The organism is Telluribacter roseus (assembly GCF_017355915.2).
Classification (GTDB): Bacteria; Bacteroidota; Bacteroidia; order Cytophagales; family Spirosomataceae; genus Telluribacter.
In genome coordinates this window covers 230686-288356 of record NZ_JAFEUV020000007.1, presented here as the reverse complement: position 1 = coordinate 288356, position 57671 = coordinate 230686, and the positions used below count along the sequence as shown (strand labels likewise).

Annotated in this window: 37 protein-coding genes (2 of these 37 only partly in view); 7 read left to right on the top strand and 30 right to left on the bottom strand. The window is 50.1% G+C overall.

All coding sequences use genetic code 11. The features are described 5' to 3' along the window. Positions 1–904, top strand: partial view of a RagB/SusD family nutrient uptake outer membrane protein gene (locus tag JTN23_RS15160; protein WP_247235700.1) — the 3' portion only. The gene continues 638 nt to the left of window position 1, outside the view; 904 of the gene's 1542 nt are visible here — the last part of the coding sequence; the start codon falls outside the window, past its left edge; the stop codon is at positions 902–904. Between the two features lie 168 nt (positions 905–1072). On the opposite strand, the gene JTN23_RS15155 is transcribed toward JTN23_RS15160, so the two are convergent. From JTN23_RS15155 to JTN23_RS15125, 7 genes are all read right to left on the bottom strand, one after another. Continuing rightward, complete coding sequence (locus JTN23_RS15155) at positions 1073–1888, bottom strand: endonuclease/exonuclease/phosphatase family protein (RefSeq protein WP_247235699.1); 816 nt, start codon at positions 1886–1888, stop codon at positions 1073–1075. A gap of 46 nt (positions 1889–1934) precedes the next feature. Then, positions 1935–3158: a purple acid phosphatase family protein gene (locus JTN23_RS15150; protein WP_247235698.1), complete on the bottom strand. Its 1224-nt coding sequence runs from the start codon at positions 3156–3158 to the stop codon at positions 1935–1937. Between the two features lie 94 nt (positions 3159–3252). Beyond that, positions 3253–4983, bottom strand: coding sequence for a RagB/SusD family nutrient uptake outer membrane protein (locus JTN23_RS15145; protein ID WP_247235697.1), 1731 nt, complete (start codon positions 4981–4983; stop codon positions 3253–3255). 23 nt (positions 4984–5006) lie between these two features. Continuing rightward, the gene (locus JTN23_RS15140) at positions 5007–8357 is read right to left on the bottom strand and encodes a SusC/RagA family TonB-linked outer membrane protein (RefSeq protein WP_247235696.1); all 3351 of its coding nucleotides are present in this window, start codon (positions 8355–8357) and stop codon (positions 5007–5009) included. Between the two features lie 409 nt (positions 8358–8766). Next, positions 8767–10674, bottom strand: coding sequence for a sensor histidine kinase, YfiR-like protein-associated (locus tag JTN23_RS15135; RefSeq protein ID WP_247235695.1), 1908 nt, complete (start codon positions 10672–10674; stop codon positions 8767–8769). Between the two features lie 10 nt (positions 10675–10684). Beyond that, positions 10685–11263, bottom strand: a complete 579-nt coding sequence (locus tag JTN23_RS15130) for a TOL_0243 family YfiR-like periplasmic protein (RefSeq protein WP_247235694.1) — start codon at positions 11261–11263, stop codon at positions 10685–10687. Beyond that, positions 11260–13200 carry a TOL_0244 family TonB-dependent receptor gene (locus tag JTN23_RS15125; protein WP_247235693.1) on the bottom strand — a complete coding sequence of 647 codons (1941 nt, stop codon included), beginning with the start codon at positions 13198–13200 and terminating at the stop codon, positions 11260–11262. Before JTN23_RS15125 ends, JTN23_RS15130 begins: the two co-directional genes overlap by 4 nt. Before the next feature lie 554 nt (positions 13201–13754). Between JTN23_RS15125 and JTN23_RS15120 the strand changes: the two genes are divergently transcribed. Continuing rightward, the gene (locus JTN23_RS15120; RefSeq protein ID WP_247235692.1) at positions 13755–14519 is read left to right on the top strand and encodes a GntR family transcriptional regulator; all 765 of its coding nucleotides are present in this window, start codon (positions 13755–13757) and stop codon (positions 14517–14519) included. Positions 14520–14526: 7 nt separating this feature from the next. On the opposite strand, the gene JTN23_RS15115 is transcribed toward JTN23_RS15120, so the two are convergent. From JTN23_RS15115 to JTN23_RS15065, 11 genes are all read right to left on the bottom strand, one after another. Continuing rightward, complete coding sequence (locus tag JTN23_RS15115; protein ID WP_247235691.1) at positions 14527–15249, bottom strand: SGNH/GDSL hydrolase family protein; 723 nt, start codon at positions 15247–15249, stop codon at positions 14527–14529. Then, positions 15246–18239 carry a glycosyl hydrolase gene (locus JTN23_RS15110; RefSeq protein WP_247235690.1) on the bottom strand — a complete coding sequence of 998 codons (2994 nt, stop codon included), beginning with the start codon at positions 18237–18239 and terminating at the stop codon, positions 15246–15248. The genes JTN23_RS15115 and JTN23_RS15110 overlap by 4 nt, the downstream gene beginning before the upstream one ends. Further along, the gene (locus JTN23_RS15105) at positions 18226–21099 is read right to left on the bottom strand and encodes a glycosyl hydrolase (protein ID WP_247235689.1); all 2874 of its coding nucleotides are present in this window, start codon (positions 21097–21099) and stop codon (positions 18226–18228) included. Before JTN23_RS15105 ends, JTN23_RS15110 begins: the two co-directional genes overlap by 14 nt. 136 nt (positions 21100–21235) lie before the next feature. Then, positions 21236–22636, bottom strand: coding sequence for a sulfatase family protein (locus JTN23_RS15100; protein ID WP_247235688.1), 1401 nt, complete (start codon positions 22634–22636; stop codon positions 21236–21238). A gap of 61 nt (positions 22637–22697) precedes the next feature. After that, complete coding sequence (locus JTN23_RS15095; RefSeq protein WP_247235687.1) at positions 22698–25235, bottom strand: hypothetical protein; 2538 nt, start codon at positions 25233–25235, stop codon at positions 22698–22700. Between the two features lie 32 nt (positions 25236–25267). After that, the gene (locus JTN23_RS15090; RefSeq protein WP_247235686.1) at positions 25268–26701 is read right to left on the bottom strand and encodes a RagB/SusD family nutrient uptake outer membrane protein; all 1434 of its coding nucleotides are present in this window, start codon (positions 26699–26701) and stop codon (positions 25268–25270) included. Between the two features lie 11 nt (positions 26702–26712). Then, positions 26713–29904 (bottom strand): SusC/RagA family TonB-linked outer membrane protein, encoded by a 3192-nt coding sequence (locus JTN23_RS15085; RefSeq protein ID WP_247235685.1) that lies wholly within the window; start codon positions 29902–29904, stop codon positions 26713–26715. Between the two features lie 57 nt (positions 29905–29961). Continuing rightward, on the bottom strand, positions 29962–31461 hold the full coding sequence (locus JTN23_RS15080) for an L-fucose/L-arabinose isomerase family protein (RefSeq protein ID WP_247235684.1): 1500 nt from the start codon (positions 31459–31461) through the stop codon (positions 29962–29964). A 78-nt stretch (positions 31462–31539) separates the two neighbouring features. Beyond that, the gene (locus tag JTN23_RS15075; RefSeq protein WP_247235683.1) at positions 31540–32799 is read right to left on the bottom strand and encodes an MFS transporter; all 1260 of its coding nucleotides are present in this window, start codon (positions 32797–32799) and stop codon (positions 31540–31542) included. Between the two features lie 296 nt (positions 32800–33095). Next, complete coding sequence (locus tag JTN23_RS15070; protein ID WP_247235682.1) at positions 33096–33404, bottom strand: hypothetical protein; 309 nt, start codon at positions 33402–33404, stop codon at positions 33096–33098. A 315-nt stretch (positions 33405–33719) separates the two neighbouring features. Further along, positions 33720–33953: a CBU_0592 family membrane protein gene (locus JTN23_RS15065; RefSeq protein ID WP_247235681.1), complete on the bottom strand. Its 234-nt coding sequence runs from the start codon at positions 33951–33953 to the stop codon at positions 33720–33722. 96 nt (positions 33954–34049) lie between these two features. On the opposite strand from JTN23_RS15065, the gene JTN23_RS15060 reads away from it, so the two are divergent. The 4 genes from JTN23_RS15060 to namA all read left to right on the top strand — a co-directional run bounded on the left by JTN23_RS15060 (position 34050) and on the right by namA (position 38744). Beyond that, entirely contained in the window at positions 34050–34958 is a 909-nt protein-coding gene (locus JTN23_RS15060) for a LysR family transcriptional regulator (RefSeq protein WP_247235680.1), read from the top strand. 65 nt (positions 34959–35023) lie between these two features. Further along, a complete protein-coding gene (locus tag JTN23_RS15055; RefSeq protein WP_247235679.1) occupies positions 35024–35959 on the top strand; it encodes a carbon-nitrogen hydrolase family protein in 936 nt (311 codons plus the stop codon). 459 nt (positions 35960–36418) lie between these two features. Continuing rightward, positions 36419–37501 (top strand): spore photoproduct lyase family protein, encoded by a 1083-nt coding sequence (locus tag JTN23_RS15050; RefSeq protein ID WP_247235678.1) that lies wholly within the window; start codon positions 36419–36421, stop codon positions 37499–37501. A gap of 172 nt (positions 37502–37673) precedes the next feature. Beyond that, a complete protein-coding gene (gene namA / locus JTN23_RS15045) occupies positions 37674–38744 on the top strand; it encodes an NADPH dehydrogenase NamA (protein WP_247235677.1) in 1071 nt (356 codons plus the stop codon). A gap of 405 nt (positions 38745–39149) precedes the next feature. Here the strand turns inward: namA and JTN23_RS15040 are convergent, their stop codons facing one another. Then, on the bottom strand, positions 39150–40652 hold the full coding sequence (locus JTN23_RS15040; protein ID WP_247235676.1) for a choice-of-anchor I family protein: 1503 nt from the start codon (positions 40650–40652) through the stop codon (positions 39150–39152). A gap of 211 nt (positions 40653–40863) precedes the next feature. Here JTN23_RS15040 and JTN23_RS15035 point away from each other — a divergent pair, with 211 nt between their 5' ends. Continuing rightward, positions 40864–42120, top strand: a complete 1257-nt coding sequence (locus tag JTN23_RS15035) for an alkaline phosphatase family protein (RefSeq protein WP_247235675.1) — start codon at positions 40864–40866, stop codon at positions 42118–42120. 88 nt (positions 42121–42208) lie between these two features. Here JTN23_RS15035 and JTN23_RS15030 read toward each other — a convergent pair whose 3' ends face one another. The 11 genes from JTN23_RS15030 to JTN23_RS14980 form a co-directional block, all read right to left on the bottom strand. Next, positions 42209–42655 carry a hypothetical protein gene (locus tag JTN23_RS15030; RefSeq protein WP_247235674.1) on the bottom strand — a complete coding sequence of 149 codons (447 nt, stop codon included), beginning with the start codon at positions 42653–42655 and terminating at the stop codon, positions 42209–42211. A 47-nt stretch (positions 42656–42702) separates the two neighbouring features. After that, positions 42703–43359 carry an SdpI family protein gene (locus JTN23_RS15025; protein WP_247235673.1) on the bottom strand — a complete coding sequence of 219 codons (657 nt, stop codon included), beginning with the start codon at positions 43357–43359 and terminating at the stop codon, positions 42703–42705. A 4-nt stretch (positions 43360–43363) separates the two neighbouring features. Next, a complete protein-coding gene (locus JTN23_RS15020) occupies positions 43364–43618 on the bottom strand; it encodes an autorepressor SdpR family transcription factor (protein WP_247235672.1) in 255 nt (84 codons plus the stop codon). Between the two features lie 154 nt (positions 43619–43772). Beyond that, positions 43773–44609, bottom strand: coding sequence for an SGNH/GDSL hydrolase family protein (locus tag JTN23_RS15015; RefSeq protein ID WP_409049452.1), 837 nt, complete (start codon positions 44607–44609; stop codon positions 43773–43775). Positions 44610–44864: 255 nt separating this feature from the next. Then, on the bottom strand, positions 44865–47288 hold the full coding sequence (locus tag JTN23_RS15010) for an outer membrane beta-barrel protein (protein ID WP_247235671.1): 2424 nt from the start codon (positions 47286–47288) through the stop codon (positions 44865–44867). A 225-nt stretch (positions 47289–47513) separates the two neighbouring features. Further along, positions 47514–47684, bottom strand: coding sequence for a hypothetical protein (locus JTN23_RS15005; protein WP_247235670.1), 171 nt, complete (start codon positions 47682–47684; stop codon positions 47514–47516). 59 nt (positions 47685–47743) lie between these two features. Next, positions 47744–48211 (bottom strand): nuclear transport factor 2 family protein, encoded by a 468-nt coding sequence (locus tag JTN23_RS15000; protein ID WP_247235669.1) that lies wholly within the window; start codon positions 48209–48211, stop codon positions 47744–47746. A 220-nt stretch (positions 48212–48431) separates the two neighbouring features. Next, a complete protein-coding gene (locus tag JTN23_RS14995) occupies positions 48432–52472 on the bottom strand; it encodes a hybrid sensor histidine kinase/response regulator transcription factor (RefSeq protein WP_247235668.1) in 4041 nt (1346 codons plus the stop codon). A 320-nt stretch (positions 52473–52792) separates the two neighbouring features. Continuing rightward, positions 52793–55489: a PAS domain-containing sensor histidine kinase gene (locus JTN23_RS14990; RefSeq protein WP_247235667.1), complete on the bottom strand. Its 2697-nt coding sequence runs from the start codon at positions 55487–55489 to the stop codon at positions 52793–52795. Positions 55490–55764: 275 nt separating this feature from the next. After that, entirely contained in the window at positions 55765–56115 is a 351-nt protein-coding gene (locus JTN23_RS14985; RefSeq protein ID WP_247235666.1) for a hypothetical protein, read from the bottom strand. 301 nt (positions 56116–56416) lie between these two features. After that, positions 56417–57671, bottom strand: the 3' portion of a protein-coding gene (locus JTN23_RS14980; RefSeq protein WP_247235665.1) for a PKD domain-containing protein. 107 nt of this gene lie beyond the right edge of the window; only the last 1255 of its 1362 coding nucleotides appear in the window; its start codon lies beyond the right edge, outside the window — the gene reads right to left on this strand; the stop codon is at positions 56417–56419.

Sequence of the window (57671 nt, the reverse complement as noted above, 5' to 3'; positions counted from 1 at the left end):
CAAGGGAAGGGTTTCCAAAGCCGCCGGTAATGCCTTGCTGGGTCAGGTGTACCTGACTATGGCTACTACCCTGGATGCCTCCAATCGCACCACCAACCTCAACGAAGCCAAAAACTATCTCACGGCTGCTTATAACATGCGTACGTTCGGGAATCTGAAAGAGATTCCTTACGCGGATGTATTTGATGTAAGCAAGAAGACGACCAATCCGGAGTCCATATTCCAGATCGTGAACAAGCAGGGAGATATCAACTACTCCTCATCCATTGCCCGTAACAACCAGGCGAAAGGTGAAACTATTAACTCCCTGTTCACATCAAATGGTGCAGGAGGAAACGTAAAGATGGATCTGGTGAAGGACTATGAGGAGGGAGACGCCAGAAAAGATTACTCCATCAAATATGCTAACGATCCTATTGTCAAGGACTACTTCATCACGAAGTTCCGTGACAACAGTGCCGCGGCAACCACCAACGGCTTTGGGGGTAATGACTGGATACTGATCCGCTACGCGGATGTCATCCTGATGCTGGCGGAGGTACATATGCACCTGGGCGATGATGCCACAGCCATTAGCTTCCTGAACCAGGTTCGGGAAAGAGCTGGATTACCTACCTACGAGGTGGCCAAAGCGGATCCGGCTTACGCGGCTAAGTACCCAACCCTAAAGTTGGCGATTCTGCACGAACGACGCGTGGAACTGGCTTTCGAAAACCACCGCTGGTACGACCTGCTCCGTTTCTTTAACACCCAGGAGCTGGTAGCCTACTTCAAATCAAAGCCCCAGGCAGACTACGGGATTGCGAAACTTTCCAACTTTGGAACGAAAGACCGCTACTACCCCATTCCGTTTGACGAACATAAGCTCAGTCCTGAGAAAATGTACCAGAATGCCGGGTACTAAACCTGGATCTTAGTAAAGTATACGCCCTTTCAGGTATATATCTTTCCATATTACATTAATAAGCCCAACGCCTCAGAGGATACTATCTTCTGAGGCGTTGGGCGTTTAGGGGCATTCTGTTAATTAGCAACCGGCAAAAGATACCGGTAGCAGGTCATGATGGAGCTACTACTTTACTTCCAGCTCCGCTACCACCGGCAGGTGATCCGACGCGTATTTCTCGCTAATAACCCGGGTTGACTGTGCCTTAAAACCACCAGCCGGATTGTACATGATGAAGTCAATCGTACGGTTGGGCTTATCCACGGGTATGGTAGGCTCGCAGTTCTGCTGGCAGGTACGGGTAAAGTACTGGTCGAAGTAGTTGATGGTAGCACTACCGGGCAGGGCATTGAAGTCACCAGCCAGTATCATGGGGAGTTTGGCATCTTTAAAGTGCTTGACAATTTGTTCCGACTCCGTGACCCGATTGCCTTCTTTCAGATCCAGGTGGGTACTGGCAAAGATCACCTTCTTTTTGTTGGGTAGCTGTACCGTTACGGCGGCTACGGCCCGGTCTTCGCCGCCCAGTTCCGGATTGCGGGGCAGCAGGTAACCCACCGAATCCACGATCGGCAGGCGGGATAGTACCGCCACCCCGTACTCGCCCCCCTGGTGGTCAAGGGCTTTCATAAAAAATGACTTCATGCCCGTGAGGCGAGCCAGTTCGCGGGCCTGGTTTAGCTCCTTGCCCGACCGCTCGGTATAATTATCCACTTCCTGTAGGGCTACCAGATCCGGCTTCTCCTGATTGATCACCCGGGCAATGGCCTCTACGTCAATCTTCACCTTCTCGGAGGGTGGATTGCAGTGGTGGATGTTGTAGGTCATTACCTTCAGGTTGGCTTTGGCAGCCACAGGATCTTTCTTTCCCTCTATTTGATTGGTAAAGCCAAGGGAGAATAAAGCGGAAAGGATACTTAGGGTAAAAACAGATCTTTTCATTAGAAAAATTAATAAGCTATTGGGGATAGGAATAGACAGCCGCAATTTAAACTACTTTCTTAGAAAGCGTGTACTTGCCCACCAGCTCTCCGTCATCCCGGATCATTTTCAGGTTAAGTTCTTTTCTGGTAGCGTGAAGTTTGATCAGCGTACGTTTTCCTTCCAAAGGTCCGCCACCGATCACAATGGGGAACGAATGGGTACTATCCGCATCGTGGGTCGCGTAACGGTGGGTATGTCCCGAGATCTGAAGGTCAATTTTAGCTTTGTTCAGGATAGGGCCAAATTGCTCCCGACAGTGCAGGGTCCCGTGCCAGTCGCCGGAGTGCCAGGGGGAAATATGGATCAATACTACACGGAATGCAGCCTTCTTAAAAGCTTCGGACATGACTTCTTTTTCAAGCCACCGTCTCTGTACGTCCCGGTAGCGATCAAAGGCCGATAGTCCGCCGTACTCCACACTGTCGTCGGTTTTGTCCTCACCCGAATCCAGAACGACAAAATGTACCGGACCGCGGGTAAAGGAGTAGTAGTATTTGTTTTCGGGGTAGGCGTAGTAGTGGGGTATGTGCCTGGCAAAACTACCCCGGCACTCATGATTACCCTGGGTAAGGATAAAAGGTACTTCCGTAGCAAAGACATCCACCGAGGGCTTGATCAGGTGATCCACCATCTGCTTTTCTTCGGTCACCCAGTCAAAACAATCCCCGTTAAAGACCACCATATCGTAATCACGGGTGTTGCCGGTATAGCCGTGGCGGTAGAGGAGTTGCGGGATAATCTGAGGGCGGTCATGGATATCATTCAGGACTACCAGCTTTACCTCTTCATCGGTAGGAGCAGGCGTTTTGAACGAGAACATGGGGCTCGTGATGGTTTCACCGAACTCTACCTTTGATCCTTTATACCCCAGTACCTCCGTGGACACAATTCTGTATTTATGGTCCGTACCGGGCTTGAGACCGGTCAGGGTTACCTTATTGATCCGGTTGTTGGCTTCGATCAACCCATTGGTATAGCCAAACTCCCGCTTGCTGGTATGGGTACCGGCTCCGTACTCCACCCAGCTGAAGCAGTTCTTGTGGGTGATCCACATTACGGTTACCTCATCAGTGCCTATATTCTGCAGGTAAGGTCCCACGACAAAATGGTTCTTTTCATCGGCTTGGGGCTGTGGTGCGCCATCAGCCAGGGCAGTGGCAGCGGGTAGCAGGCTTAATGTTCCCGCCGCTGCTATTTTTTCGAGAAAGGCTCTTCTATTGGAATGCATAAAGGTGAGATGGGTTGGTTTATACGTAAGAAGCAAGCAACTCACTAATCCTAGCGGGTTGCCTGCTTCTTTTTTACACGTTATTCAAAATCAATTACTTCCAGTTTGGATTTTGGGTCAGTTTTGGATTCAACAGGATTTCCTGGGTGGGCAGGGGGTAGAGGTAATCCCTTGATTCATTCCAAACCTTGTTGATATGCCCGTTGATCACGATGTTACCTCCCTTGTTCCCGTTTTCGAGTGAGATCTCACTGCCCAGTTTCAGGATCTGAGCGCCCGGTACGGTGGGTTTGGTACCCTCGTAGATCACCAGATCCACCTTGCCATCTTTGTCCAGATCAAAATTACCCGGGCCGGGGAAGTACATTCCTTTGAAGGGCCTGGTCAGGAGCTGACCTTCTTTCCAGCGGATGATATCGTCCCAGCGGAAGAAGTTCTCCATCACCAGCTCTACGCGTCGCTCTCGACGTATTTCCAGCAGAACACCCTGGTTAGCTCCTTTGAGCTGGGGGTACATGTCGGCCTGGTAAGGATCGGGTTTGGCATTAGCGTCTGCCATATTGATGTTGGGCATTCCTACCCGATCGCGGATCAGCTTGATCGAACGGTCCAGATCCGCCTGGGTCAGGGTACCCCGCTCGGCCTTTGCCTCGGCAAAGTTCAGCAAGACTTCGGCGTAGCGGAAGATGGGCATATCCGTGATGTCCTTGTTGAAGGTATCCCACTTGGGTTCCGATACAAATTTGATCAGCTGGTAGCCCGTAACCGTAGCTCCAAATTCCGGTACCAGCCGGGTCGTCTCCCCGATACGGGTATAGCCAGGTGTCCGGATGGTCTGGGAGAGACGTGGGTCGCGGTTCTGTACCTCATCGAAGAACTGCATCGTATCGTAACCCGGTATATCCGTGAAGCGCGAGCCATCGGCCATCAGGTAGCTATTGACCAGTTTCTTCTCCAGACCCGGACGTCCGTAGGAAGCAGTCATGGTGTAGTAGTTCAGGTTGTGATATACCTGTGCCTCATCGCTAAAGTCACGGGCCAATATTACTTCCTCAGCAATGGCGTTATCCGACGAGAACAACCGTTGGTAGGCGGTCTGGGGTGTCGCCTTGTAGATGGTGTAGCCACTGTTTTTCATCAGCTCATCCGAAGCCTCAATACATTCATCCAGAAATTGGCCGGCATTGGGCAGGTTGGCTTCTGGATGGTACTTGCGGAAGGTACCTTCGTACAGAGCTACCCTGGATTTCAGAGCCAGGGCCGTCCATTTGGTGACCGTATTGAGCTGACGCCCGGTACCCAGATTGGCAATGGCATAATCAAGGTCAGCCATGACGGAGTCCATCACCATGGCCCGCGGATCCCGCGCCTTGGTAAGCATTTCGGTGTCGTTGCTTTCCATGGGCTTTGAGTACCAGGGTACATCACCGAATCGCTTGACCATACCGAAGTAGAAGTAAGCGCGGAAAAATCGGGCGAGGCCATTGTATTTTGCGACGGCTTTGGGATCCGGGCATTTATTCGAATTAGCCAGGAAGTAGTTGATGTTACGGAGGGTTCCCCAGCTCCATCCTCCCCCACTGGTAGGTACCACCCGGGTTCCTCTCAGCTCGTCGCGGAGACTGGTTTTTACTACGTTATCTACATCTTCATTGTATACATCCTCCGCGCCGGGAAGGGCGTTGTAAAATGAATTGGTATAAAGCTGAAGATCATTTTCGGTTTTGAAAAAGGTCTCGGGTGCAATGGCATCCTGAGGCAGCAGGTCCAGATCACAGGATACCAGTCCCAATGCTATGGCTAGGCAACTAATAGTTCTTTTCATAGGTACTACGTAAGTAAGCCGGTTTAGAAATTAATGGTAAGACCAGCAGAGTAAGTTTTGGACATGGGATACGTTCTACCGTTGGTAGCATCGCCATCCAGTTGTTCCGGATCGATGTACCTGGAACGGAGCGGCGTGTAGGTAAGCAGGTTTTCACCACTTACATAGATACGGGCGCGTGGTACCCGGATCTTACGGGTGAGGCTTTCGGGGAAGGTATAGCCAAGTACTACGTTTTTCAGACGCAGGTACCCCACGTTCTGAATGTACCGGTCATTAGCAGCCGTGAGATCGCCCCCGTTGTTGAGCGCCGTATACCCACGCAGCAGCGGGAAGTAGGCATCGGGATTCTCCGGCGTCCAGACATCATCCGAAAAGTTCTCAGGAATAAAGGAGTAGTACGGACGTGAATAGGGCCCCCAGAACTTGTCGGCGTTGTTGCCCGGGTACCAGTGCTTACGCCAGATACCCTGGGCCAGTACCGATAGGTCTATGCCATTCCAGCTGGCACCGAGGTTCATCCCGTACCGGTAGCGGGCCCGGCTGTTCCCTATGATCTTCAGGTCACCGTGGTCTTCCAATGTATTGGCCCCCTGGTCGATCTTGCCGTTACCATCCAGGTCAATAAATTTGAGATCACCCGCCTGCAGCTTGCTCCATTCGCCGGGAGCATTGAGGCGCTGACGGTTCACGATGGTCTGGTCTACTTCGTAAGCCTGAGCCTCTTCGTTGGTTTGGAACATTCCGTCGATGGAATACCCCCAGATCTCACCAATGGTCTGTCCTACGTAGCGGTTCGATAAGATCTTGTTCGGGTTATCGTACTTAGTGATGGTAGACTTGGAATCGGAGAGAATGAAAGATGCATTGTACGAAAGCGGCTTACCGGCTACGTTCAGCTTATCTCTCCACGATATAGCCAGTTCAAAGCCTTTGGTCTGCAGGTCTCCGGCGTTCTCGGTGGGTACCGATGCTCCATATACGGCAGGAATTACTTTGCCTGGTATGAGCATATCCGTGGTATTCCGGATATAGGCATCAAACGTAAAGTTCAGACGGTTGTTCAGGACATCCGCATCCAGACCTATGTTGGAGGTAGTGGCTTTTTCCCAGGTCAGATTGGGTGAAATAGGATTGGGTGTATTCACCTGGAAAAGCTTTTGTCCGTTGTCCAGCCATCCTGACTGTGACGTGGGCATGATAGAAATATAAGGGTAGAAGCTGGCAGAGTTGGTATTGGAAGGCAGCTGATTACCCAGTGTACCGTAGGAGCCTCTCACCTTCAGGTTATTCACTACCCTACGAGCGGGCTCAAAGAACGACTCTTCGCTGATTCTCCATCCGGCTGATACCGAAGGGAAGAAGCCATAGCGACTGCCGGCGCCAAAACGGGATGTACCGTCGTAGCGACCATTGACTTCAAGGAGGTACTTACCACTGTAGTCGTAGTTCATACGGAAGAAGGCACCAAACAAGGCATACTGGTACGATCCGCCCCCAGAGAGCTGCTCACCGGTACCCAGGTTCATATCATTGAGGCTCTCGGAAAGCAGGTTTCTACGGGCACCGTACAGGCGATGGTGTTTTTTGGATTCGTAGTTCAGACCGGCCGTAGCTCCCACGAAATGTTTACCGAACGTCTGGTTGAAAGAGGTGAAAACGTTTGTCACGTTCATCGGATCAAACGTCATGGTTTTGCTGTACTGATCCGAATTGTAGTTAGGAACCGGAATCAGCACACCGGGTTGAATAGAGTACCTGGCCACCGCGGAACGGTACCAGTTATCAGCTATGTAGAACGAGTAGGAGTGATTGGCTACCAGGTTCCAGTTTTTTGTGAAGTCTATGGTAACCGAGTTGATAGTAGTTAATTCATGGACTTTATTTGCACCACCCGCTACCCCATTCAGCAGGTTGGCAAACAGACCGTCCCCTATGGAATAGTTGTTCTTCAGGGTGTTATAGGTAGCGGTACCATCGGGGTTACGGGGAGCATAGGCCGGCATGGCGTGTACCGTAATGGCTACGAAGTTGGCATTGGCACCACCCTCCCGACCCGGGTACGTATATTGGGAGTCAAAGTACTGGGTGTTGTTACTTACTTTGAGCCAGGGCGTCAGTTGTGCGTTGATCTTGCTACGAAGTGTATAGGAAGTAAACTTGTCCGTATTGAGGCGCATGATCCCGTCTTTCTGAAAGGCCAGGCCCGACAGGTAGTAGTTGATTTTGTCGGTACCTCCCGAAAGACTCAGGTTATGCTGACTCGTAGGCTGAGTCATGTTAAAGAGCGTATTCCACCAGTCGTAATTGCCGTAGTAGTTATAAATCTCCCGGCCATTCACGTTTTTGACTACCGTCCAGGGCCGGTCAGGATGCTCGGTCTTGTCATACCGGCGCGCTTCCAGCTCTTTATAATCTTCATCCGAATACCGGGTGTAGGTATTACCGGTGGCCCGTCTGAAGGCTTCATCGTTGAGCATCGTGTGCTCGTACCCGTTGGTCATGAACCGGGTACTTACCGTCGGAGTAGACCAGCCAAAATTGTTGCCGTAGGATATGCTGGTCTTGCCACTCTTAGCGGTTTTGGTAGTGACCAGGATTACCCCAAACGCTCCCCGTGCCCCGTAGATGGCCGAGGCTGCCGCATCCTTCAGGACCGATACCGACTCCACGTCATTGGGATTGATCCGGTTGATATCTCCGGGTACTCCATCGATCAGGACCAGTGGGCCTCCCCCGTTGATAGAGGTTTCCCCCCTTACGTTCAGGCTACCCCCCTGGCCGGGCTGTCCGGTGCTGAAGGTGATGTTCAGGTTGGGGACCATTCCCTGAAGGATCTGGGACAAGTTGTTGAGGGGCCGGTCCTGCAGGTCACGGGCCTGGATCTGGCTAACGGCTCCGGTGAGGTTTACCCGCTTCTGGGTACCGTATCCTACTACGACCAGCTCTTCCAGGACCTTGTTGTCAGCCGCCAGGGTTACATCCAGCACCCGGCGATTACCTACCGGTACTTCCTGCGGCGTGTAGCCCACGAAGCTAAACACCAGCACGGACTCTTCTCCCGGTACAGTGAGTTCGTAGTTGCCGCTTCCGTCGGTCGTGGTACCCTGCGAGGTACCTTTGACTACCACGCTTACTCCCGGCAGTGCTCCCTGTCCATCAGAGGCGACTACCGTACCTTTTACTCTGAACGCCTGCGGAGATACCTCTTTGAGGGTAGTTAAGCGTGCTAGCTTGTGACGCTCATCAATCACCTTTTGATTACCTGCGCGATCGGTAACCTGTTCGCCGGTGATACGTCTTTCTGCGGATACCGGCATCGTCAGGAACAAACTCAACGGCAGCGCAAGAGTACCCAGTAAACTTGTTTTCATACAATTGTGACAGTTAAATAAGAAGAAGGCTACAAAGACCTGTAATGTCCTGGTAGCTGCATCAGTAAAGGGAATAGGCCACAAAAGTAGTCGTGTAGTTACAAGTAGATGTTAAGCAGGAATTAAGGATTTATTACCTGTTTGGAGGAATGGTAATAAAATCTTTAAGAGTAAAATGACCCGATGAATTGCTGGAGAATGAAGCTTTGTGAGCTTTGAACGAATGGTATGATACGTATGATTGGATAAGGCTTTGAAAGTGAGGCAACTTCTGATAGTACTATTTGAAATTAGTACTGACAGCAAGATTAGTACCCTGGTTTATGGGCAAATGCCCCGGGTGATGGAGTTAAACCCATACTTCTTCCGTTTGCGACAGGGTCAATACCAGAGTTTAGTCAGGCCGCTGCTATATAGTAGCCTCGGTAGTGATGGCTTCGGAATGCACAGGCAGTAACACCGTAAAAGTAGCTCCTTGTCCGGGGGTACTTTGGGCCACAATGGTACCCTGATGATTTTCGACGATTTTCCGGCATATGGCTAATCCAATACCCGTGCCGGAGTATTTTTTCTGGTCATTGAGCCGCTGGAAGATGGTGAATATTTTCTGGCTGTATCGGGGATCAAATCCAATGCCGTTGTCCGAAACCTGTATGGCCCAGTAAGGGTGCTCTGCCGGTAGGGGGCCGTACTGGGTGTTTGATCCGGGAGGTAGCTGATTGGCCGTGATCCGGATCTCCGGGTTTTCCTGGCTGAACTTGATGGCATTACTGATCAGGTTGGAGAAGAGCTGACCCAACTGGTGCGGGATACCTTTCACCACCGGAAGATCTTTATAGATGATGGTAGCTGCTTTCTGCTGAATCAGCATTTCAAAATCTGATTTCACCGTTTCGATCGTCGCATTCAGATCCGTTTCCATAAAGCCTTCTTCAGAACGTGACAGTCGGGAGTAGCTCAGCAGATCCCGAATGAGGAATGTCATTCGCTCGGCTGCCGAATGTACCTTGTCCAGATACACCGCAGTCTGTTCCTCATCATGCCGCCTGCTCCGTATCAAATCCGTAAATACCTGGATTTTGCGCAGAGGCTCCTGCAGGTCATGGGATGCCACGTAGGCAAACTGCTCGAGATCAATGTTTGATTTTACCAGTTCTTCGTTGGCTACTTTCAGCTTCTCATTGGCTTCCATGATACTGGTAATATCATGACCGACCAGCAGGGCACCATACACTTCCTCCCCTTCTTTCAGGGGTACACAGTAGGTTTCGAAATACCCGGGTATTATGGCCGACTGCGTGACGGTGCTGTGTGATGTCTGGCCCTGCAACGCCAGCAAAACATCCCGGTGAATGGAAGAGCCGACCGTTTGCGGAAAAAGGTCGGTATAGCATTTCCCAAGTATATCTTCCCGGTTTACCTTATATATCTGCTCAAACTTCCGATTAATGGTCGTATATCGCAGATCCCGGTCCAGTACAGCTATGACATGCACCGACGAATCAATGATCGTCTCTACAAATTCGTTTTTCTTCTTCAGTTCCTGATTGGCCAGTTCCAGTTCAAGGGTTCGTTCGCGTACCTTCTGCTCGAGGCTATGGTTAAACTGTCTGATTTCATGGTTCTGTTCTTCAATCCGCGTCAGCATGTTATTGAAGGCATCCGTGAGCAGTCCCAGCTCATCGTTCCCTGATTTTTGGGCCCTTACGGAGTAGTCAAACTCCTGTGAAACGACCCGGGCTGTTTCGGCCAGCGAAAGGATGGGTCCCGAGATTACTTTCTGTAATGTACGGGATAAGCTATACGCGAGCAGGAATGAAATACCGACCATACCAAAGGCAATGAGGCCATAAAGCTGAAGCCGCTGGTACATGGCATCCATGGATAGTTTTACATATAACGTACCCAGGCGTTTGTTGCCCTGAATGACGGGCTCAAAGCCTTCCAGATGAGACGCAGTAAATACATACCCATTATCAGTAGGCGTATCTGGAAATGCAGGAGCCGCAAGAGTATCGGGGTACCTCGAAAAAAGGTGCCCCTCATCATCATACAGTCCGGCCACTACGATGTACCTCTCAGCCTGCAGGGCCTGCAGGATTTCAGTCCCCTCCCTGGGATCATCAAAAGCCAGGGCGGCGGTACTGTTGGTAGCTACTATCTTGGCGATCGTTGATAGCTGGGCCTGGGTAACCTGACGAAATGTAACAAGCTCATAGATAAAATAACAGGCATAGGTCAGAAGCAGAACGGCTCCGCTGGTCAGTAGCATGACCCGCATCAATTTCTCTTGTATGGGTATATTATTCAGTTTCATAGAAGAGAGATTATTGAACTAGTTCAGCCAGGCGCAGTAACTTGGAACTGATGGTAAGTCCGGCGGCCTTGGCCGTTTCCGGCTGGATCTGTAACCTGATCTTGCCGCTCAGTGTATAAAACCGGATTATACCCCCCTTCGTAATAAAATCAGGGGCATCACCAACCGTCAGTACGGCTCTTTTCTGCACCGCAGTCAGTACCTCCTGGAGTGGCTGTTCCTGTCCGGATGGTACATAAAGAATATGACATGGCTTGATATCCTTCACATCTTTATAGTACTGAACCGTAATCGGATGGTTTTCTTTTTTTTCACCCGACACCGTTTCTTTCAGGTAGGTACCAAAGGGATTTTCGCCCAGCACCCCAATTACAAAAGGAGCGTCATCCGTTGCGAAGGAGCTTTCGGGCCACATTACGAATTGAGTAAAGTTATATAAAAAAACGGCTTTTACCTTATACTCAAGGGAAGGAGTTGATTGTGCCGGCAGCCGGTTAGGTATGAATACGCCAAGAAAGATACCAAGTACCACCACCAACCCGTTACGGATAGATTGCCTTACAAGTGCAGGTAGATACGTTGTTTTCAAAACCGACCAACTAGTTTAACGTAAACACTTCGTGGGATAAGGAGCGGTCCAAATTCAGCATGTTGCTTCTTCCACAGATTTTGTCCAACTATAGATAGCTCCACGGGCCCCAGGGTATACGCCAGGCGAGCATCCATGGTGAAGTAAGCCGGTACCCGAATGGTGGCGAACGTCTGGGGCAACTGGTCCAGGTAGCGGCCCTTGACATCCAGCTGCCAGTTCCGGTAAAGATCCAGTATTGAATGCAAAAGTACCTGATGGCGCGCGTCATTACCCAGGTAGGACGGATCAAAGTTACGGCCTGGTTTGGCGCGCAGGTCTTTCATAAAGTAGGTATATCCCGAACGCAGCCGCCACTGGGGCAACACCTGGTAGTTTCCGGCAAACTCTACTCCCCATGATTCCCCTTCTGAGCCGTTCTGGATCTGGTAGGTAAGCGTGTTCGGCAGGGCCTCTACGCTGTACACATCACGGTAAACGTTATAGAAGCCAGCCAGTGAGAGCGACGAGTAAGGCGTAGGCTGCAGCCGGTACCCCAGCTCATAAGCTACCAGCTTTTCAGACACAAAGTCAGGACCGCCCGCTACACTGGGTTTGTCAGCCGGAACCGGATAGGCCGGAAGGAAATAATCTACATCCAGGCGAGTTGGGGTTCGGACGGCTCTTGAAACAGCACTCCATACCGTAGTACCTTCACGGGTCCAGGCCATACGTACACTGGGCTGAATCTCAAAACCCGAATATACATTGTGCAGAAACTTGGTACCGACGATTAGCCTGATGCGTTCGCCCACCTGTATTTCGTCCTGCAGAAAGGCGGTGTATAAAGGCAGCTTCCTGAAACGCGGTATGATACCTATGGCATCTGACTGGAAATGAGCGTCGTCACTGGATAACCGGTATCCGGCGCCCCACAGTACCTGATGGCGCTCTTTAACGGCAAACCTGTGCTGAAAGTCAACATCGTAGGTCTTCATTTCATCGGATCCGCCGGAAGGGACATCACTCCGGAAGTAGCGGTCATAGTACAGCTGCAGGCTCAGGTCTGATCGGTTCGAGAGGGTATGCTTCCAGCGCCCGAGTACATTTTCTCCGTTCAATCCTGAGTTACCACCCGCTGTCTTTCTGATTCCTCCGTACAAGTCGCCCTGGAAGGTAAGCACATCCGCAGCAGTGGGAGTCCAGTCGGCCCGGAAGCCCCCCTGCGTAATCCGCCAGGCATCCTGGCTGTCGCTGCCATCCGGCATGAGGGTTGGGTTGCGGTCCATGTGCTGTCCGTATACCCGGTAGGTTAGGTTCTTGCCTATACGGCCTCCGTAACGAGCCGCCAGCCTATCCCGCACAAAGGTACCTACCGAAGCGGCAGCGTAAGTTCTTTGGGTCTGGGCCGAAGATTTCGTCACTATATTGATTACTCCGTTGACCGCATTAGCTCCCCATAGCGTTCCTCCCGGGCCACTTACTACTTCAATGCGCTCGACATCTTCCAGCAGTACATTCTGAAGCTCCCAGAGTACCCCTCCGAAAAAAGGAGTATACACGGTGCGCCCATCGATCATGACCAGGAGCTTATTGGCAAATATAGTATTGAAGCCGCGCGAGCTGATGATCCAGGTATTGGCATTGTACTGAGCCACCTGCAGGTTGGTGACAAGCCGGAGCGCCTCGGGAATATTGGTAGCACCGGACCTCCGAATAGCTTCACCCGTGATGACCTGTACCGCGGAGGCTGCTTCTGAAAGTTTTTGAGGCGTTCTGGAAACCAGATTCACCTCAATATCCATAAGCTCTTCGATGGAGAGCCTTTTAAGATCTTCAGGCATTTCTGTGACCTCCTGCTGCGCGACCCCCATCCGGGGTAACAACAGGCTGGTTGTAAATAAGAAAATAAATAGTACTCCTATGAAACGATGACAGCCATAAGGAGGGAAATTCATTGTGTCCGGATTTTCTGTGTAGAAATAAGTGCGGGAAGAGAATATATAGGGTCAGGCTGAGCACTAACGAAAAGAATGGTTAGGTCTACCAATCCGATGACCAGGCCAGGGTTAACCTTGTCATCTACTTTATCATCAATCAGAAAACAGCGTAAAGAATGATTCATCCAGTTGTACTTATGATCTCATTTAACTTGAATTAGTTGATACTATATAACAACCAGTACAATCTGTTATATAGTAAGGTCTAATTTATGAATGGTTACTAATGTTATTATTCTGAGTTTTTATATAAGCAACAACTGCTAAACATATAACTTACTTTTTTGTTTAAAAGGATTTAAACATTGCTTTTATTAGCTGCTACCAAAGACCTGGCCAGGTAAAAGCCCAGCCCCTTGCCTGATACTAACTCCGCTTTATATTTACATCTAATTATCTATTTTTACGATATTGGTCTTGCCAGTTACGGTACCATATCTTACGATTTGTGAATCCGCAATTTATAGTCTGGCTCCTACCATTTTGCAGAATTCCCTGAACAGAAAAAGCCAATGAAGCCGAAGTTTATAGCAATAAGTGATACCATTATTGAAAAAATAAGATCTGGAGAATTACAGCCAGGGGATCAGATTCCGTCTGAGAATGAGTTGATCAAGAGCTATAACGTAAGCAATACAACGGCCCGCAAAAGCCTGCTGGATATTGAATCAAAAGGCTGGGCCAAGCGAATCAAAGGGAAAGGTACCTATGTACTCAACCGGACGCCGGATCATCACCTGGTACGTACGCTGGGATCTATTTACGCAACCCGCCGCGGCTTCCACGAGAGCCTGATCGCGGAGGGGTTTCAGCCCAGAAATCTGGTTCTTGAGAAAACGATCCTGCCCGATGGTATTTCGTCGGAGATTGGCGGTAAACATTTTATCATCGATGGGCCGGTGCTAAAGATACACCAGTTACGCTATGCCGATGAGGAGATTATCAAGGATGAAACCAAGTACATATCCCTGAAGCTGTGCCCGAACATCAACCGGATGCCCACCGAAATCTCCTACTTCAAAGTATACGAGAGTACCTACCACCTCAAGATTGAAGAAGTAAAGCAGACGCTGAGTACGGAAATTATTCAACCCGACTCGTCTGAAAATAATTTTGAGCTGAAAAAGGCCACGGCTATGTTCATACTGGACAGTGCCGTCGTAAGTACAAAAAATAAGGTAGTCGAGATCGAACGTTCCCTCTACCGCGGAGATAAATATAAATTTGCCATTATTGCGAGCCCTGACTACAAGGACAATGGCCAAAAGCCTGATTGATATCCGCTTATGGCTGCTCCACCAGCCACTCGGCAATGGTTTGGGCAATTAGTTCGTGTCCCGACTGGTTGGGGTGATTGACGTGAGACATGTACTCTTTTAACTTTCCACTGGCTGCTATTTTTTTGAATGCCACGTAAGGATCAGCCAGCCCTATTCCATACTTTATTGCCAGTTGTCTGATCTGTTCCGTGTGTTGTTCCAGTGGGTTATCAGCTGCCAGTATATCTACCCGCTGGTCGGGCGAGGGCGTGACCAGTATAACCTTGATGTTTTGAGCCAGGGCTTTCCGGATCATATCTTCCCAGGCTTCCTTTGATTTTTCCAAGCCTATAAACCGGTCATTGAGAGCATAGTCGATCAGCAGTACATCCGGGCGGTGTACCAGTACTTCTTTTTCCAGCCGGGCATTTCCTTTTTGTGAGTTCTCGCCACCAATGGCCGTTACGATCGTATTGATGACCGCGTAAGGGTACTTCTCCTTAAGCGCTTTCAGCACCAGATGGGGGTACGACTCCAGCGTATGTACTTCGTGGTCGTGCCAGAACCCCGCCGGAACCGAGTGCCCGTGGAAGACAATATTGACCGTGCGGTTCTTAGGCCATACTGCGTTGAGTTGCTTTTTTACATCCGCCAGGTACGCCTTTTTATCCGCCATCTGCGCCTGCTGTCCCCAGCCGGGTAACGAGAGCAGAAGCAGCGTGACTAGAGTCCAATGTAGGTACTTCATGGTTTTGTGGGTTTAACGGTCCAGAGGGTAACGGGGCCGAGTAGCCCCGATTTTTTAAGAGGTACTTCTCCCCAGGGGGTCAGGTTTTTGTTGGCTTTTACGATGTTGGTATTAGTAAATTTCTCTCCGGTCAGCGCGTCACCCGTCATGCGGTTGGACCAGGTATTGGCTACTTCTACTTTCAGCTGGTTCTCCCCTTCTCTGGCGGCTTCGGTAATATCATACCGGTGGGGCTTCGACCAGGTGATACCCATAGGCTTACCGTTCACCCATACTTCGGCGACTTTGGCTATATCTCCCAGATCCAGAAAAACACGTGTACCCTGAGCCATTTTACTGAGTTGAAAAGCCTTGTCATAGGCCGCTATGCCCGAAAAGTACCGGATGCCTTTTTCAGGTGCTTCCGTCCAGGAAATGAGTGTAGGAAAAGTGGACTTTTCGGGTGCTCCCCAGCCTTTGGGAAAGGTCAGGTTCCAGGAGCCTGTCAGGGTGGTAAGGGGCGACAGCGCTTCCACCCGCTGCATGGCGGTACCCTTTTTTACCTCTGTGGGCCTATTCGATAGGGTGTAAAAGCCATCTTTTGTGTAGTGGATCATCGGTATATCGGTACCGCTGCCAGCCACTGGTTGGAAGTGCGCTCGGGGCTTTTCGTTGGTGAATACGACAAAGTAGGTACCATGCGGAGGAAGAGTAAGAGGCAGGGCCGTTTGAGTACTGGTCTGCTCGTAAATAGATACGGGTGCTACCTCGCCTGTTACCGGATCCCAGAGCTGTGGGGCTTTACCCTTTTGACGGAAGAGGCAGCTTTTGGTTACCCACTGGTCGGTGGTGTTGCGGATCAGGTAGAAGTCATTGCCATTTTTGGCGTAATGGATGTAGTCCAGGGCACCCTCTTTCTGGCCGGAATAGCTGAAGTCAGGAGCCACCTGCAGGCTTTCCAGTACCAGCAGTGGACTGGTGCCCGCGTATATTTTTCCTTTTTCACGTGCCTTACCATTGAATGGCTTTGTCGTCCACAAGGGATCAGCAATAGCTGCCAGCCGGGTACTTGCCCCTGGCTGCTGGCTCAGGCCGGCCGTACCTGCTGGTTTTTGACCTACTATGATAGCTCCCTGCCGGACCAGTTCCCTGATTTTAGCCAGGGCTTCGGGGTTCATCTCGGATTCATTACCCAGCGTTAGTACCTTGTACCTACCCACACCCGGCAGCACCAGTTCTCCCCTGTCGACCGTCAGGTTTTTAATGAGTACTTCGGTATTTATAATTTCGTAGTCGTAGCCAGGGCCGACACTAAACCGCGTGTTCTTGGGTGGTACCAGGTTGGGTACCTTATCACCGTAGTAGTAGAGGACATCCGCCACAAAATCGGTTTGCTGAAGTATGTAGGAGATCCGGCTCAGGTACTCGTTAAACGGTTTGATCTTAGGCCACCAGGCGCGCCGGTCGTTGTAGTGGGTACCCGCAAAGTAGGCGATGCCCGGGTAGCCAAAGCCGGTCGGGTTGTGGGTGAAGCCGTGGATCACCAGGCGGTTCATTCCTTCGCAAAAGGCGCGATCAGCGATGGTCTTCAGGTCAGCGGGACCTTCCTGCCAGTCCCAGTAGCTGGTGAAGGCTTCCTCTTCCACCATACCCCGTTTGTAGATATGCGAAGCCGCCGCAATCTCCTTCACCAGCCAGATCAGATCCACGATACTGTCTTTGTCGAAAAACGTACGGTTGTACCAGAATTCGCCGCGGGGAATATCCAGTGACCCCAGCGCTTTAAGCGTTTCGACTGGTATGTGGTGCAGGTGTCCCGGCCCACCGGCTTCGGAAGTGATTTTTAGGCCGTACCGGTTGCAGATCTCATTCGACTTCCGGTAGTGGTTGTTGATCATCAACTCCGAAAATGTCTTCGTGAAGTCGAAGTGGAAGCCTTCGTAGGTTTTGGGAGCAAATACCTCCGGAGTGTACACGGCCGGCAGGAATTTATAAATGTCGTAGCCGTGCAGCTGGCGAAAGGTAGCGGGCAACGAGGAGGTCCAGGTAAATTCCTTGGCTTCGTAGCTGGCCAGGTACAGGTACTTCAGGGCACTTTTGCCAAGATCGCCCAGGCGGGGCTGCAGGCGGTTGATGAAGTACATAAGGTGCATCTCGGTGGCCGTCGAATCAAAGTGATCAATGATCGGTCCCTGCGAGTTAGGCGTAGGGCGGATCAGCTGCTCACCGGAGTTGGAACAGACGTAGCGGTACACGTCCCAGTTGCCGGCGGGTGCTTTCCAGGAGAGTGTTTCTGTTTTAGGATCAAAGTACCTGCTCACGTTGACTATGGCCGAGGTATCTGCCAGATGACGGGCACCGGCTGGTACTGCAATCACCGCTACCTCTTCCTTATATACGGGTCGTCCGGTTTCGTCGTACTCGATCTGGCGCGGGTTGCCGTTCCGGTCGGGTGTAATGGTCGGGAAGGGCAGCTTTAACGAAGCGGATTGATTTCCGGACAGAGGCGTTTTTGAGAAGTAAAGGGTTTTGGCCGCGTGTTTGGGCTGCACCCAACTCCCTCCGGCATTCCAGCTACTGGCCAGGTTCAGCCCTACTTCCAGGTCTAGTTTACCGGCCTCCTTTATGGCCATTTCGATTACATCCAGGGATTCATCCCCCATATAGGCCGGACCCGCCGGTATGATGCCATTGGGATCGCTGGCAGGTGGTAGCCCGATTTCGAAGATATCGACTCCACCCAGTCCGGCATTTTTGATAGCCAGTAGTTCTTCTTTCAGCCGCACCTTATCTACATAGCCATTGAGCCACCACCAGTATACCTTGGGGCGTGCCTGGATCGGGGGATTTTTAAAACCAGCTTGTATGACCTCCAGACTAACTACTGGTATACTGCTCTTACGGAACGAAAAGAACAGGGCAGCCACCGTGATAGTGAGGAGGCTGAGAATCTTCCACCGGTTTAGTCGTGTCTTCGAAGCGTAGGATAGATATTGGTTAAAGCTTACCATTAGCTGTTATTTTAACAGGTTGAACAGTATGGATAGTAACGGGACCCATAAGGCCTGACTCTACCAGTGGTGTTTCCGACCACAGCAACTCACGCGAGCCCCGCACTTTCAGGTTGGTCTGGGTATAGTTCTCCTTTTCGTTGATATCACCAATGATCCGGTTGGACCAGGTGTTGATCACCTCTACCCGCAGCGTATTCTCTCCCGGTTTGATGCTATCGGTCACATCGTATCGGTACGGGGCGGCCCAGGTAATTCCCAGAGGTTTTCCATTGAGCCATACGTCGGCTACCTTACCTACTTTACCCAGATCCAGATATACCCGTTCGGTCTGATGGGCGGGCCTGGTGTAGTTGAATGTCTTGGTGTACACACCGGACCCGGAGTAGTGCGCTATGCCTTTATCAGGTGATTGAGTCCAAGAGATAAGCTGCGGGAAAGTTGCTTTTTCGGGGGCGCCCCAGCCTTTGGTGAACTGGACATCCCACGCCCCTATGATGGGTTGAGCCTGTATGGTATTCTCTACTTTCAGGGGCTTTGAGCCTCCCGTCAATTCGTAGGTACCATTCTCCATAAACTCCAACCCCTGCGGCGTATACGTAAACAGGGGTGGATGCGATGTGGCTGAGGCTATCGCTTTATACCCTGGCCCCGCAGTACTCTTTCGGTTGAAAACTACAAAGTAAGAACCGTAGGGACCGAAGGTTAGGGGTACCTGTACCTGATCACCAGCCTGATTATAGATATTGATTGGAATAGTCTCTCCCGTTACTGGATTCCAGAGTTCTGGTGCCTTGCCCAGCTGTCGAAAGGAAATGTACCTGGAGATGGCTTTATCGCTGGTATTTCGGATAAAGTAAAAGTCCAGATCTCCTTTCCGGTGGTGAATATAGTCCAGTACCGGCTGGCTCTTTCCCATATAGTCCAGTCGATCAGAGCCTTTGTCGGGGTAGTCAAAATCGGGTTTGACGTTCAGTGCCTGCAGGATCTGTAGTGATGGAGTGGTAAAAACCTTGCCTTTTTTTAGAGCATCGGCTGAAAATTGACCCGATCCGCTCCACAGGCGGTCGGCTACTGCCTTGCTGGGTCCCCAAACCTTCGTCGGCTTGTTACCCGTTATGATGGCTCCGGCCTTAGCCAGTTCTTCCAGTTTGAGGAGTACCGCCGGGTCATTGCCTATAATCTCGTCCAGCGCCAGTACTTTGAACTGTACCCCGTACGGCAGGGTGAGTAGTCCATCCTTGACGGTAAGATCTTTTAGCAGTTTTTCGGTATTGATGATTTCATAGTCATATCCGGAGCCAACGGCAAAGCGGGTGTTTTTAGGCGTACCGAAGTTGGGTACCCGGTTGCCGTAGTAGTAGAGTACATCCGCGACAAAATCCGTTTCCTGCAGGAGGTACGATACCCGGGCCAGGTAGTCGTTAAAAGGTTTTACTTTGGGCCACCAGGTGGTCTTGACGTTGAAATGGGTACCGGCGGCATATACATTGCCTGGAAAACCCGCCCGGGTAGGGTTATGGGTAAACCCATGAATCACTGCCCGGCTCATGCCTTCGCAGAATGCCCGGTCGCCGATGGGACGCATATCACCGGGACCCTCCTGCCAGTTCTGGAAGCTGGTGAAAGCTTCCAGTTCGGTGATCTTACGCTGGTAGAGATGAGATGCAGCCGCAATCTCCTTGACCAGCATCAGCAGGTCAATGCTGTCTTTGGAATCATCAAACCGGGCGTGGTTGATCCAGAACTCCCCCCGGGGCACATCCAGCGAACCCAGCGCTTTGATGGCCTCAACGGGTACATTATGAAGTGGTGGACCGGGCCCCCCCGATTCGGAGATCAGATTCAGTCCGTAGCTGTTGGCAATTTCCCTTCCCTTCCGGTAATGATTATTGATCATCAGTTCGGAAATCGTCAGGTTCAGATCCTGCCGGAAGCGTTCGGTCGTTGCCTGATCAAAAGCCTGCTTGTTGAAGATATAGGGAAGAAACTTGTCCACCTCGTAGCCATTCAGCCGCTTGAACTCCCGGGCGAGCGAAGGTGTCCACAGCGCGTTCTTGGCTTCGAAGCTGGCCAGGTACAGGTTCTTTAAAGCGGTTTTCCTAAAATCACCCAGTACCGGCTTCAGACGGTTGATGAAGTACATGAAGTGCATGCGGGTGGCCGTGGAATCGAAATGGTCAATGATTGGGCCCTTCGAGTTAGGGCTGGGCACCAGCAGCGGGTCGCCGGAGTTGGAGCAGACGTAGCGGTGGATTTCCCAGGAACCCATAGGTACCTGCCAGTTCAGTGTTTCGGATTTGGGATCAAAGTAGCGGGAGACGTTGACGATGCGGGCGGTATCCAGGTAGTTGCCTGACTGAACCGGAATGGCCAGAACTGCCACTTCCAGACTGTACACGGGCTTCCCGTCCGGCCTGAACTGGATCAGCAGTTCGTTGCCCTTCGCGTCTTTGCGGGGAATGTCCGGGAAAGGTACCTTGATAGCCTGACGACCCGGTTTATCCACTGCTATTTTAGAAAAGTAAAGTGACTTGGCGGCATGCTCCGGCGTGACCCAGCTGCCACCGGCGTTCCAGCTGCTGGCCAGGTTCAGGCCTACTTCCAGGCCCAGCTTCATCGCTTCTCTGATAGCCATCGTAATGGTATTCAGCGATTCATCCCCCATAAAGGCTGGACCCGCCGGTACCAGCCCATCGTGTCTGAAGCCGATCTCAAAAATATCTACTCCACCGAGCCCGGCGTTCCTGATGCTCCGCAATTCTTCTTTTAACAGGGTGGTATCGGTATGGCCGTTGAGCCACCACCAGTACACTTTGGCGCGGGCGGTACCCTGGGGATCTTTAAAACTAGCCTGCATGGTTTTCAGGTCTTGACTCCAGCCAGAAAGGGATATAGAACCCAGTATCCAACAGCAGATGAGGAAAGAGAAAATCGGTGATGTAGGGTTAACTATTTTCATATCAGGTAAGGGTTAGGATGCATTGCTAATACTATCAGGGAATCGCGTGCGTGTCCCGGGTGGATGATTTCCACTGCGACAGGTTCTTTCTGAGCCGCTCCTTTACCGGTTGGTAGTTGGTTTCGTAGGCCAGGTTCCTGGTCTCACCGGGATCGTTCCACAGGTCGAACAGCTGCTCGTTGTTGGCTCCCTGGTTGTATACATTGTACTTATACCGCTGGTCCCTGATCATACGGGCGTGGCGCGATTGATTTTCTTTGTCATCTTCGAGTTGTACCACTACGTAGCTGCGCAGGGTAGCATCCGGATTTTCCAGTACTTTCCGTAGGCTGGTACCCGTGAAGGCCGGGTGATTGGTGATGCCGGCATAGTCGCACAAGGTAGGTGCCAGATCGATATTAGACACGAGTTGATTCCGATCAATACGTCCTGCGGGAATGTGGCCTTTCCAGCTAATGCCAAAAGGTACCGAAACAGCTTCTTCGTACAGACTCAGCTTGGCCGCCCATTTGTGGGCCGCCGATCCGTCACCGTGGTCGCTGGTGAACACGATAATGGTATTCTCATCCAGCTTCCGCTCGCGCAGAGCGCTCATGATCTTACCAATCTCCCCATCCACCTTCTCCGCAAAACGGTAGTAGTGGTAGAGGTAAGCCTGCCAGTCGGCTTCTGTATAGTGTTGGGTTCGGAGCAGTTCATCCCCGTAATGATCCATCTGCCGCTTCTCCTCCAGCCACTGGGGTTCCTTCAACGGAGGATTGAAATTAGCAGGTAATGGAGGTAGCGGGTCTTTGATCTGGGAGGCTTTGGCGTAGTTAGCCGGCTGCCGGGGGACGTGGCATATATCATGTGGGTTGTGGAGAGACACCGCCAGTATAAAAGGGCTGGTATCCTTGTATTCTTTCAGGTACTTTACGGCCGCGTCGGCAATGGGTTGATCCGTATCTTCGCCCAGTTCCCATGATTCCTTAGCCAGGTGGACGGGAAGCACCTTGAATCCATTTACAGAATCCTTACCGGATTTAGCCGGGTACGCCTCGGGCAGGTGCCACTTTCCGGCCCAGGCGGTATTGTAGCCTGCTTTGCTAAAAATAGTACCGATGGTAGGGGTGGAAGCAGATATATGGGTAGAGTTCCAGACCACACCCGTTTCGTGGGGCATCCGTCCGGTAAGCAGACTGCTCCGGGATGGTCCGCATACGGGTGAACTGCAATATGATTCGGTAAAGTAGACACCGCTTTTAGCCAGGGCATCCATGTTGGGGGTTTTAAGGTTTGGATTCCCCATCAGACTCAGACAGTCATTGGTTTGTTGATCTGTCATGATGATCAGGACGTTGGGGCGCTTGGGAGCTGGTTCACCAGGTGTCGCCATAAAACCGTACAGCAGCGCTGCTGCGCATAGTATAGTTGTTAGTAAGCCTGCCTTCTTCATGGTATTCTCTTTATGTTTTTTACTATACCTCTATTGAATCAGCGCCCCGTCTGTTTTCAACTTACCACGACACGACCAGATCTCCCGTTATATTTTCCACCACGTAATGCCTGCCCAGTTTCTGGTCCCCCTCCTTGAAAGAGATCCTTCCGGTCTTCCAGGGGTAGTCAGCATTGACATAAGCCCGGAACTGCTGATCTGTAACATGCGCTTCGGGATAGATACGTACCGTAGCATTTTTCAACCCCTCCACCCGGTACCGCTTGGTAACGTCCTTCTGACCGGAGTGAAGTTCCTTAAAAGATAGGATACCCTCATTCTGCTCTACGAATACCCGACACTCGCGATTCCAGGAGGTAGGCATGGTATAGGAAGAATGTCCCTTGTCCAGCCGGGTCTCCAGGCCCAGGAGCAGCGGCGCACCCTGCTGAAAGCGGAAGCGCTGCTTCACGGTACTATTGGGATTGTACCCTGAGAAGATAAACGCATTGTTGGAGCGAGATACGGTAAGTACCGGATTCTTGACGGTAGGATCCTGCTTCTCTACCAGATGGCTGATACCGAACTCCGGCAGGACGTAGCGCAGGTGGAGCGGGCCGATGAAGTATTGGTCCGGATCATCGGGTGTAAGCAGGCGGCCACCCGTAAAACTGCTGGAGTTGGTACCCCGCAGGTAGGCCACTTTTCCACCCTGCCAGTCCGGTTGGGTTCGTACCCACACGGCATCGCGACTTTTACCTCCCTGCTCTACCTGTACCAGCAGTTTGGTACCGGCGTCGTTCCGGTTTTTGAGCATGGAGCGAAAGCCTCCTCCACTGAACAGAGGCCGGTGGTTGATGACGTTGGGGGATACTTTTTCGACTAGGTCAGTCGAATAGTTGGTCTTGACCTTAAACTCACCATTGAGCGGAGCTTCGTTTTTCAGATTCAGAAAGTCCAGAAAAGCCGGGCTGGAATGGTCGGTAGGTCCGAAAATAATAAGCTTGCCTCCTTTCTGAACAAAGCTTATCAGCGCCTTTTCCAGCGATGAGCCCGCATCCGGCGCTATGGTCACCAAGGTAGATTCTTTGAAGTAGTCCGGCGTCTGGCTGATAACCGATTGGAATGAAGTGGTAGAAATAACCGTGTTCAGGGGCAGACCGTTGTTGATGGCCTGGCGGATATACCAGTCGCCGTAGTATACCTCCTGCAAACGCTCTTCGGACTGGTACGCCCATTTGTGGTACTCGTCAAACGGATACACCCATACGAGCGGCCCCGGAGCCGTCGGAGCATCGTAGCGGGCTTTCAGGATGTGCGGGGTAACCTCGTCGGGTACCTGTGTAGGCATCTCACCCAGTGAGTTGTCGATGGTCAGGAAGTTCAGGTGCGTCGGGATGCCGATCCTACCTTTGGCGTCAATCCGGCTGACTGACATAGGCAGGTAGATGTCATGAGGTTCGCGTCCGTAGCGGTCCAGCCAGGGGCTGTTGAGCCACCAGGGGTCGTGTGTATAGTAGCGGAACAGGAAGCGGTTGTCGGGCAGCTCAGCCATGCGGGACATATAGCCTACCATTTCCAGGCCGAAATCACCATCCAGCGCCGCCCAGGGAGAATTGGGCGGGGGCAGCATGTTATACTTGCCTTCGTAAATCTGTTTCAGGTTCACGGCATCACGGGCCAGGTCAGCCCCTACTGACAGGTTGGTACCGCGGGTCTGGATCTGGAAGTGGGGGCACTCCTTACGGAACAGCTTCCAGAACTCGTTGATTTTGGTAGTTAAACCAGCCAGTTTTTCCTGCTCAAACTCTTTACCGGTAAAAGTAGCCCCGGTGGCCGACCAGCCTTCGGCCCCAAAACCGAAGCCGTTGCTGAACCAGATGTAATCAAAGCCCAGATCATTGAGGAAGTGCTGGCTCTGGCGGCCAAAAAAGGTGCCGAAAGGTGTATTGGCAGGAATACCCTTGGGAAAGCCAGCGTAGGATTCTTTATCGGTATTCAGTACCGAGTAGCTGCTTACGAAGCTTTTGTGTCCCATGGCGTTGCCACCCAGTATTTCCGGATGCTTTTTGTATTTGAATTCTGACTTGGCAAATTCCGGACCGGGATCAAAGGTAGCCCCCACCAGAACAGGTTTCCCCGTTACCTGCTTACCTACTTCTTTGAGAGTCTGAATGATAAATTTAAGGTCACCGTAGGTGAAGGCGGGCGGATTTTCCATGTAGAGGTAAGCCCGCTCGTGGATCGAAAGCTCCTCGGGGCCAGATCCAACCTCATGCTTCGTGTTGGGATTGCCCAGGTACTTGGCCCATTCAAGTGGTTGGCTGAGCGTGCCCTTGTAGTCCAGGATCTCGGAGCCATCGCTGGTCCATAGCATCACCGAAACGGTATCGGTATGGCGTAGCAGCGAATGCCACTGGGTAAACATCTCCTTAGCTACTTCCCGGATATAGGTTTTATCATTCTTCTTGAAAGGTTTAAGAGAGGACTCCAGCGTAATATTGTTGAAGGACTTGCCTTTCAGCGGGGAATCCAGAAGCTGCGCCCGGGCTGGCTGTGAGTAAAACCCGCAGCCCATCACCAGGCAAAAGAGGAAGACAATGTGTCTGTTCAGTGGCATTCGCATAGCTTGTACTAGTAGGTGATAAGGATTTAGTACCCTGGATTTTGTCCCAGGTTTGGATTGATATCAATTTCGCGCAGGGGTATTGGCATGAGTACTTCGTGATTGGCAACCGTAAACTTCAGACCATTGTCCTGGAAGTACTTGTTCATCACCGTCTGGAGGCGTCCGGTACGGACCAGATCAAACCAGCGGTGTCCTTCGAGGAAGAACTCCACTTTTCTTTCCTGCTCCAGTGCCAGCCGTATTTCAGATTGGGGCAGGCCCGACAGGGGCTGAAGTCCGGCACGGTTCCTGACCATGTTCAGGTAGGTAAGGGCTTCGTCCGTACTACCGGTCTCATTAAGTGCTTCTGCGTACATCAGCAGTACATCGGCATAACGCAGAGCGGTAAAATTTACACCGCCATCCCCTCCGATCCCCGTCGTAAAATCTACAAACTTCAGCCCGTACAGCTCTTTTTCATACTTCCCGGTCATTAGCCGTACGGAGTCGCCAATGGAAGCCGTTCTTCTCAGGTCTCCTGATTCGTAAGCATTGGCCATCTGACGGGTAGGTAGTATACGTCCTGATCCCTGCATATTTCCGGGAAATATTGCCATATCAAAACGGGCAGGAGTGAAAATGCTTGAAAAAGAATTCCCCTCGGCTACATTACCAGCCAGGTACTTGATTTCAAAAATAGACTCCTGCAGTTCGTCGTTGCCGGTACTGAACAAGCTTTTGTAATTCGGGTTCAGTGAGTAGGTTTTCTGATCAATTACCTCCTTAAGCACGCTTTTCGCCTGATCATACTGCTTTGTGGTGAGGTAGACTTTGCCAAGCAGGGTTCTGGCCGCTCCGGCTGAGGCTTGTGATTTGCTGGCCAGTTGCATTCCATTCAGGAGACTAGCTGCTTCGGTCAGGTCTTTGACTATAAGAGCATATACTTCACTGGCCGGTTTACGGGTCATGTCAAAGTTCATGATTTCATTCGGACTTCTGAATGCCACCTCCACGATGGGCACATTGCCAAACAACCGAACCAGATAGAAGTAACTGTATGCTCTTAAAAATAGGGCTTCACCCCGAAATTGGTTTTTCTGCGCCTCAGTCAAAGCTACCGCGTCCAGACGAGACAGAATGTTATTACTGCGGGCAATGGTGGCGAAGCAGGTAGTCCATACGGTATTTAGAAAGCTATTGGCCGGAGTTGGATTCATTTCATCCAGTTCGGTCTCGGCCACCGTGGGGGAAGTCCACCTTATCTCTGCATTGTCAGTGGTCAGGTCCCCCAGATAAACGATAGAAGCGTCGTGTAGCCCTTGCAGACCGGCATAGGTTCCGGTCAGAGCTGTCTCGAAGTCCTTGGCATTCTTATAGAACGAGAGTTCGTTGATCTGGTACTCGGGTTGAAGGGTAAGGAAGTCCGAGCAGGATACTAACGAGGCACCCATGCATATATAGATGATATATTTCTTCATTGCAGTAGGGATTAGAAGGTTGTTTTGATACCCAACGTGTACGTACGGGGCAGCGGGTAGTTCAGGTAATCAATGCCTGCATTGACCACATTATCACCCGTAATGCTTGATTCGGGATCATACCCGGGATAATTGGTGAACGTATACAAATTGGCTACATTCACGTACACAGTCAGGTTATTGAGACTCAGTTTTGAGCTAAGTCCTTTTGGTAAGTTGTAGGACAACATGACATTCCGGATCCGGGTAAACGAATTCTCGAACAAGTAATGAGAAGAAGTACCAAAGCCCAGCGCGTGATTACTCCGGATAGACCGCGGCATAATGCCATCGCCCGGATCTGTCTCCGACCGCCATCTTCTATCCGTCAGAATCAGATTGTTCTGTACTCCGTTAGATCCCAATAGGGCCGCTCCTGCATCCAGGTAGGTATAGGCACCCTGAGAGCCAACAATGCTTACATTCAAGCTTAGATTGCCTAAGGTAAAGCCGTTATCGAAGCCCCAGGTGAAATCGGGCCAGGGGGAACCTACAATCTTCCGGTCGCTCTGGTTGATAACTCCATCTTTGTTGACATCTTCGAATTTTAGGTCACCGGCCTGGGTTCGTGGGTGCTGCAGAGCCGCACCGTCCAGTTCGGCACTATTCATAAATACCCCCAATTTGTTAATCAGGTAGAAGCTGGAAATAGGCGATCCTACTTCGGTGATCTGATAGGCAGAGTTAGCGATACGTCCTCCCTCGGTAGCCAGCTTAAGTACCTTATTCCGGTTATGACTGAACGTAAAGTTAGAATTCCAGGTAAAGCTTTTTGTCTGCACATTTAATGATTGGATGCCCAGTTCAAAGCCTTTGTTCTCAATATCGCCAATGTTTTGGGTGGAGCTGTTGAAACCGGAGGCCGCTGGTAGCTGTACCGCCAGCAACAGGTCGGTCTTCAGGTCGCGGTAGACATCGGCGGTCACGGAAATACGATCTTTAAACAGGCCCAGGTCAAGCCCTAAGTTCGTTTGTTTCGATTTTTCCCAGGTAAGGAAATCATTTGACAAGGTACTGGGTACCAATCCGGGATTAAGGGCGTTGTTTTTAATATAGCGCGTCGTGCTTAACAGACCGATGTGGGTGTAGTCACCAATTTGATTATTTCCCGAAATACCGTAGCTGGCCCTGAGCTTTAGGTTGCTTATGTACCGGGCATCCTTCATGAAATCTTCTTCGGCTATGTTATAACCTACCGAAAACGAAGGGAAAGTGCCCCACCGGTTATTGGAGCCAAATCGTGAGCTACCGTCCTGTCTTACAGTTGCAGTAAGCAGGTATTTTCCGCCGTAGGAGTAGTTGACGCGAGCCATGGTAGATAGGAGCGCCCACTCGTTTACGATCTGTGTTCCCGCATTTACAATACCGGCTGAAATGAAGGGTACGTATTCGGTAGGGAAGTCCGAGGCGCCCACTGATACCCGGTCAAAACGATTTTTCTGGGCCGTGAATCCAACCAAGCCATTTACAAAGTGCTTATTATCAAATACCTTATTGTAGCTGATGGTGTTTTCGTTTAGCCAGTTCAGCGTTTCGGCTTTGGAAGTACCTGCCGAGGCGGGAAAATTCAGGGTAGTAAAGTTAGGTACCGCAGAGGAGCGCCACAGCCGGGTGTTGTTGGAGCTGAAGTTTACCCCGATGGAACTGCGGAAAGTGAGGTCGTTGGTCAGGTTGATCTCTATAAAATTATTCGTCACCACATCCATGATATTACGGCGGTCCTCGGAGCCTTCACTCACGGCGAGAACGTTAGCCAGAAAACCTAAACCATCGGTCACGTCAGCCTGATTGAAATAGTAGCTTCCATCCGGGTTATAGACCGGAATGGTAGGTGAAGCCGCCAGGACGTTGCTCAGAAGTCCACCCTGACCGTAGTGTGACTCGGTATTGGCAAACCGTCCGAAGCCGTACGAGCCAAAGGTCGAAGTACCTATTTTGATCCGGTTTGTTACCTGGGCATCTACATTGACCCGCAGGTTAAACCGGTTATAATCGGAGTTGATAATGATACCTTCCTGTGAGAAGTACCCCCCGGAAATAAAGTACCTGAGTTTTTCCGTACCCCCCGTCGAGGATACCTGCAGGTTTCGTACAGGAGCCGTTCTGAACAGCACATCCTGCCAGTCGGTATCGGTCGTGAGGGACTCGGGATTCCTAAATTCGGGGCGTACCCGTGTAGCCGCCGATCTGACCTCGTTGGGATCCGTTAACTTTCCGCCGGCATACACCCAGGCATTGTCACGGCCATCGGCGACATACTCAGCGTACTGTCTGGCATTCAGCATTTTCAACTTATTGGCTACTTCCTGGAACCCGTAGGAGGCATCTACACTAATTTGCGATTTACCGTATGCGCCCCGTTTGGTCGTAATAATCACTACACCATTAGCCCCTCGTGAGCCATAAATGGCCGTGGCTGAAGCATCTTTCAGAATTTCTATGGACTCAATATCCGATGGATTGATAGAAGCCAGCGGATTGACCCGGTTTCCGGTATTGCTGGCCATACCAGCCGACGAGAAACTATTGGCCCCGTAACTCCGCATATCGGAACCTCCGCCCCCTGATCCCATGGCAAAGCCATCAATAACATAAAGCGGCTGGTTCCCTCCGGTAATGGAGCTCACGCCCCGGATCAGGATATTCACGTTTCCGCCGGGTGCTCCGGTGGTTTGCGTAATCTGTACGCCTGGAGCTTTGCCCTGAAGCATCTGGTCAAAGCTGGCGGCAGAAGGCTGGATCATCTGCTCACCGGAAATTTTGGCGATCGAGCCGGTCAGGTCTTTCCGGCGTTGCGTTCCGTACCCGACTACCACTACATCACTGAGCTGCTGCATATCTGCCTGCAGGGTTACATTGTAGGTACTACGGTTGTCTACAGGTACTTCGGCAAAGGTATAGCCAATAAAACTTACTACCAGCGTAGCTCCCGGCGAGGCGCTCAGCTGAAAGTTGCCTTCGGCATCCGTGGTAGTACCGCTGTTGGTTCCTTTCTCGGTAATGGTAGCTCCCACCAGCGGGGTACCATCTTCGGCGGCAGTAACTTTTCCCTGGATCAGTCGCTTGCCAGCGGTTTGGGCGCAGAGCTCATCAGGTGAGGCTGCCATGCTCAGGACAAAGCCTAAGAGCAATAGCACCAAACGATGTTTGAAAATGTGTATCATGGTCAAAAGGTTTGGATGTAGGAATAGACTGTGGTAGGAATGGGCCAGGACCAGGTACTATTGATCAATGATGACTGACTCAATGTTGAGGTAGTTGGCTATCTTCTGAATCGTCCGGGCGTGGTGGCCGGTACCCAGCGCAAAGTGGTGGGTGGGGCCTTCCATCATCCAGCGCTTCAGGAAAGTCCTCACGTCCGGCTTGAAGAAACCGCGGGTGTTGGTATTCCCGGTGGGAGGTATGGGTCCTTTGATGGATTCTCCTTCGGCAATCACAAACTTGAATTTGCCCTCGTAGGTGGAGCTGATGCTGAGCATGGTTATGGGCCCCTCTTTGATCTGGAATTCTACGCCTGCCCCGAAGCCGGGCTTGCCGTGGTACTTTTTCAGACTACGCAGCACCGGACGTCCTTCGGCAATGGCAATGTTGTGCGGACCATCATGTCCTACCAGGACGAAGTCTTCCCTGAAGTCAACAGGATGAAATTCCGCGAAGCTTCCGCCAATACCCAGGCGCTCCATGATAAGCATGGCAATGCAGGTCTTCAAGTCTGACTCCCCGCACATAGGAAAACCGGCACCGGTTAACAGTGAGTTGCCTACGATCAGATTGGACATGACCAGCCGGGTATCGCTGTTATCCTCCCCGTCGTAGTAGTAGGCCAGCGCGTCCAGTTTTTTTTCTTCTACAAATTTTTCAAGCGCTACCATTACCTGGGCGGCAACGTGCAGATCCGATTCTTTCAGTTTTTCGGATATCGGATCGGATACCGGGTCCGGAGTATCAAAGAAATCCAGGATTCGCTCCTTGACGGGTTCAATCTCCGCCTCGGTAGCGGCTCGGAACTTGGTAACTATCTCGTGGGCCTCGCACTGCACGATGTGCGGACTGAAATGGGCCGTGAGCATGGTAGAATCAGAATGCATATCCAGCATGGCCTCGATCGGGTGACCAATATGACCAATGCGGGCTGTTTTCAGATCGTGCAGTACAGCGGCAATCCGACAAAATTCCTGAATTTCCGCCTCAGCTGCGGCGTCGTCGTGTAGGGTACCGATGATCATTTCAGGCACTTTCTTGCCCATCCGGACGGCTACCCCGGCAAATTCAGGTAAGGAGCAGATGTCGTCGTTGTAGAGTTGTAAGTAGGTGGAAGCCTTTGCGTAGTCTAGTGCCTTATCCGGTTGCAGGGCTACCAGTACAATGGGTGTGTCAATGCTTTTGATGATAATTCCGAATGTACTGGAGGTGGCATAGGTAAGCATGTCACAGAAGATAAGGTCCAGATTGGCTCCCTTCAGCTTAGGTACCAGCTCGTATGCCTTGGTCGCATCATCTACCAGACCGAAGTCTACTACTTCCACATCACTACCTGCCCGTATTTTATCCAGAAAGACTTCCTGCTTCTGGAGGAGCTGATCCAGCAGACCATCAAATTGTGCCCAGTACTTAAAGTACCCTACCCCAAAAACCCCTATTCTGGCTTTGTTGCGCTGGCGGTGCTGGATTGTGATCTTATTCTCCTCAGGGAGTACCTGTGCTTCTGTATTGTTATTCATATTTCTTAAAGTTATGTGCGGTTAGTGCACTAAGTTATTTTGGACAAATTTTTTTAGGAAGAAGTGAAGCGCATGTACTTAGGCATTGACAGGCTCTGATGACCGGAATGCCTGTTCATACAGCGGTTTTATTTTGGGAATAAAGAGTATAAATACGATAAAGGCCAGTGGGTACATAAGGCCCGAGGCTATCCAAAGCGGACGGTACGAGTAGTTCTGAATAATAAGTCCCATGAGTGGATTAAGGATAAGCCCCGATACAGCTCCGGCGGTACCACTAAGACCCACCACCGTGGAGGTAGCGCCTTCTCCGAAGAGATCAGAAATAGAGGTGATGTAGTTGGTGATCCAAAACCCATGGGCAAACATGAATACTGACATTAGGGCTATGGCTACCTCTACAGAAGCGACCCATTCGATCATGGGAGCTACCAGCGTAAGGGCGGCGGCTAATCCCATAATGGTTTTACGGGCTTTGTTGATGGATACCCTCCTTTTGACAAGCTTATCCGAAAGCCAGCCTCCCAGTATATTGGCAACCCCCAATGCCATGAAGGGTATCCAGAATAGGCTGCCAATTCTTTCAAAAGATACGTTGCGGACTTCACTCAGGTACTTGGGGATCCAGAACATCAGGAAGTAAAACACCGGATCCAGCAGAAAGCGAATAATGATTAGGATCCATACCTCCCGGTTCTTGAATAGTTGCAGTAGAGGTGTGGCTGGTTTCTTTGCTTCTGCGGGTTCGGTAGCTGCTGACTTTACATTCCGGGCTACTTTTTTCCACGGAATAAGTAGCCATACTACCACCCAGATCAATCCGACCAAACCAGGTAGTATAAATCCACCCCGCCAGCCGTAAAAGTCGGCGATCCATATCGTCAGTGGCGGTGCGATCACCGCTCCTATGGCCGAGCCACCAATCGCAATGCCATTAGCCAGCGCCCGCTCTTTTTTGTCAAACCATTCGTATACGGTTTTAGCGGCTCCCGGAAAGCAGCCTCCTTCACCCATACCCAGCAAAAACCGAAAAGCCAGCAGTTGTGAAACGTTAGTCATAAATCCGTGGAGACAGTTGGCAATTGACCATACACCAACCGAAAGAGCTAATCCTGTTTTACCCCCAATCTTATCGATAAGCCTACCTCCCAACGTAAACATGAGTGCGTAGCTGATCAGGAAACTGGTATTGATCATTCCGTATTCGACATCTGAGATAGAGAACTCTTTCTGGATCTTTATGATCGCTATCGATAACACCTGCCGGTCCAGAAAACTCAGACCAGTAGCTACAAACAGGAGGGAAACTATGAACCAGCGGGTAGACGAAGTTTTCATATAGCTTAACGCACTAAGTAAGATGTAACAAAGCTATAAGTTAGTTCTATAAAAGTCAATAGAGTAGCATTAAATTTTCAAAAAGTTGAAATAAACTTATTTGGGAGCGTTAAAGAGTACTTTCATGTCCTCAGCGGGGAGACATGGAGAAGATGACCGGGAAGACAGGGTCCGGAAAAATGGGTAGAGGAAGCTGATCAACAGGTTTGCATCAACCTATACATGAAACAGGTCGGGAGCCTGTCGGATCTTAGATATGACAGGCTCCCTAATGCTTATAGTGAGGTAGTAGTCAACTAGCTTTCATTCCGTTGCTTATACTGTTCCCCCAGTTGTCTTTTAAGTTCTTCGTTTTCGAGAATGTACCGGTTGAGCTGACCTTTCAGGTAGGCATTTTCTGAAAGCAGGGCCGATATCATTTTATCAGTTTCGTCGTAGGGGATGGCTTCTTCCGAGTGTTTGGCCTGGTTGGCATACCCCCGGCAGGTGGATGAGCAGTACTTAGCCGTAGAGCGGCTGGCAAAATACAAGGTACCGCACCATAGACAGTTTTTTTCGAATACCTTGGCATTGTACTTGAATTCAGAGCGGTCTAGTTTGGGCATAGCTGTGTATAAATTGATAATGGTAAATATAGGAACTACATTTAAGAAATCAAAATTATAACGCGCTCATCACGTTAATATATTGAGTCGTTACATACTTCTATGTATTACTATATATATAGATATATCTACTTCTGCACACACATGCGCAAAAATAGATATAGATTGTAAAGCAAGTATTAATAAAAAAATGGATCGGAACAATTAGGGAAAGTATGAAAGGGCTAACTAATAAGCCCATCCCCTACCCTACGAACACGTATGAAGAAAAAGATGTGAATGTAAGATGTACGTTAAACTTTTAGTGAGATAAGGCTACGATACCATAAAGATTCGGATCAAAGCTACCGCCGTCATCAGGAGCCAGATAGAATTGAGCACCCAACTGGCGTGCGCTTTTTTATATACGGCATAGACAATAAGGAAGCAGCAGCCCAACATATTCATCACCAGGTATTCCAGCGACTGGCTGCTTATAATATTCAGGCTGTTGAGGCTGTAAGCCGACAGCGAAAATACCGCTCCCGCCCAGCCAACCGATTCTACCAAATATCTTCTTAGTAGTATTGAGAACATGGTTTAATTACTTTTTTGCAAAAAAAGAGTGAAAATACGGCCTATAAAATGCTATTTTGAGATTAACTAATGCATAAAACAGATCACAGGATGGAGTTGCAGCAGATACGGAACTTCCTGACGCTGGCCCAGGAGCTACACTTCTGGAATACAGCCGAGAAGGTGTATATTACCCAGTCGGCCCTGAGCAGGCAGATCAAAGCCCTGGAAGAAGAGCTGGGTGTAACGCTTTTTGAACGGAATAAACGTAGGGTAAAGCTAACGGAAGCCGGAGCATTCCTCCGGGACAAGTGGCTCCCCATGATGGATGAGATCAGCCGCATCCATCGCCAGGCCCAGCGGATCCATGAGGGTGCCTACGGTACTATTAGTATCGGGTACCCGGGTTCGGTTACGTACGGGTTCCTGCAGGAGCTCATCGCCAGCATCGATCAGCTATTTCCTGACCTGAAAGTAGAGCTGTTTGAGCCGACGGACATCAGCTTTGAGCAGTTGCTGCTAAACTACCAGATGGACATTGCCTTCCGGCGCGATCCGGCCGTCAATCCGGCTCTGCAGTCGATATGGCTCTACTCGGAGCACTTCGCCCTGATCGTGCCCAAGAGTCACCCCCTGACCCAGGAAAACTTTACGGGCCTGCAGGATGTGAAAGATGAAAAATTCATTACTTCCGGCCTGCATCACAACACCTTCTACGTATCCAACCTGCGGCAGATCTTTGACCACTACGGTGTAAATCCGAATATTCACATTGAATCTGATTTTGGCGGGGTTATCCTGAGTCTGATTTCCCGGGGACTGGGTGTTTCCATTTTGCCCAGCTCCTACTCTTTCAGCGCCCCTCCCAACGTACGGTTTATTACCCTCCCCTTCCAGGTTGATCTGCATGTCATCTGGCGCCGGGAAGACAATCGGCCTGTACTACATAATGTCCTCAGGGAAGTACAGCAAGTGGCCGGCAAATTCAAGACTACCTGATAAAAGTAGATACTCAACCCTACGGGCTCCTTACCTTTACCGAAACATCAAAGCGTTACTAGTACATGATACACCATAAAAAAATAAAAGTAGGGGTAGTGCAGGCTACACCGGCCCTATTTGACCTGGAGCGGTCGGTCGAAATTGTATGCAGGTGGATTGAGCGGGGCGCAGAGAGCGGCTGCGAACTACTGCTATTTCCCGAGTCATTCATTCCCTGCTACCCCCGGGCATTGGACTTTGATGCTGTGGTCGGAAAGCGAACGGAAAAAGGAAGGAACCAGTGGCTTGACTACTGGTCCAATAGCCTGGAAGTACCGTCGGCATATAGTCAGCGTATCAGTGAAGCCATCCGAAGAGCCGGATTGATGGTAGGCCTGGGAATAACCGAAAAAGAAAAGGTGGGTGGTACGCTGTACTGTACCCTGCTCTACTTTGGGAAGGATGGATCCCTGCTGGGCAAGCATCGAAAACTAAAACCTACCGGTCTGGAGCGCTACATCTGGGGGGAGAGCGACGGCAGTACTCTCACTACCCTGGATACTCCCCTGGGTAGAATCGGTGGCCTGATCTGCTGGGAAAATTACATGCCGCTGGCCCGCCTGTCCATGTATACCAAAGGAGTGGAGATCTACCTGGCTCCAACGGCTGATGCCCGCCCCTCCTGGCAATCTACCATGCAGCATATCGCTCTGGAAGGGCGCTGCTTCGTACTGGCCAGCAACCAGTTTGTAAGGCGTACGGACTATCCCGAAAGATACCAGGCGGAACTGGCCGGGGAGCCCGATATCATGAGTCCGGGTGGTAGCGTTATTATTTCACCCATGGGTGAGGTACTGGCGGGCCCGCTCTGGAATGAAGAGGGACTCCTGACTGCTGAACTTGATTTTTCGGTACTGGCTAAAAGTAAGCTGGACTTTGACTGCGTCGGACATTACGCCCGACCCGATGTATTTGAATATAGTGTGAATAAGCAGCCTCCTTCGATAAGGACCTATTGAATCTGATGGATACATTTTAGAAATTTATTATTCCTAAATAAACTAAATTTCAGACACTTACGTTAATTTAGTCAACTCCCTCATCCGGAAGTGTACAGCCGTAAAAAATTGAATAGGCAGGAAGTCTTACCAACTCGCTGAGCAAATAGGCTCTTAGCCTGTCAAGCAAGAAACCGCAGAGCAACACTCTGTGGTTTTTTTGTGCCCATACCACCAACAGTTCCTTTCATCATAGACTTTCTCCTGTTGCTATAAGTATACTACACAGCAGTTTAGCGAGTACCTACACTACCTAGAAAAATTAATTTATAACCTCCTTACCCACAGTAATTTACAAAGCACAATAACCAGATTATCCTGAATTATAGGACAGGAATAACTGTTTATTATATAGCGCCGACAGACACAAATTAGAGTATCTGACGGAACAGCCAATCTGCACAACTTAAAAACCAATCAATGGAAATCGTTCAGGAGAAAGTACCCAGCCGGGTAGACCAGCGTTCTGCCAGACTATGGATGCCTAAGCAAGTGTTATTTACACCGGCAGCTCTGGATGAGCCGTGGGGACAGCATATATACGAGAGAGTGGAGTCGCTGGGACTTCCTATCCAGGTACTGAAACACAACCGGCTCGTAGGACTCAGGGGCGAAGACGAACGGGAAACGTACCGAAATGCCAAGAATACTCTGGCGGTCGTAACGGCACCGGCCAGTGCGTTCAAGCTCCAGCCCATTCCTCCATCGGCAGATTTCCAGTTTCACCTGGCGGAGGGTTGTCCTGCCCACTGTCAGTACTGTTATCTGGCGGGTAGCCTGCAGGGACCACCAGTGATCAGAGCTTTTGCCAACCTGCCAGCTATACTTCACAACCTGCCCACCTATAAGAACAATGGTAAGACTACTACCTACGAAGCCAGCTGCTACACCGACCCGCTGGGCATTGAGCACCTGACAGGAAGCCTGGCCGAAACCATACGCTTCTTTGGCGAGCAGGAAGGGATGCACCTGCGCTGGGTATCCAAGTATGATCAGGTGGATGAGTTGCTTCAGCTCCCTCACCAGAGCCATACACAGCCACGGATTAGTATCAACGCCGAGTTTATAGCCCGACGAATGGAAGGGGGTACTGCCTCCATCCAGGCCAGGCTAGAGGCCATTCGTAAGTTGGCTCTGCCAAAGGCCCAGGGCGGAGGAGGTTATAAGGTGGGTCTGGTAATAGCCCCCATCATGCCCATCCCGGATTGGGAGGAGCAGTATACTGACTTGCTCGACCGTCTGGAGCAGGCGCTGGACTTCCCCTGCGATATTACGTTTGAGCTGATCAGCCACCGTTTTACCCCTGGCTCAAAGGCGCTCCTGCAGGAGTGGTACCCCAATACCCTAATTGACTTCGACGAAAGCAACCGCTCAGCCAAGTATACCAAGTTTGGTGGTAAGAAGTACGTGTACACGCCTGCTACCATGAGTCTGCTGCGAAGCTTTTTTCAGAGTGAGCTGAAGAGGCGCTTTCCCGATGCTCCCATTCTGTACTGGACGTAAGGTTAAGGCTCTATCTACCACTTTTACATCCAGTTACATGATCCAGATCAGGCTCCCCGGGTACACATGGGGAGCCTGACTCATTCATAGCCAGACCAGACAGGAACAAAAATGGCCGGAACGGGCTTTTCTACACAACAAACAGATCTTTTTTATCTGAAAACTTTTGATCATGTCAGGTACATTATTTTCTCCGTTAACCATAAGAAGCATAGAGTTCAAAAACCGCATTGGAGTTTCGCCAATGTGCATGTACAGTAGTACAGATGGCTTTGCCACCGACTGGCATCTGGTACACCTGGGCAGCAGGGCCGTAGGCGGTGCCGGCCTGGTACTGACCGAGGCTACCGCCGTGAGTCCTGAGGGTAGAATTACCCCCGGCGACTTAGGCATCTGGAAGGACGAACACATTGAGGTTCTGCGGCGGATAACTACGTTCATCCACGCGCAGGGTTCAGTGGCAGGCATCCAGCTGGCTCACGCGGGTCGTAAGGCCAGTCATCAGCGGCCCTGGGAAGGCGGTCAGGCTCTCCCACCCGATCATCCCGAGGCCTGGCAAACCGTAGCCCCCAGCGCGGTACCCTTCACCGAATTGACCCCCGCTCCCCTGGCACTGGACGAAGCTGGTATTCGTAAAATACGGCAGGATTTTCAGGATGCGGCTGTACGGGCCTTACGGGCAGGCTTCAAAGTAGTGGAGATCCATGCCGCCCATGGCTACCTGCTGCACGAGTTCTTGTCTCCCCTGAGCAACCATCGCAACGACCAGTACGGCGGAAGCTTCGAAAACCGCATCCGGCTGGTTCAGGAAGTAGCCGAAGACATCCGTAAGGTGTGGCCGGAGGAGCTTCCTCTTTTTATACGCATCTCTGCCTCCGACTGGACCGAAGGCGGCTGGACCGCTGATGACTCGGTGGCACTGATCAAAGAGCTGAAACCCTATGGGGTGGACCTGGTGGATTGCTCCTCGGGAGGAAACGTTGCAAAGGTAAGAATACCCGTAGGCCCCAACTATCAGGTACCCTTCGCGGAACAGGTTAAAAAAGAAGCGGATATCAGGACCGCAGCCGTGGGTATGATCACCGAAACCGCGCAGGCCGAAGAGATCATAGCCGATGGAAAGGCCGATATGGTATTCCTGGCCCGGGAGTTTTTGCGGGATCCCTATTTCCCCCTGCATGCGGCTCAGGAGGTAGGCGTAGATATAAAGTGGCCGGTACAGTACGAAAGGGCGAAGAATTAACCGAAAATTACAATTTGTGATAGTTAGGACCGCCCAAACTTCCGGTTATTTTTTAATGATTTTTGAATAGAGATGTAAATATTACAAAAATCAAAAAAATAGCTCTCGTATAGTTGCATTGCATACTATTGACGTATAGATTTACGGCTCAATTAAATGGTGTGGATATATGTCGGACAGCCTATGGATACTTATCTATAGGTTGTTTTTGTTATATTTATTCCTGTACGATTTTAGCTCAATAGCTCCTACCCTACTTCTGGCAGGACTAACTCTTCGAAAATCATAATAATAAGTAAAGTCTAAGGGATTATTTCTCAGCAGAGATTACTTCCGTGATAGCATAAAGAAGTGGCGGTCTCTACCTGAGCCACCACTTCATATAACTAAATTTATACTATACTACTAGTTGCTCTGAAAGAACTTCACAGTACCATCTCCTTCATTGCTGGTAATGAGCAGACTTTTGCCGGATGGACTCTTGTCTGCTGCTACAAACAGTACCCCTTCCGGAGCATCTCCCGTTTTGATGAGCTTGAGGAATACAGGAGCCACCGGATTGCTTACATCATATACCGCAATGGCATCTGCCCGCTCGAGGGCTACGAAAGCCACGGGCTTGCCATTCATCATGCCTACGGTTACGCCCTCGGGTTCTACGCCTTTATCATCTGAGCGATCATCATCGTACAGACCGGCCTTAATCACCTCCTGCTCCAGGCTGGTACCTGATTCGTATACCAGCTGCCCCGTTGCCGCATTCAGGATGCTAAACCCACGTCCGCCAAATCCATACAGTACATCGTAGTCTCCATCATTATCAATATCACCCATGGTCTTAGTGACGCGCAGACGGCCCAGGTTTTCGGGACGCTTCAGCGTAGTGGCATCCGCAAAAGCCGTAGCATCCAGATTAAGTGTACCTACCCGCGCCTGCTCATCAAACGTAGAGTACTCCCGGGCATCTCCCTCATTGGCAGTGATCAGGTACTGAGTACCATTCACCGTAAAGTACGAAATAGCATCCGGCAGGTACAGCGACTTAATGGGTACGGTTCGTAGTTCTACCTTACTGTCTCTATCACTTGGATCAATAGCATTGATAGGCTGACTATAATCCTTGGTGCCCAGCGGGTGTAGCTTCAGGATCGTACCGTTCACCAGATCCACTTCGGCAATACCGTTATTCTCCTGCAGGGTAACGTAGGCTTTTTTGGAATCATCGGAGATAGCTACGTACTCGGGTTCGATATCCTGCGCAAAGCTGGCGTTAGGGCCAAATACCCGGAAGCCGGCCTGAGCCAACTGGGGAAGCGAACCCGCAAAGGCATCGAAGTAAAGCGTTTTCACGCTGTAATTATCAGCTACATTGATAATAGAGATAGATCCCTTCGGATCTACGCTGTAGTCGCCGTTGGGTTCGCCTTCGTCGGCCGTTACGATAAAGTTTCCGTCGGGGCTAAACGTAACCATATCAGGCATAGCCCCTACAGGTACCTGCCTGATCGTGGCGAGGGTAGCAGTATTGATGATGATTACGCTACCGTTGGCCTGCTTGTTGGTGGCCTCCAGTGCTATGGCCAGTTTACCGCCTGACACAGCCACACTATTGGCCACTCCGCCCAGAGCTGATACATCAATAGGCTGTAATTTAGTAACAGCCGGAAAGGCAGACAGGTCCATCACCTCTACGAGTGCTTTTGATTCATTATTGACCGTGAAGAGCCGACGCGTAGCGGGATCGTAGGCAGATATCTCGGAAGCGCCGGTACCTCCCAGATCAATACTGGCTACTTCCTGAAAAGTGGTGGGATCCTCTGCAACAGGATCAAGCGGAGCATGGTCCGTACAGCCATACGTTACTACTGCTAAAAAAGCTAAACGGATAAGTAGCTTGTGTGAGATCATGTGATTATGAGTAGGTTGAATTGAAGCAGCCAAATTACTCACATCACGAAATGAGTAGGAGACTCTCTATCAACCTTAACGATTTCATAATCAGGAGGCACGATCTTTAACAATTTTATAAAGTAGTGGCAATATTGAGTTTCGGTTGTTTTAGATTTATAAGGGGATCTTTGCCCTTTTCCTCATCCTACCAATAGACCTCTTCGGAGTTATGTACAAGACAATTTTATTTCTGATTACACTTAGCACTTGCCTTTTCAGTGGACCAACCAGCCCCGCCCAAACCGGCTCCAGAAAGGCCCTGTTTATTATCGTGGACGGGATTTCGGCCGATGTAATTGAAAAAGTAAGTACCCCACACTTGGATGCTATTGCCCGGGAAGGAGGCTATACCCGTGCCTACGTGGGAGGCGGCAAGGGTACCTACTCCCAGACTCCGACCATCTCGGCGGTTGGCTATAACAGCCTGCTCACGGGTACCTGGGTCAACAAGCACAACGTGTGGGACAACCGGATCAAAGAACCCAACTACCACTACTGGACCCTGTTCCGGTTCATGGAGGAGCAGTACCCGGAGAAGAAAACAGCCGTATACTCCACCTGGCTTGACAATCGCACCAAACTCATCGGCGAGGGTCTGCCCCAGACCAACCACCTGCGTCTGGACTACGCATTTGATGGTTTCGAACTGGATACCATTCACTTTCCCCACGATAAAGACGCGCACTACATCCACCTGATTGATGAGAAAGTAGCCACCGAAGCGGCCCGCTTCATCCGGGAAGAGAGCCCCGACCTGTCGTGGGTGTACCTGGAATATACCGATGATATGGGGCACCGCTACGGCGATGGTGAACGTTTTGAAGAGTCTATCCGGATCATGGACCAGCAGATCGGGCGGATATGGCAGTCGGTCAGGTACCGGCAACAGCAGTTTGGAGAAGACTGGCAGGTATTTATCACCACCGACCACGGCCGTAGTGCCGATACCGGCAAAAACCACGGCGGCCAGTCGGACCGCGAACGCAGTACCTGGATCACCACCAATGCTACCGGGCTGAACAGCTACTTCCGGGGCACGACCGGAACGCAGGTACTACCCGCCATCGTGGATATAATGCCTACCCTGGTCCGACACCTGGATTTATCCATTCCCCGCGATCAGGCCCTTGAAATAGACGGTATACCCCTGACGGGAAAGCTGTCGTTGATCAACCCTACGGTACGTAAGGAGGAAGGGAAAATAACTACTACCTGGAAAGCTATTGAGAAGGAAGGTACCGTAAAAGTATGGCTGGCGACAACTAATGGGTTTGAAACAGGGGGCAGGGATACCTATACCCTGCTTACCGAAGTACCCGTAGCCCATGAGCAGGTTCAGGTAAATGTAGCAAAATTTGCGAAGGGCTTCTACAAGATCGTACTGGAAGGAAAACACAACACGGTCAACCGGTGGGTGGTGGAATAGTGGTTTTCTGCCTAAACTAATGCTGGTACCTGTCCAGATAGCAAATCTATTCAGGACAGGTACCAGCCCGACTCACAATACCTAACAACTACTTGATAAAACCATTTTCCTCAAGGTGCTGGAGTAGCTGCCCGGCTTCCGCGGGATTCTGCGTACCCAGTAGTACTTTTTTGCCATTCTTTAGCTCCAGCTGGATACCCTTGTTCCCCTTCATAAAGTAAGCCTTGCCCCTGCTGAACGAGTAGCGGATGCCCCAGCCGCCGTACTCCCTGAGGGGCTTAAACTCCCTTACGTACGCTTTTTCTACTTCGTCCCATTCGATGGTATGGGTTTTCGACAGCGGAGCAAATCTGTAGGATATTCCTTCGGTGTTCATCTGGGTTTCTAACTTGAAAATTCCAGCCCGGCTTTGTACTTCATGATATTCTGTTTGGGTAGCAGTATCCTGCGTGTCAGGCTCTGTGCTTTCCTTACCAGTATGGCCAAATGACAAAGTAGGCAGAAGTAGTCCAGTGATCAATATTGTCTTTTTCATAGCTTATGTAAATTATAGATGGGTTAAATAAAAGGTACTCTAAACTGTTAATCGTAGTTGTGTCTCTTTTCGGCCTTATAGATCAGGTAGGCATACACCATAGGTATGATAACGATGAGCATCAGCGCGGTAAAGAGCAGCGGTAAAGCAACTGTAGTGGGAAGAACAATAATTATCAAAATTGCCACGACTCCCGTCCAGAACCACAGCCTGCCGGCAAAAGCGTGGGTTTTTCTCCAGACTTTTTCATTCTCCAGGGTCCACGGCAGCCGGATACCTACTGTCCAGTTTGGTCGGACGGTACTCAGGTAGTTGCCGAAAATGATGAACAGCAGGAATACCCCTACCAGAATCCACTTCATCACATTGATCTCATAGCCGATGGATGAGGTGATAATGACCGAAGTGGTGTAGCCCAGAAAAACCATAATCGCCAGCCGCAGCTTGTACCAGGTCGAGCCAAATATGGCAAAGTTATCTCTTCTGGGGTCGAGCCTGGGCAGCAGTAGTAGCAATAGGTACAACCCAACATGGAGCAATGGCATGATCCAGGTAGGGCCATATTGATCTACCTCTCCCTGTATGGTATAATGGATAGGGAGCTGCTCGGGGAGTCGGTCCCATACCAGGATCATGTACAGGATGGGGATCAAAAGGGCGATCCAGATGATAGACTCTTTCTTTATAAATTCCTTCGTTGCCATAGTACTATTTTTTTAGCTGAATGATCCACTGGATGATCTCATCCATGACGGTTGTATTAATGGAGTAATTAATGAATTGCCCCTCTTTGACACTCACCACCAGATCTGCCTGGCGGAGCAGATCCAGATGATGCGAAATACTTGGTTTTGATATGTTGAAGGCATCCGCTATTTCCCCGGCGGTCATATCCTTCTCCCTTAACATCTCCAGTATCTTACGCCGCGTAGGATCATTCAGAGCCTTAAAAACTGCATTCATGTAGAGATTGCATTTGAACCATTATATATTTAGGCAAATATCTAAATACTTTGGATACAAGTCAAGTACTTTCTGATTCTGCGAAGGGGACAGAAAGCAGCCGTGCGTAGTAACGAACAGATATTTAACTATATATGAAGATGTAAAATTCTTGCTAGTACTTCCGTAGTACTTTCACCAGTTTCTGGCTAATAAGCGCGTAGCCTTTATCCGAAGGATGCAGCCCATCGTAGGTCTGAGCCACCGCATCCAGTGGATAAGGGTACTCGTCCGTCTCGGGATTAAAGGGTACCTGGGTGTAGGCCGGGTAGGTGTAGTTTTGATACTGCCCGGTATCGGGGTTCTTGAGGCGCTTGTACTTTATCAGCTTTTCCAGTCGCAGGCCCCGGGTATGGAAAAGGTCAATAACCGGGATCCGCTCCAGCTGGCCAATGGAATCAATCGCCTGCGCAAAGGCTTCCAGTTGCTGCCCGTTCTTGGCCTGGTAGGAGCCAAACGCATTGTTTTTGTAGTTGAAGAGGTACACAAAGTCCGCCCGCTGCATCGGCGTAATCAGCACAATGCGCGCATCTGGGTTCAGACTGCGTAGCTTATCAATGATAATACGAAAAGACCCATATAAGGTAGCATTTCCGGTATTGTTCTGGTAATCCCGCAACTGCCCTACCGGCCTACCCGCCCACCAATCGTTGGTACCCAGAAAGATGGTATAAATGTCGGCTTTGCTTATACCAAGCTGGTCTATGGACTGCGCGATGCGTCCGGCGGTCCATCCATTGTGTCCCTGGTTGATGTACTGGATATAGGGTAGCTTCTCTGTAACCCGGGTCATGTACCCCTTCGTGATCCGGTGATCGGTTTCGTTCTGGTGCTCATTCAGGTAGGTAATCGAATCGCCAATGGCTACCCAGGTAAGGGGCTTCTGGGTGAACGAGCAGAATACGCTCAGGAGGACAACCAGTAGGAGGAGCAGTCGTTTGCTGTACATCATGTAAGGATACTAACCAGGTCGATACTTGTAATAGGTTCAATCTATACTCTAAGAGTAAAAGTACATGATACTGCAAATCTATCGGTAAGTCTGGCAGCGTTGATCCATACCAAGGACAGAACAAAGTATCAACCCAACGGTATGTACATCCATTAGAAAATACAAAAGCCTGAAGGGTTGCCCACTGACAACCATTCAGGCCTGTATGCTTCTCACAGCATTAATAGCTATAAAAATGATCGGATGAAATAAATTTTAATTTACCCGTTGCCGCTCCTCTTCTGCACCTGTAGACCGCTTACTGTTTACTTTGACATTCTGATTGCCAAAGTTCCGCGAGTACGTCAGACGTACAACCCGGCTCGTCATCATAAAATTAAAGTTCGTGCTATAACCCTGACTGGTATCCTGGGAGAAAAACTCCATGCGCTGCGTCCATAAGACGTCCTCTGCTGACAACCGCAGGGTACCTGCCTGCTCTTTCAGCTTCTTCTGGACACCGATATTCAATGAACCAAAGGGCCTTCGTACCAGTATCCCATTCAAGCTCCTGCTCTGGTAAAAGCCATTTACTTCAACCGTAAAGTACTGTGGCAGACGGAATGTTTGGGTTAAGTTGATACGGCCATACTGGATGGAACGGTTTATATCTTCCTCCGCTAGTTTTGTACGTCCCTGCTGACGAACCGCCTGCAGATTTAACTGCATCTGCCACCAGGTAGCGATCTGCAACGGAAAACCCAATGAAACGGAGTAGTTGTGGACGCGCGCTATGTTATCCCGCTGCGTGATCTGCCGGTTTTCTTCCGGTAAGATTTTGATATTCCAGAAGATTGCATTCCGGGTGTTTGTGTACTCAAACGTCAGCAGGTAGTTGCTCCGGAAGCGGTACGTTGTCTGGAGATTACTGGATAGTGCCGGTAGCAGCCGATCATTTCCACCAATGGTTGATGTAGGATCAAAAATGGTGAAGAATGGAGCCAGATCTCTGAAGGTAGGGCGCGTAATCCGACGACTGAAGGCAAACTGCAGGCTACTCTTTTTGGAAAGGTCCTGCGAGAAAAACAGGGTTGGGAACCAGTTGCCATAGTTTCGATATACCAGTGGCTGCTGACTGAACGTCCTGAGATCCGTTACGGTATGTTCATACCGTACACCTGCCTGAAGTTTACTTTTAGCCGTCAACTGCTGCGATACATTGGCGTAGGCAGCGTGTATGGTTTCATCCATTAACACATGCATCGTAAGGGATGGGTCCTCAGCCCACACTTCGTTCGTCTGTCTTTGCGCATCAATATCATTTTCAAAGCGGGAAAAAGTGCTTTTCACGCCGGACTCCAGTTTCAGTTTTCGGCTTGCTTCCAGCGAATAATCCGCTTTGGCTACCCACAAACGCCCCGGGGTTCTTTTGGTATTGTTAAGGAGCTCCACTTCCTGCCGGTTTTCCTGAATATAGTCATACGAAAACTGGTAGCTGTGGGGGTTGTTGTTAAAGAAATAGATATAATCCAGATCAGCATTCAACTCCTGCCTGCTGCTCAGTTTATGACGAATATTCAGGTTACCGGTATAGTTCCAGGAGTGGTTGAGCTCTCGGTCGCGTATGGCCATTCTGGTATCAGGGCGGGCGTTTCTTGTAATCTGTGAATGGTTAAAAGCAAGCTGATCTTGTCGAAAGCTAAATGCTGTAGCCAGAGCACTCAACGTAGTTTTAAGACCTACTGTATAGTCAAACCCCGCGCGTCCATTGTGCATCCAGTTGCGAAAGTCCCGTTTCCCCGAAAGCGTGGTCACGATAGGTACGGGTTCTCTGATACTCCGATCCGTATTCATAAACATCAGGAAGTGATCCATCTGTCCCGAATAGTCAGCAAATAAATTAATCTTCTCGGAACGGTGGTTAACATTCATGGATCCCCCTACGCGCTCAAAGCGACCATACCCGATGTTGATGGTGTAGGTGCCGTTGGATCCGTAGTTGGTATTCTTCTTAAAAACGATGTTGATCAGCCCGGCGTTACCCTCGGCATCGTACCCGGAAGGTGGCGTGGTGATGATCTCTATCTTCTCGATGTTACCGGCGTTCATGCCACCCAACATCTGCATGACTGCCTCCATGGGAAGCCGGCTAAGCTTTCCGTTCAGCATCACCATTACACCTTGTTTTCCATTCATCAGCAGAGCGTTGTTCTGGCGATCTACCATGATTCCCGGCGATCTCTCCAGCACATCCAGAGCAGTGCTACCCGCTGCCGTTATACTGCTTTGAACATTGATAACCATTCGGTCGATCTGCTGCTCAAACAGCGGCTTTTGCGCTGTAACCGTCACTTCATGGAGCTGTCTGGCGTCGGGAAGTACCGTTAGTGGTGATAGCTGGTGGCCGGCAGTAGTGGATGAAATGGTAAACGGAGCCGAGTAGGCCTTCCGGTAGCCTACTACCGTAGCAGCCAGCAAATACTTGCCACTGGGTACTTTGTCCATGCTGTACAAGCCAGCATCATTGGCAACCATACCCTTTACCAGGGTGGAGTCTTCCGCTTTCAGGAGCAGTACATTAGCCATCGGGAATGGCTTACCCGCTTCATCCTTTACCTCCCCCCGTATAGCCTGGCTACTAGCGGTCATGGAGGAAAGGATCAGTAGGGGTAGTAGGAGAATGCGTAGAAAAGCTCTCATACTAGTAGGGTGATTTAGTGGGTTTGTCTAAAAAAGGGGGATTCTGAATCGGCATATCACCACATGGGCAGGCAGGACAATACGTCTCTGGCAGAGGCACAGCTACTACCAGGAGGAAAGAAAGTATAGGACAGTAGGCAGAGGACTATTCAGCATCTCCTCTGCCTCTAAATAGCGGCTAAATCAAAATGTAAGACTTCCTTTATTAAGGAAACATAGTCGGGCTTACCCTCCGGACAGGGCCGGATGCTTATCAATCATACCATTCCATACCTGCCGTTTCAGATCATATTCCACATCACCGGCAAAGAGTACGGTACCTCGTATACTTGATTTAAATTCATCAATAGCTACCGTGGCTATCACTGGGGGTGCTGAAGTATTTGTCTGCTCCATGATGGGTGTGGGTTTAAGTTTCTGAATAATATTTTCGATACTAGCCACCATTCTGACTGTCACTGCTCCAGGGGCGAGAAGTGGGCGGCCACCATCTGCCATTGCCCATCTTTGTTGAGGTACACAAAGGTGCAGGCATGTAAGCCATCCCTTTTAGTAGAAGTGTTTCCCTCGTTCCAGGTGGCACGGGCAGTCCATGTACACGTTAGGATGGCGGCCTTATCATTTGATCTTATTTCGATATCACCACACTGTATTGCGTGATGATCAAGCACATCCCCTCTTAACAGATCAACCATCTGTTTCTTTGGCCACTTTTTCCCGTTGCTGCCGATAAACACAAATTCATCTGCGAAGATCTTTTCCAGAGCGGGTACATTCTCCCGAATCAGAGCCTCCCGAAAATCCTCATGAAGTGCCAGTACTTTCTCGTCAGCTGGTGAATGCTTTGACGAAACAAATCTATCCTGACCAAAGGCAGCCAAACACGCTACCACGCAAACCATGGTTACCATTATATTTTTCATAAGCCTGTAAATAGGTGAGTTAAAATGATCCAGCATCCTGTGCATAAGGGCACAAAAACGTAGTTGTAAACCTAGTACAGAGCGATGAATGAGAGTTAGTACAATGGTTACCAATAGTAGTACTATTGTTCCCGATGACTACCAAATGGACACGTATTAAAAAAGGACGACAAGCAGCCAATGAAGGACATGACTACTCTACCAGAGTAAGGCATTCCAGCTAGGGCAGGCGCTGAAGATACTCGGTGGGACTGACCCCAAATTCTTTTCTGAAGCACCGGGTAAAATAGGTAAGGCTACTGAAGCCAACGCCGAAGGCTATTTCACTGATGTTGCCACTATTTTGTTCCAGCAGAGAAGCTGCTTTCTTCAGGCGCATGGTACGAACCAGATCACCGGGCGACTGATCCGTAAGGGCTTTCAGCTTTCGGTGCAGGTGTATCCGGCTCATCCCCATTTCACGGCCAAAGAGATCCACATCAAAATCCGGGTTGGCCATATTGTCTTCAATTAAAGTCAGGACTTTCTGTAAGAACTTTTCATCTACCGACGCAGTCACCACCGCCTGGGGCTCCAGAGTAATGTGCTTGCTGAATCGGTCTCTCAGTAGCCGCCGCTGTTTTATCAGATTACTGACCCTCACCTTCAGCTCTTCCACCTGGAAGGGCTTGATGAGGTAATCGTCCGCTCCCGTTCCCAACCCTTCCAGCTTGCTTTCCTCCCCGGCTCTGGCCGTAAGAAGTATTACCGGTATGTGGCTGGTACGAAGATCCGCTTTAACCCGTTGACAAAAGGTAACGCCGTCCAGTTGAGGCATCATGATGTCACTGATAATCAGATCAGGTACATACTGAGTAGCCATTGCCAGTGCCTCTACCCCGTTGGTTGCCTCGATCAATCGATAGGCTGCGCCAATCTGCTCTCGTATGAAATACCTAACATCGGCGTTATCATCCGCCAATAGTATCACCGGCGCTTTGGACTTAGGGGCCACAGCGAGGCCATTGCCGGTAGGGTCCATTGCCTCCTCTTCACCAATAGCGGAGTATATTTCCTCCTGCCCTTCCGGTTCCTGCCGCTCTACTACTACGCTCTCCTCCGCTACGTCCAGGGGTATTCTAACCATGAAGGTAGATCCCAGCCCCGGAGTACTGGCCAGCTCAATGGTGCCCCCGTGTAGTTCTACCAGTTCCTTCGTAAGTGCCAGGCCTATACCGGTCCCTTCTTTTTCGTTGGTATGGGCATGATCAACCTGATAAAAGCGATCGAATACTTTCTCCCGCTCTTCTTCGGCGATACCTATTCCGGTGTCAGTTACTTTAATTTCAAGAACAATCCGCCGACCTGGCATTGCCGTTGGTGCATCCGACAGAGACACGCTTACTTTGACTACCCCTCCCCCTGGTGTAAACTTGAAAGCGTTAGACAACAAGTTGATGACGATTTTGTCCAGCTTGTCCGCATCAAATACCACGATGGGGCTCCTATCCGGGAAGCTAGCGGTGAAGTGAATAGTAGTACGTTCCGCCAGGGAGGTAAAGCCCAGTACTACACCTTTGAGGTGGGGGACAATGGGCAACGCCACCGTTTGCAGCTGAAGTCGTCCGGCTTCTAACTTTGCCAGATCAAGCAACTGGTTGATTAGGTTTAGTAAGCGCCGGGCGTTCCGGAGCATCAGCTGTAGCAGTTGCCTGTTTTTCCCCTCCTTTGGTTCCTGCGCTATCAGCGTTTCCAATGGGCTTAGCAGTAAGGTAAGTGGGGTTCGGAGCTCATGCGAGATATTGGCGAAGAAACGGGATTTTAGCTGGTCAAGCTCATGCATCTTTTCGGCTTCGTGCCGCTGCAGTATCAAGTCATTCTTCAGCCGCTCCCGGTTAATGGTATACTGTCGCAACCCCAGTAGTAGCCCGACTATCAGCATACCATACAGACCATAGGCCCACCAGGTCTGCCACCAGGGGGGTAGTATGACAAAGGGGAGGCTAGCTATCTGCTCTCCCCAGCCTCCCTCCCTGCTCTTGGCTTTTACCTTAAAAACATATTCCCCCGGATCCAGATTGGTATAGCTGGCAAACCTCCTGGTACCGCTGTGTATCCACTCTTGATCTAAGCCTGCAAGCCGATACGCGTACTGACTCATTCCAGGCGATGCATAATTGATCGCCACAAAATCAAATGAAAGCGCATTCTGATCATAGGCCAGCTCCATCCTGCCAGCAGGGAGCTCACGGTCCTTACCCAGTACCTTTAAGCCGGTTAAGTATACGGGTGTTTTGGCCGAACTACTTTCAATACTGTCCGGATAAAAAATCGTAAAGCCGTTGCGGGTACCAAACAGCAGCCTGCGCCTGCTACTATATGCGCTTCCGTGTAAAAACTCATTGTCGGGAAGTCCATCGCTGATATCAAAGTTCCGGAAAGTTTTGGCCCGGGGATCAAACCTGCTCAGACCCCGGTTCGTACCTATCCAAAGCGTTCCCTTAGCGTCCCCTGCCAGGCTCCTTATGTGGTTACTGGGCAATCCATCCCGGGTGGTGTAGTAGGTGAAGGTATCCGTGGCAGGATCAAGACAATTAAGCCCCCCCTGGTTGGTTCCGGCCCAGATGAGCCCTTTTTGATCCTCGAAGAGGACCATTACCTTATAATCATTCAGAAAACCGACCGAAGTACCAGATTTCTGAACATAGTTTCTGAAGGTACCTGTTCGGGGGTCCAGCCGGCTAATGCCGGCATAGGTCGCTATCCAGATTTCTCCGGTCCTGCTGGCTACTATATCCTGTACACTGGCGGGCAGCAACCCTGAAGAGTCACGGGAAGGCTTATAGTAGGTAAATTGTTTACTCCGTGGATCAAAGCAAGCCACGCCCAAGGTCCAGCCCCCCATCCAGATCCGGCCGGATGGGTCTTCAGCGAGGTCTCTAACGGGTATTTGGCAGGGATAGGAAGACACCCGTCCGGTAGTAGGATCGATGGATTTAAGTACCTGACTGCTGGAGCTTGCCAACCAGATTTGCCCGCTTCTGCTCGCTATAAAGGTATTTACGTCTTCTTTTAGTTTCTTCTTAACTTGTAGCAGGCTTTTCTGATCGATGTTTTTCCGGGTATCGGATCCTGCATAGTGGATCACCTGGTTGTAGGCACTCCCAATCCAGATATCTCCCCTTTGATCTTCCAGTACCTCGTTGATCAGGTTTTCTGCTTTATAAAATGGTTTGGGAGCAGGAACGACCTGATGGACAAAAAACGGCTTGCGGGTAGCTACAGACTTATTGATACCATGTCCGGTACCTACCCAAAGGTTTCCGGAGCGGTCCCTGTATACGGATCGAACATCGTTGCTATTAAGACTACCAGGAGTTGAAGGATCAGAGCGATACGTTGTAATACGACTTGTTTTCTTAGAGATACATTGCAGCCCCTCCGTGGTAGATAACCAGATTTCTCCGCCAGTTTCATAAATCCCCAGAGGATTTATCTTATCGTGTATCTTTTCAGGATACAACAGACTAAACCGGCCGGTATGGGTATCCATCCGAAAGAGTCCGGCCCCATCAGTAACCACCCAGGCCGTACCTGCTTTATCCAGGTGTAGTCCCCAGATGATGGGCCGTTGATCCGGCGGGTAACTATCCAGCTGAAAGACGGTGTACTTCCCGGTCTGCGGGTCAAACCGGAAAACTCCATCAATATTGGTAGCCCAGAAGTTACCCAGGGTATCTTCCTGAAACATAGCCATGGCTTCCGTATGAATCAGGCGGGGGGAGGAATACTTTCTGAACCTTTGGGTTTCCGGATCAAAACGGACCAAGCCTTTTTCGGTACCCAGCCACAGGTTTCCTTTACGATCTTCCGAAATAGTAAATAGTTCGTCCCATCGGCTGGCTTTCCGGGCATCAATGGTGTAGGATCTGATCTTACCCGTACGTTTATCTACCTGCTGAAGTCCTCCCTCATAGGTAGCCACCCACAGCCTACCGGCCCGGTCTTCATGAATATCCCAGACTTCGGCCCCTCTAAGGGAATTTTCCGGATCAGCCGGATCGGGCTTGAATACCCTGAAAGTGTGACCGTCGTACTTATTCAACCCGTCGCTGGTACCAAACCACATAAAGCCTTCCCGATCCTGCAGAATGCACCGTACTATGTTATTGGATAAGCCGTCTTCAGTGGTGAGATAATCAAAGGTATAGGATGTTTTCTGTCCCTTTACAACCAGGGAAGCCACCAAGGACACAAGAAAAGGAAGAAGGTATCGCATCATGGCCTAATTGCTACTAGCAACTTTTTCGTAACCACCTCTAAACGAATCAAATATACCTATATGACAGTCTTTTATCATCACAACAAAAGACATTTTATTAAACGGTATACCTATTTCGGTTACTTATGGAAGTACAAATGTGCAGTAACAGTCATGTATGCCTCAATGGAGCATCCTATGGGGCAAAATGGCCTTTGCCCAAGAAGAACGTACAGAATCAGCAGGCAAATTAGCAGCCGGCCGGGTCAGAGTACCCGAAAGAGCTTTGGAATTATTCAGGAATGAATAAAATGGCTATACTCCTACGGTAGGTTTCCCATTTATACGGGTAACAAAATATGGAACGTTGCCCCTTCTCCTGGAGTTGCTATGGCCCATATTCTCCCATCGTAATTTTGCACTACTTTTTTGCACAGTGCCAGTCCGACACCCGTTCCGGGGTAGGTTTGACGGCCGTGCAGCCTTTTGAAAAGCTCGAATACCTTATCAGCATAGTCCTGCTCAAACCCAATGCCATTGTCAGCTACCCTGATATAGTGGCAATCTGATGGCATATCCAGGCCCATAGCCTGAGCCGCTGAAGCCGGAACCGTCCGGTAGCTTACATGTACCTGGGGAGGCTCCGCATCTTTGGAGAACTTCAACGCGTTATATATCAGATTGTAAAACAGCCGATGCATATCCATACGTAAGGCGCGTACCTGAGGGAGCTTGTCATGGTGTAGCACAGCCTGTTTTTGTAGGATTACCAGTTCCAGATCGTGCTGAACATCCTGGATCACCTCATTGAGATCTACCTGTTGAGTTACCTCCTTCCTCTGTATACTACTGTAGTCAAGCAGGTCTTTCAACAGGGTAGCCATACGCTCGGCTGATTCGGTGAGACGATCAAAGATACCCTGGGAGGAGGGGCTCATGGTGTCAAACTCCGCGTTTCGAATCCGGTCGGCAAAGATCCTGACTTTACGAAGCGGCTCCTGCAGGTCATGCGAGGCAATATAGTTAAACTGTTCCAGTTCGGTATTTAGCTTTCGCAGGTTGTCATTGGACCCTTTGAGTTCTTGTGTACGGGCAGCCACCATCTCTTCCAAAAGGTCAGAGGCTAATTTCTGTTCGTGAATATCTGTACAGGTACCAAACCAGCGTACAATAGTGCCTGAATCATCCCAAAGCGGAAACGCCCGCGCCAGCAACCATTGGTATTCTCCGTCGTAGCGCCTCATCCGGTATTCTACCTGGTAGGGCTGACCGGTCTGCAGGGACTGATTCCAGACCTGCCAGGTACGTTCATAATCGTCGGGATGAAGTACCTCTGACCATTTCATGCCTCGGGATTGTTCGTACGTGAGGCCGGTAAATTCATACCACCGCTTGTTGTAAAAGTCGTGGTAGCCATCGGCATTGGTAGCCCAGACGATTTGAGGCATAAAGTCAGAAACCTGCCGCAACAGTTCTTCACTCTGCTGAAGGGCTTTTTCGGTCTCCAGCTGTTTATGAATATCCGTATTGGTACCAATCCAGCTTAGTACCACTCCATCCTTATCTTTTACAGGATAGGCTCGGGTTAAAAACCAGCGGTAGCTCCCGTCCCTGCTTTTCAAAGGGTAGGTCAGCTCCCAGGGTTCATCCTTTTGATAGGCTTCCTTTACGAAAGCAAGTACCCTTTCCGCATGGTCAGGGTGATTGACCTTTTCCCAGCTCCAGCCCTCTACCTCATCAAAAACAGTACCTGTGTAGTCGTACCAGCGGTCATTGTACCAGTACGTCCAACCATCGGCTGTGACCATCCAAGCCAGGTGAGAGATTGAATTAGCTAGGGTTCTGAACTGTTCTTCTTTCTGCCGGAGCATATCCTGGGCTTTCTTATCCTGGGTAATGTCCCGGAAGTACCAGGTCCATCCGTAGTAGGTGCCATCTTCATCAATGATCGCTTTACCGTGCCGCTCAATGACCCGACCGTCTGTAAGGTGCAATTCTGACCAGGGAAGAGTTGTAATTATGGGAAGACCATTACTGAATTGCTCATAGACGTCTTTTATATTGTTGAAAAACTCCTCGGGATTGTCTACCAGCTTCATCACGTACAAACGGATGATATCCATATGGTTGCTCTGTAATAGGGACAGGGAAGTTGATATTTTCCATATGTCCACGTACTGGCGGTTGTATGAGATAATTTCCCCCTGAGAGTCCACTATCAGGATACCTCCGGGAATGGCTTCGTTCTGCGCTTCCAGCACCGCTTTCTGGTACACAACCTCCTGCTGGGCCAGCTTTTCCTTTGTTACATCCTGAATAATACCGGTAAGCCGCACGGGCTTCCCTTCGGCATCGGTATGAAGACGCCCCTTGGAACGGAGCCATTGAGGAGCTTTCTGATCAACGGGTAGGGTCCGGAACACAATATCCAACTCCAGCTGACCATCAAGTTGTCTGAGTACATTTTCGTTTTGTTCGGCTACATACGCCCGGTCCTGTTCATGCACTCGGCTCAGGAAGGTCTGATAGGTAAAATCTTCTTCCGGCTGTATATTTAATAACTTTCTTAACTCATCAGAAGCTATGGTAGTATCGTCCGGTATATTGTAGTCCCAGTATCCAGTGACGGCTGACCGTAAAGCGGTCTGCAGGCGTTCCTCACTTTGAACCACGAGTACCTCTTCCTCTTTCTGCTGAGTGATGTCCATGACGATGCCGCTCATCCGGTAGGCGTTTCCGTCCTGAAAAAAGGCCTGCCCCTTGGCTTTCAGGTAGGTCATACGCTCAGTTACCGGATGAATGATCCGGTATTCGCAGTAGTATTTGCCGTCGTTGTGATGGCTGAGGGCCTGCTGGATGGTACTAACTACCCGTTGACGATCCTGGGGATGAATACTTTGAACCGCTATATCCAGATTTACATCTTCCTGATCCGGTAGCCCAAAGAGGGACTTGGTGCGGGCGTTGCAGATAAACTGGTTGGTAGCAGGATCAAGATTCCAATAGCCCAGATCCGCAGCCTCGATAGCATTTAACATAAGGGCTTCTGCTTCCGCAGGAGAACTCGTATGTATCGTATGGGATTCTTTGGGAGAACTTGAGAAAGAATTGGTTTCGTTTCTGGATTCGGGAGAAGTCATAAAAGGAAGCCTGATAGAATCTGAGTCTGGAGTGTATAGTCAAAGGTACTCGAAAAGTAAGATACCAGGAGCTGGAATGGCCGCAAGTTTGAGCAACTACAAGGGTAAAATGTATCGGCAAAGGGGGACCTACTTACAGTTTTAGGAACAAAACGCCTGCCAGGCAGCTTTGTTTAAAAAGATAATATACCGGCATGTACATCAATAAAACAACCACAACGAGCGATAACCTGATTTGAGTGGCTCCAGTTGTCTGGGTAGCTGCTGCGCCGCCATGATAGGAGCATATTCCAACCATGTACTCCCGCCGTAATGCCCAGCACCGGGCCTTTTTGGGCTCCACGAAATACAGTTACGGGAATTACAGTACTGTCTTTATCTGTAACTACCGGCAGCAGCACCTGAAGCTTTGTTCCCGGCCGGATCTGCTTCCCGCCAAACACTAAAGTGGGTACCTGAGCATAGGAAAGCGGGAGCGTCAATATACTTAGTAGCACCAGTACCAATGGTTTCGAAAAGCTCATTTGGGTTTCGATTAGATAGAGGAATCAAAAAGAAGCAATGCTGGATGTCCACCTCCACCAAGGCCCTGTTTTAAGTGGATTTGTCCTAATGAGGTTAGTCCGGCTGGCCATTACCCTTTAAAAAGACCAGACGCCACCAAACATTTGCAACAACGTTGCAAACATAAACAATAGGAGGTAGCAAAGCAAAATTTGATTGTAAGGCAAAGAAATCACAAAAAACAAAGCGGCGAAATTTTCGCCGCTTTATTACTATATAAGAAAAACAATGAATAGTATAGGAGGACCCTTCTGATCTACATCAGCGCTTCTCCTTCATGGCTTTTACATCCACTACTATATAGGAGGCTTCCCCCTCCCTTACGAACTTCGTAATGCGTATGAGACCTTTCCGTCCGTTCTGTGTTTCAAACAGCACCAGGCGGGGTACTTCCGCGTCGTTGAAGCCGAGCGTTTCTCCCGGAGCGGGTACCTGCAGCGTTCTGAAGGCTGAATCATCCACCATCGCATCAAAGTCTGTACTTGTAAAGGACTTACAACTGCTGCAGCGCTCCATAACATTCACAAAGCTTACCTTTTGGGCTTTGGGTATATCTTCAAAGGTCAGCCGACCGGCATCAGTTGGGGATACGAAGCGATTGTAGGTAAAGGAGGGGTTCAGGCCGAAGAACACTACATCGATGGTTTGGGCCTCCTCCTCGGTCAGCTCACCGGTATCCTTAAAGATCTGTCCCGTCTTCGTCGAGAAAAAACAACCAATTTCCCGGCTTGCGGTGTTGATCCCTAATTTTACATTCTTGTGGACGTACAGATTGCTGTTGGGCTTTACCGTCACCGTTTTCGTTACCTGCTGTTTCTTCTTACCATTAGAGGCTTCCAGAATGATTGCATAGGTACCTTCCTTATCAAATGTAATCGACGTCTCCTTGGCGGAAGGCGAGCTGATTTTACCACCGTCCGCTTTCCAGGTATACTCCACTCCACCCATGGTCTTGTTAAGCGTGTTCAGGGTTAAGGGAGCCTCCCCATCAAAATCTACCGGCGAAAACGCATAATCAAAATCAGGCTTAAGAGCATCACCAACCACCAGGGTCGTGTCTTTTTGCCGGAAATAGGTTCCGAAGTAAGCCTTTAGGGTTACCTTGTGTGGTCCTGGCGCTTCGAAGTTTACCGTAGGCTCTATCTCGGTGGAGGTGCCCGGTGTTCCGCCTTCAAACACCCATTCTACTTTGGAGGATCCCTGTGAGGTGTTCTTGAACTTAGCCGTAACCGGTGGCAAATTATTATCCACAACCTGATACGTAAAAGAGGGAACCAACGCATCGCCTATGATAATAGTCTGTTCTGACTTTGCTTCCTGATTGTCCACGTTGCGGGCTACCAGGACTATCTTATAGCTACCGGCTTTGGTATAAAGGACTTTCCCCGGATCGCGCTCCGTTGAGCTGGAGGGGGTACCGCCTTCAAAGGTCCACTCGTAAGAGTCGGCCCCTTCGGACTGATTGGTGATGGTCAGTGTAGCGGGAATCGAAAAGTTATCTTCCGCGGCTTTCACC

What these genes read in the sequence shown, in the direction of transcription:
- JTN23_RS15120 (WP_247235692.1), top strand. Translation starts at nt 13,755, where the DNA reads ATGAAGCCGAAGTTTATAGCAATAAGTGATACCATTATTGAAAAAATA.
- JTN23_RS15080 (WP_247235684.1), bottom strand. Translation starts at nt 31,461, where the DNA reads ATGAATAACAATACAGAAGCACAGGTACTCCCTGAGGAGAATAAGATC.
- JTN23_RS15135 (WP_247235695.1), bottom strand. Translation starts at nt 10,674, where the DNA reads ATGAAACTGAATAATATACCCATACAAGAGAAATTGATGCGGGTCATG.
- JTN23_RS15010 (WP_247235671.1), bottom strand. Translation starts at nt 47,288, where the DNA reads ATGAGAGCTTTTCTACGCATTCTCCTACTACCCCTACTGATCCTTTCC.
- JTN23_RS15075 (WP_247235683.1), bottom strand. Translation starts at nt 32,799, where the DNA reads ATGAAAACTTCGTCTACCCGCTGGTTCATAGTTTCCCTCCTGTTTGTA.
- JTN23_RS14990 (WP_247235667.1), bottom strand. Translation starts at nt 55,489, where the DNA reads ATGTTAAATGCTATCGAGGCTGCGGATCTGGGCTATTGGAATCTTGAT.
- JTN23_RS15040 (WP_247235676.1), bottom strand. Translation starts at nt 40,652, where the DNA reads ATGATCTCACACAAGCTACTTATCCGTTTAGCTTTTTTAGCAGTAGTA.
- JTN23_RS15115 (WP_247235691.1), bottom strand. Translation starts at nt 15,249, where the DNA reads ATGAAGTACCTACATTGGACTCTAGTCACGCTGCTTCTGCTCTCGTTA.
- JTN23_RS15070 (WP_247235682.1), bottom strand. Translation starts at nt 33,404, where the DNA reads ATGCCCAAACTAGACCGCTCTGAATTCAAGTACAATGCCAAGGTATTC.
- JTN23_RS15125 (WP_247235693.1), bottom strand. Translation starts at nt 13,200, where the DNA reads ATGAATTTCCCTCCTTATGGCTGTCATCGTTTCATAGGAGTACTATTT.
- JTN23_RS14985 (WP_247235666.1), bottom strand. Translation starts at nt 56,115, where the DNA reads ATGAGCTTTTCGAAACCATTGGTACTGGTGCTACTAAGTATATTGACG.
- JTN23_RS15000 (WP_247235669.1), bottom strand. Translation starts at nt 48,211, where the DNA reads ATGAAAAATATAATGGTAACCATGGTTTGCGTGGTAGCGTGTTTGGCT.
- JTN23_RS15050 (WP_247235678.1), top strand. Translation starts at nt 36,419, where the DNA reads ATGGAAATCGTTCAGGAGAAAGTACCCAGCCGGGTAGACCAGCGTTCT.
- JTN23_RS15090 (WP_247235686.1), bottom strand. Translation starts at nt 26,701, where the DNA reads ATGAAGAAATATATCATCTATATATGCATGGGTGCCTCGTTAGTATCC.
- JTN23_RS15095 (WP_247235687.1), bottom strand. Translation starts at nt 25,235, where the DNA reads ATGCCACTGAACAGACACATTGTCTTCCTCTTTTGCCTGGTGATGGGC.
- JTN23_RS15020 (WP_247235672.1), bottom strand. Translation starts at nt 43,618, where the DNA reads ATGAATGCAGTTTTTAAGGCTCTGAATGATCCTACGCGGCGTAAGATA.
- JTN23_RS15085 (WP_247235685.1), bottom strand. Translation starts at nt 29,904, where the DNA reads ATGATACACATTTTCAAACATCGTTTGGTGCTATTGCTCTTAGGCTTT.
- JTN23_RS15035 (WP_247235675.1), top strand. Translation starts at nt 40,864, where the DNA reads ATGTACAAGACAATTTTATTTCTGATTACACTTAGCACTTGCCTTTTC.
- JTN23_RS15140 (WP_247235696.1), bottom strand. Translation starts at nt 8,357, where the DNA reads ATGAAAACAAGTTTACTGGGTACTCTTGCGCTGCCGTTGAGTTTGTTC.
- JTN23_RS15145 (WP_247235697.1), bottom strand. Translation starts at nt 4,983, where the DNA reads ATGAAAAGAACTATTAGTTGCCTAGCCATAGCATTGGGACTGGTATCC.
- namA (WP_247235677.1), top strand. Translation starts at nt 37,674, where the DNA reads ATGTCAGGTACATTATTTTCTCCGTTAACCATAAGAAGCATAGAGTTC.
- JTN23_RS15015 (WP_409049452.1), bottom strand. Translation starts at nt 44,609, where the DNA reads ATGATGTACAGCAAACGACTGCTCCTCCTACTGGTTGTCCTCCTGAGC.
- JTN23_RS15030 (WP_247235674.1), bottom strand. Translation starts at nt 42,655, where the DNA reads ATGAAAAAGACAATATTGATCACTGGACTACTTCTGCCTACTTTGTCA.
- JTN23_RS15155 (WP_247235699.1), bottom strand. Translation starts at nt 1,888, where the DNA reads ATGAAAAGATCTGTTTTTACCCTAAGTATCCTTTCCGCTTTATTCTCC.
- JTN23_RS15150 (WP_247235698.1), bottom strand. Translation starts at nt 3,158, where the DNA reads ATGCATTCCAATAGAAGAGCCTTTCTCGAAAAAATAGCAGCGGCGGGA.
- JTN23_RS14995 (WP_247235668.1), bottom strand. Translation starts at nt 52,472, where the DNA reads ATGATGCGATACCTTCTTCCTTTTCTTGTGTCCTTGGTGGCTTCCCTG.
- JTN23_RS15055 (WP_247235679.1), top strand. Translation starts at nt 35,024, where the DNA reads ATGATACACCATAAAAAAATAAAAGTAGGGGTAGTGCAGGCTACACCG.
- JTN23_RS15100 (WP_247235688.1), bottom strand. Translation starts at nt 22,636, where the DNA reads ATGAAGAAGGCAGGCTTACTAACAACTATACTATGCGCAGCAGCGCTG.
- JTN23_RS15060 (WP_247235680.1), top strand. Translation starts at nt 34,050, where the DNA reads ATGCATAAAACAGATCACAGGATGGAGTTGCAGCAGATACGGAACTTC.
- JTN23_RS15105 (WP_247235689.1), bottom strand. Translation starts at nt 21,099, where the DNA reads ATGCAGGCTAGTTTTAAAGATCCCCAGGGTACCGCCCGCGCCAAAGTG.
- JTN23_RS15005 (WP_247235670.1), bottom strand. Translation starts at nt 47,684, where the DNA reads ATGGAGCAGACAAATACTTCAGCACCCCCAGTGATAGCCACGGTAGCT.
- JTN23_RS15110 (WP_247235690.1), bottom strand. Translation starts at nt 18,239, where the DNA reads ATGGTAAGCTTTAACCAATATCTATCCTACGCTTCGAAGACACGACTA.
- JTN23_RS15025 (WP_247235673.1), bottom strand. Translation starts at nt 43,359, where the DNA reads ATGGCAACGAAGGAATTTATAAAGAAAGAGTCTATCATCTGGATCGCC.